This window comes from Priestia sp. 53B2, assembly GCF_056099005.1.
On record NZ_JBLZXA010000007.1, the window covers coordinates 1 to 57,671 of the forward strand.

General features: G+C 32.9%; 57 protein-coding genes, 1 rRNA gene and 1 pseudogene. 41 read left to right on the forward strand and 18 right to left on the reverse strand.

The window, feature by feature from the left end:
- Together ACN6NE_RS02820 and ACN6NE_RS02825 are read right to left on the reverse strand one after the other, a co-directional pair.
- Nucleotides 1-103: ribosomal RNA gene (locus ACN6NE_RS02820) — 16S ribosomal RNA — on the reverse strand; the annotation flags it as partial.
- Between the two features lie 726 nt (nucleotides 104-829).
- Complete coding sequence (locus ACN6NE_RS02825) at nucleotides 830-2,173, reverse strand: FAD-binding oxidoreductase (protein WP_071277299.1); 1,344 nt, start codon at nucleotides 2,171-2,173, stop codon at nucleotides 830-832.
- Nucleotides 2,174-2,569: 396 nt separating this feature from the next.
- Between ACN6NE_RS02825 and ACN6NE_RS02830 the strand changes: the two genes are divergently transcribed.
- From ACN6NE_RS02830 to ACN6NE_RS02840, 3 genes are all read left to right on the forward strand, one after another.
- Complete coding sequence (locus ACN6NE_RS02830; RefSeq protein ID WP_474324409.1) at nucleotides 2,570-2,878, forward strand: hypothetical protein; 309 nt, start codon at nucleotides 2,570-2,572, stop codon at nucleotides 2,876-2,878.
- A gap of 44 nt (nucleotides 2,879-2,922) precedes the next feature.
- The gene (locus ACN6NE_RS02835) at nucleotides 2,923-3,165 is read left to right on the forward strand and encodes a hypothetical protein (RefSeq protein ID WP_474324410.1); all 243 of its coding nucleotides are present in this window, start codon (nucleotides 2,923-2,925) and stop codon (nucleotides 3,163-3,165) included.
- A gap of 238 nt (nucleotides 3,166-3,403) precedes the next feature.
- Nucleotides 3,404-3,592 carry a hypothetical protein gene (locus ACN6NE_RS02840; RefSeq protein ID WP_071277302.1) on the forward strand — a complete coding sequence of 63 codons (189 nt, stop codon included), beginning with the start codon at nucleotides 3,404-3,406 and terminating at the stop codon, nucleotides 3,590-3,592.
- Between the two features lie 289 nt (nucleotides 3,593-3,881).
- Here the strand turns inward: ACN6NE_RS02840 and hepT are convergent, their stop codons facing one another.
- The gene (hepT, locus tag ACN6NE_RS02845; protein WP_474324411.1) at nucleotides 3,882-4,286 is read right to left on the reverse strand and encodes a type VII toxin-antitoxin system HepT family RNase toxin; all 405 of its coding nucleotides are present in this window, start codon (nucleotides 4,284-4,286) and stop codon (nucleotides 3,882-3,884) included.
- Entirely contained in the window at nucleotides 4,276-4,683 is a 408-nt protein-coding gene (mntA, locus tag ACN6NE_RS02850; RefSeq protein WP_474324413.1) for a type VII toxin-antitoxin system MntA family adenylyltransferase antitoxin, read from the reverse strand. The genes hepT and mntA overlap by 11 nt, the downstream gene beginning before the upstream one ends.
- A 353-nt stretch (nucleotides 4,684-5,036) precedes the next feature.
- Here mntA and ACN6NE_RS02855 point away from each other — a divergent pair, with 353 nt between their 5' ends.
- Together ACN6NE_RS02855 and ACN6NE_RS02860 are read left to right on the forward strand one after the other, a co-directional pair.
- On the forward strand, nucleotides 5,037-6,218 hold the full coding sequence (locus ACN6NE_RS02855) for an Alp7A family actin-like protein (protein ID WP_474324415.1): 1,182 nt from the start codon (nucleotides 5,037-5,039) through the stop codon (nucleotides 6,216-6,218).
- Between the two features lie 17 nt (nucleotides 6,219-6,235).
- Nucleotides 6,236-6,613 carry a hypothetical protein gene (locus tag ACN6NE_RS02860; protein ID WP_474324417.1) on the forward strand — a complete coding sequence of 126 codons (378 nt, stop codon included), beginning with the start codon at nucleotides 6,236-6,238 and terminating at the stop codon, nucleotides 6,611-6,613.
- A gap of 528 nt (nucleotides 6,614-7,141) precedes the next feature.
- On the opposite strand, the gene ACN6NE_RS02865 is transcribed toward ACN6NE_RS02860, so the two are convergent.
- The 3 genes from ACN6NE_RS02865 to ACN6NE_RS02875 all read right to left on the reverse strand — a co-directional run bounded on the left by ACN6NE_RS02865 (nucleotide 7,142) and on the right by ACN6NE_RS02875 (nucleotide 9,851).
- Nucleotides 7,142-7,705 (reverse strand): DUF3967 domain-containing protein, encoded by a 564-nt coding sequence (locus tag ACN6NE_RS02865; protein WP_474324418.1) that lies wholly within the window; start codon nucleotides 7,703-7,705, stop codon nucleotides 7,142-7,144.
- Between the two features lie 1,035 nt (nucleotides 7,706-8,740).
- Nucleotides 8,741-9,391 carry a DUF1796 family putative cysteine peptidase gene (locus tag ACN6NE_RS02870; RefSeq protein WP_474324420.1) on the reverse strand — a complete coding sequence of 217 codons (651 nt, stop codon included), beginning with the start codon at nucleotides 9,389-9,391 and terminating at the stop codon, nucleotides 8,741-8,743.
- Between the two features lie 301 nt (nucleotides 9,392-9,692).
- Complete coding sequence (locus ACN6NE_RS02875; RefSeq protein WP_474324523.1) at nucleotides 9,693-9,851, reverse strand: YvrJ family protein; 159 nt, start codon at nucleotides 9,849-9,851, stop codon at nucleotides 9,693-9,695.
- 175 nt (nucleotides 9,852-10,026) lie between these two features.
- Between ACN6NE_RS02875 and ACN6NE_RS02880 the strand changes: the two genes are divergently transcribed.
- Nucleotides 10,027-10,287 carry a hypothetical protein gene (locus ACN6NE_RS02880; RefSeq protein ID WP_474324422.1) on the forward strand — a complete coding sequence of 87 codons (261 nt, stop codon included), beginning with the start codon at nucleotides 10,027-10,029 and terminating at the stop codon, nucleotides 10,285-10,287.
- Between the two features lie 1,709 nt (nucleotides 10,288-11,996).
- Complete coding sequence (locus ACN6NE_RS02885) at nucleotides 11,997-12,485, forward strand: DUF2690 domain-containing protein (RefSeq protein ID WP_071277308.1); 489 nt, start codon at nucleotides 11,997-11,999, stop codon at nucleotides 12,483-12,485.
- A gap of 255 nt (nucleotides 12,486-12,740) precedes the next feature.
- Here ACN6NE_RS02885 and ACN6NE_RS02890 read toward each other — a convergent pair.
- A protein-coding gene (locus ACN6NE_RS02890; RefSeq protein ID WP_474324525.1) for an IS3 family transposase occupies nucleotides 12,741-14,089 on the reverse strand; the annotation gives its coding sequence in 2 pieces (ribosomal slippage) (nucleotides 12,741-13,630 and nucleotides 13,630-14,089; 1,350 coding nt in all).
- 255 nt (nucleotides 14,090-14,344) lie between these two features.
- Between ACN6NE_RS02890 and ACN6NE_RS02895 the strand changes: the two genes are divergently transcribed.
- The gene (locus ACN6NE_RS02895) at nucleotides 14,345-14,683 is read left to right on the forward strand and encodes an antibiotic biosynthesis monooxygenase family protein (protein ID WP_074897684.1); all 339 of its coding nucleotides are present in this window, start codon (nucleotides 14,345-14,347) and stop codon (nucleotides 14,681-14,683) included.
- Nucleotides 14,684-14,946: 263 nt separating this feature from the next.
- On the opposite strand, the gene ACN6NE_RS02900 is transcribed toward ACN6NE_RS02895, so the two are convergent.
- Nucleotides 14,947-15,486 (reverse strand): hypothetical protein, encoded by a 540-nt coding sequence (locus ACN6NE_RS02900; RefSeq protein ID WP_474324424.1) that lies wholly within the window; start codon nucleotides 15,484-15,486, stop codon nucleotides 14,947-14,949.
- A gap of 168 nt (nucleotides 15,487-15,654) precedes the next feature.
- Between ACN6NE_RS02900 and ACN6NE_RS02905 the strand changes: the two genes are divergently transcribed.
- The 6 genes from ACN6NE_RS02905 (at nucleotide 15,655) to ACN6NE_RS02930 (ending at nucleotide 19,042) form a co-directional block, all read left to right on the forward strand.
- The gene (locus ACN6NE_RS02905) at nucleotides 15,655-15,813 is read left to right on the forward strand and encodes a YlcI/YnfO family protein (RefSeq protein WP_170836830.1); all 159 of its coding nucleotides are present in this window, start codon (nucleotides 15,655-15,657) and stop codon (nucleotides 15,811-15,813) included.
- A gap of 115 nt (nucleotides 15,814-15,928) precedes the next feature.
- Nucleotides 15,929-16,312, forward strand: a complete 384-nt coding sequence (locus tag ACN6NE_RS02910; protein WP_474324426.1) for a LuxR C-terminal-related transcriptional regulator — start codon at nucleotides 15,929-15,931, stop codon at nucleotides 16,310-16,312.
- A gap of 276 nt (nucleotides 16,313-16,588) precedes the next feature.
- On the forward strand, nucleotides 16,589-16,846 hold the full coding sequence (locus tag ACN6NE_RS02915; RefSeq protein WP_474324428.1) for a hypothetical protein: 258 nt from the start codon (nucleotides 16,589-16,591) through the stop codon (nucleotides 16,844-16,846).
- A complete protein-coding gene (locus ACN6NE_RS02920) occupies nucleotides 16,846-17,268 on the forward strand; it encodes a hypothetical protein (protein WP_474324429.1) in 423 nt (140 codons plus the stop codon). Before ACN6NE_RS02915 ends, ACN6NE_RS02920 begins: the two co-directional genes overlap by 1 nt.
- 69 nt (nucleotides 17,269-17,337) lie before the next feature.
- Nucleotides 17,338-17,736, forward strand: coding sequence for a hypothetical protein (locus ACN6NE_RS02925; RefSeq protein WP_474324431.1), 399 nt, complete (start codon nucleotides 17,338-17,340; stop codon nucleotides 17,734-17,736).
- Nucleotides 17,737-18,169: 433 nt separating this feature from the next.
- Nucleotides 18,170-19,042: an AraC family transcriptional regulator gene (locus ACN6NE_RS02930; RefSeq protein WP_474324433.1), complete on the forward strand. Its 873-nt coding sequence runs from the start codon at nucleotides 18,170-18,172 to the stop codon at nucleotides 19,040-19,042.
- A 320-nt stretch (nucleotides 19,043-19,362) separates the two neighbouring features.
- On the opposite strand, the gene ACN6NE_RS02935 is transcribed toward ACN6NE_RS02930, so the two are convergent.
- Nucleotides 19,363-19,563: a hypothetical protein gene (locus tag ACN6NE_RS02935; RefSeq protein WP_205751011.1), complete on the reverse strand. Its 201-nt coding sequence runs from the start codon at nucleotides 19,561-19,563 to the stop codon at nucleotides 19,363-19,365.
- A gap of 590 nt (nucleotides 19,564-20,153) precedes the next feature.
- Here ACN6NE_RS02935 and ACN6NE_RS02940 point away from each other — a divergent pair.
- The 4 genes from ACN6NE_RS02940 (at nucleotide 20,154) to ACN6NE_RS02955 (ending at nucleotide 23,450) form a co-directional block, all read left to right on the forward strand.
- A complete protein-coding gene (locus tag ACN6NE_RS02940; protein WP_474324435.1) occupies nucleotides 20,154-20,483 on the forward strand; it encodes a PadR family transcriptional regulator in 330 nt (109 codons plus the stop codon).
- Nucleotides 20,476-20,790 (forward strand): DUF1048 domain-containing protein, encoded by a 315-nt coding sequence (locus ACN6NE_RS02945; RefSeq protein ID WP_071277320.1) that lies wholly within the window; start codon nucleotides 20,476-20,478, stop codon nucleotides 20,788-20,790. The genes ACN6NE_RS02940 and ACN6NE_RS02945 overlap by 8 nt, the downstream gene beginning before the upstream one ends.
- 908 nt (nucleotides 20,791-21,698) lie before the next feature.
- Nucleotides 21,699-22,493 (forward strand): DUF2935 domain-containing protein, encoded by a 795-nt coding sequence (locus ACN6NE_RS02950; protein WP_098791376.1) that lies wholly within the window; start codon nucleotides 21,699-21,701, stop codon nucleotides 22,491-22,493.
- 249 nt (nucleotides 22,494-22,742) lie between these two features.
- Nucleotides 22,743-23,450, forward strand: coding sequence for a DUF421 domain-containing protein (locus ACN6NE_RS02955; protein WP_071277322.1), 708 nt, complete (start codon nucleotides 22,743-22,745; stop codon nucleotides 23,448-23,450).
- Nucleotides 23,451-23,515: 65 nt separating this feature from the next.
- On the opposite strand, the gene ACN6NE_RS02960 is transcribed toward ACN6NE_RS02955, so the two are convergent.
- Nucleotides 23,516-23,908 (reverse strand): hypothetical protein, encoded by a 393-nt coding sequence (locus ACN6NE_RS02960; protein WP_474324438.1) that lies wholly within the window; start codon nucleotides 23,906-23,908, stop codon nucleotides 23,516-23,518.
- 1,675 nt (nucleotides 23,909-25,583) lie between these two features.
- On the opposite strand from ACN6NE_RS02960, the gene ACN6NE_RS02965 reads away from it, so the two are divergent.
- Nucleotides 25,584-26,099, forward strand: a complete 516-nt coding sequence (locus tag ACN6NE_RS02965; RefSeq protein ID WP_474324441.1) for a spore coat protein — start codon at nucleotides 25,584-25,586, stop codon at nucleotides 26,097-26,099.
- Between the two features lie 404 nt (nucleotides 26,100-26,503).
- Entirely contained in the window at nucleotides 26,504-26,704 is a 201-nt protein-coding gene (locus ACN6NE_RS02970) for a CotD family spore coat protein (RefSeq protein ID WP_474324527.1), read from the forward strand.
- Nucleotides 26,705-26,750: 46 nt separating this feature from the next.
- Here the strand turns inward: ACN6NE_RS02970 and ACN6NE_RS02975 are convergent, their stop codons facing one another.
- Complete coding sequence (locus ACN6NE_RS02975) at nucleotides 26,751-27,644, reverse strand: transcriptional regulator (RefSeq protein WP_474324442.1); 894 nt, start codon at nucleotides 27,642-27,644, stop codon at nucleotides 26,751-26,753.
- Nucleotides 27,645-28,641: 997 nt separating this feature from the next.
- On the opposite strand from ACN6NE_RS02975, the gene ACN6NE_RS02980 reads away from it, so the two are divergent.
- The 12 genes from ACN6NE_RS02980 (at nucleotide 28,642) to ACN6NE_RS03035 (ending at nucleotide 40,675) form a co-directional block, all read left to right on the forward strand.
- Nucleotides 28,642-30,030: a replication initiation protein gene (locus ACN6NE_RS02980; protein ID WP_474324444.1), complete on the forward strand. Its 1,389-nt coding sequence runs from the start codon at nucleotides 28,642-28,644 to the stop codon at nucleotides 30,028-30,030.
- 221 nt (nucleotides 30,031-30,251) lie between these two features.
- Nucleotides 30,252-31,145 (forward strand): tyrosine-type recombinase/integrase, encoded by an 894-nt coding sequence (locus ACN6NE_RS02985; RefSeq protein WP_474324446.1) that lies wholly within the window; start codon nucleotides 30,252-30,254, stop codon nucleotides 31,143-31,145.
- A 1,065-nt stretch (nucleotides 31,146-32,210) separates the two neighbouring features.
- Nucleotides 32,211-32,786, forward strand: a complete 576-nt coding sequence (locus ACN6NE_RS02990; RefSeq protein WP_474324448.1) for a MerR family transcriptional regulator — start codon at nucleotides 32,211-32,213, stop codon at nucleotides 32,784-32,786.
- Between the two features lie 216 nt (nucleotides 32,787-33,002).
- Nucleotides 33,003-33,446 carry an NAD-dependent epimerase/dehydratase family protein gene (locus tag ACN6NE_RS02995; protein WP_474324450.1) on the forward strand — a complete coding sequence of 148 codons (444 nt, stop codon included), beginning with the start codon at nucleotides 33,003-33,005 and terminating at the stop codon, nucleotides 33,444-33,446.
- A 367-nt stretch (nucleotides 33,447-33,813) separates the two neighbouring features.
- Nucleotides 33,814-34,326: a hypothetical protein gene (locus ACN6NE_RS03000; RefSeq protein WP_474324452.1), complete on the forward strand. Its 513-nt coding sequence runs from the start codon at nucleotides 33,814-33,816 to the stop codon at nucleotides 34,324-34,326.
- A gap of 125 nt (nucleotides 34,327-34,451) precedes the next feature.
- Entirely contained in the window at nucleotides 34,452-34,928 is a 477-nt protein-coding gene (locus tag ACN6NE_RS03005; protein ID WP_474324455.1) for a hypothetical protein, read from the forward strand.
- A gap of 12 nt (nucleotides 34,929-34,940) precedes the next feature.
- Entirely contained in the window at nucleotides 34,941-35,237 is a 297-nt protein-coding gene (locus tag ACN6NE_RS03010; protein ID WP_474324529.1) for a carboxypeptidase-like regulatory domain-containing protein, read from the forward strand.
- Nucleotides 35,238-35,414: 177 nt separating this feature from the next.
- A complete protein-coding gene (gene wecB / locus ACN6NE_RS03015; RefSeq protein ID WP_474324456.1) occupies nucleotides 35,415-36,506 on the forward strand; it encodes a non-hydrolyzing UDP-N-acetylglucosamine 2-epimerase in 1,092 nt (363 codons plus the stop codon).
- Nucleotides 36,499-37,485 (forward strand): polysaccharide biosynthesis protein, encoded by a 987-nt coding sequence (locus ACN6NE_RS03020; protein ID WP_474324457.1) that lies wholly within the window; start codon nucleotides 36,499-36,501, stop codon nucleotides 37,483-37,485. Before wecB ends, ACN6NE_RS03020 begins: the two co-directional genes overlap by 8 nt.
- Nucleotides 37,486-38,304, forward strand: a complete 819-nt coding sequence (locus ACN6NE_RS03025) for a dTDP-4-dehydrorhamnose reductase family protein (protein ID WP_474324459.1) — start codon at nucleotides 37,486-37,488, stop codon at nucleotides 38,302-38,304.
- A 610-nt stretch (nucleotides 38,305-38,914) separates the two neighbouring features.
- Nucleotides 38,915-39,565: a DUF1796 family putative cysteine peptidase gene (locus ACN6NE_RS03030; RefSeq protein WP_474324461.1), complete on the forward strand. Its 651-nt coding sequence runs from the start codon at nucleotides 38,915-38,917 to the stop codon at nucleotides 39,563-39,565.
- Nucleotides 39,566-40,231: 666 nt separating this feature from the next.
- Nucleotides 40,232-40,675, forward strand: a complete 444-nt coding sequence (locus ACN6NE_RS03035; protein ID WP_474324462.1) for a hypothetical protein — start codon at nucleotides 40,232-40,234, stop codon at nucleotides 40,673-40,675.
- Between the two features lie 470 nt (nucleotides 40,676-41,145).
- Here ACN6NE_RS03035 and ACN6NE_RS03040 read toward each other — a convergent pair whose 3' ends face one another.
- The 3 genes from ACN6NE_RS03040 to ACN6NE_RS03050 form a co-directional block, all read right to left on the reverse strand.
- On the reverse strand, nucleotides 41,146-41,769 hold the full coding sequence (locus tag ACN6NE_RS03040) for a DUF1796 family putative cysteine peptidase (protein WP_474324464.1): 624 nt from the start codon (nucleotides 41,767-41,769) through the stop codon (nucleotides 41,146-41,148).
- 841 nt (nucleotides 41,770-42,610) lie between these two features.
- Nucleotides 42,611-43,537: an NAD-dependent epimerase/dehydratase family protein gene (locus tag ACN6NE_RS03045; protein ID WP_474324466.1), complete on the reverse strand. Its 927-nt coding sequence runs from the start codon at nucleotides 43,535-43,537 to the stop codon at nucleotides 42,611-42,613.
- A 153-nt stretch (nucleotides 43,538-43,690) separates the two neighbouring features.
- Nucleotides 43,691-44,920, reverse strand: coding sequence for a glycosyltransferase family 4 protein (locus ACN6NE_RS03050; RefSeq protein ID WP_474324468.1), 1,230 nt, complete (start codon nucleotides 44,918-44,920; stop codon nucleotides 43,691-43,693).
- A gap of 392 nt (nucleotides 44,921-45,312) precedes the next feature.
- Here ACN6NE_RS03050 and ACN6NE_RS03055 point away from each other — a divergent pair, with 392 nt between their 5' ends.
- The 3 genes from ACN6NE_RS03055 to ACN6NE_RS03065 all read left to right on the forward strand — a co-directional run bounded on the left by ACN6NE_RS03055 (nucleotide 45,313) and on the right by ACN6NE_RS03065 (nucleotide 47,967).
- Nucleotides 45,313-46,218 (forward strand): NAD-dependent epimerase/dehydratase family protein, encoded by a 906-nt coding sequence (locus ACN6NE_RS03055; RefSeq protein WP_474324470.1) that lies wholly within the window; start codon nucleotides 45,313-45,315, stop codon nucleotides 46,216-46,218.
- Nucleotides 46,219-46,469: 251 nt separating this feature from the next.
- Nucleotides 46,470-47,180: a glycosyltransferase gene (locus tag ACN6NE_RS03060; RefSeq protein WP_474324472.1), complete on the forward strand. Its 711-nt coding sequence runs from the start codon at nucleotides 46,470-46,472 to the stop codon at nucleotides 47,178-47,180.
- A gap of 61 nt (nucleotides 47,181-47,241) precedes the next feature.
- Nucleotides 47,242-47,967, forward strand: coding sequence for a sulfotransferase family 2 domain-containing protein (locus tag ACN6NE_RS03065; protein ID WP_474324473.1), 726 nt, complete (start codon nucleotides 47,242-47,244; stop codon nucleotides 47,965-47,967).
- 147 nt (nucleotides 47,968-48,114) lie between these two features.
- Here the strand turns inward: ACN6NE_RS03065 and ACN6NE_RS03070 are convergent, their stop codons facing one another.
- On the reverse strand, nucleotides 48,115-49,899 hold the full coding sequence (locus ACN6NE_RS03070) for a glycosyltransferase (protein WP_474324475.1): 1,785 nt from the start codon (nucleotides 49,897-49,899) through the stop codon (nucleotides 48,115-48,117).
- A 252-nt stretch (nucleotides 49,900-50,151) separates the two neighbouring features.
- Here ACN6NE_RS03070 and ACN6NE_RS03075 point away from each other — a divergent pair, with 252 nt between their 5' ends.
- The 3 genes from ACN6NE_RS03075 to ACN6NE_RS03085 all read left to right on the forward strand — a co-directional run bounded on the left by ACN6NE_RS03075 (nucleotide 50,152) and on the right by ACN6NE_RS03085 (nucleotide 52,670).
- Complete coding sequence (locus tag ACN6NE_RS03075) at nucleotides 50,152-50,865, forward strand: glycosyltransferase family 2 protein (RefSeq protein ID WP_474324477.1); 714 nt, start codon at nucleotides 50,152-50,154, stop codon at nucleotides 50,863-50,865.
- Nucleotides 50,866-51,266: 401 nt separating this feature from the next.
- Entirely contained in the window at nucleotides 51,267-52,448 is a 1,182-nt protein-coding gene (locus ACN6NE_RS03080) for a hypothetical protein (RefSeq protein WP_474324479.1), read from the forward strand.
- A gap of 18 nt (nucleotides 52,449-52,466) precedes the next feature.
- The gene (locus ACN6NE_RS03085; protein WP_328265522.1) at nucleotides 52,467-52,670 is read left to right on the forward strand and encodes a hypothetical protein; all 204 of its coding nucleotides are present in this window, start codon (nucleotides 52,467-52,469) and stop codon (nucleotides 52,668-52,670) included.
- A gap of 5 nt (nucleotides 52,671-52,675) precedes the next feature.
- Here the strand turns inward: ACN6NE_RS03085 and ACN6NE_RS03090 are convergent, their stop codons facing one another.
- Nucleotides 52,676-53,956 (reverse strand): glycosyltransferase family 2 protein, encoded by a 1,281-nt coding sequence (locus ACN6NE_RS03090; protein WP_474324481.1) that lies wholly within the window; start codon nucleotides 53,954-53,956, stop codon nucleotides 52,676-52,678.
- A gap of 456 nt (nucleotides 53,957-54,412) precedes the next feature.
- On the opposite strand from ACN6NE_RS03090, the pseudogene sat reads away from it, so the two are divergent.
- The 3 genes and pseudogenes from sat to ACN6NE_RS03105 all read left to right on the forward strand — a co-directional run.
- Nucleotides 54,413-54,573: pseudogene (gene sat, locus ACN6NE_RS03095) on the forward strand (sulfate adenylyltransferase); the annotation flags it as partial.
- Between the two features lie 23 nt (nucleotides 54,574-54,596).
- Nucleotides 54,597-55,196, forward strand: a complete 600-nt coding sequence (cysC, locus tag ACN6NE_RS03100; protein WP_474324483.1) for an adenylyl-sulfate kinase — start codon at nucleotides 54,597-54,599, stop codon at nucleotides 55,194-55,196.
- 304 nt (nucleotides 55,197-55,500) lie between these two features.
- Nucleotides 55,501-56,367, forward strand: coding sequence for a sulfite exporter TauE/SafE family protein (locus ACN6NE_RS03105; protein WP_474324486.1), 867 nt, complete (start codon nucleotides 55,501-55,503; stop codon nucleotides 56,365-56,367).
- A gap of 665 nt (nucleotides 56,368-57,032) precedes the next feature.
- On the opposite strand, the gene ACN6NE_RS03110 is transcribed toward ACN6NE_RS03105, so the two are convergent.
- Nucleotides 57,033-57,443, reverse strand: a complete 411-nt coding sequence (locus tag ACN6NE_RS03110; protein WP_474324488.1) for a GNAT family N-acetyltransferase — start codon at nucleotides 57,441-57,443, stop codon at nucleotides 57,033-57,035.
- Between the last annotated feature and the right edge of the window lie 228 nt (nucleotides 57,444-57,671).

A 57,671-nucleotide genomic window follows, 5' to 3' on the forward strand; every position in this document is an offset into this window, starting at 1 on the left:
CCGCTAACGTCATAGAAGCAAGCTTCTAATCAGTTCGCTCGACTTGCATGTATTAGGCACGCCGCCAGCGTTCATCCTGAGCCAGGATCAAACTCTCCGAAGAAATGTTTGACTTGCTCATATAAAACAAAAAATTTAACGTTGACGTTTGTCGCTTTGTTCAGTTTTCAAAGTTCAACCGCCGCTATTAAGCGACTTTACTATCTTATCAAGTTACTGACATAATGTCAACAACTTTTTTCAACTTCGTTGTTACTAGTATGTATCAACGACGCTTTATTATAATAATATATTTAAATTAAAAAATCAACACATTTTTATATTTTTTTATGTATTCTCTAATTGAAAAAGTATAAAAAAATAATACATTCAATATATAGTTAATCGCATTACACCTTGACTATAATAAAGCTTACCTATCTTTTGGAGAAAAAACATGGTGTAATGAAAATTACCAATACTTTAATTTCGAAAAAAGAGGGCTTCTGACTAATGGAGAAGCCCTCTTTTTTTATTATAATTCAGTTAAGATTCCCCAGCAGTCATTTGGTCTGTCACCCACCTTTCTGCGAATAAACAGAAGATGTTATAATAAGAATATCTTTCGATATCACTGCACATGTTATCTTAAGAGGCCAAACTAGTTTTGACTGGCTTTTTCTTTTATGCACTTAAGTTTTTCTTCAAATTTCTCTTTACATATGTGCAATTGGTCTCATGTTCCACATATTAAATTCTTTTCTTATATTACATAAAATAAAAAAATAAAGTAGAACCAAATAAAAAAACATTATCCGTAAATTTAATTTGTTAAATAAAAAAGATAGATTTAAAATTTAGGACGTATGCTTTGTGGAAAACGAAACACATTTTCAGGATCATATTTCGCCTTTATTTTCCGTAGCCTTTCATAGTTTGATCCATAGTATGCTTTCCCGTATTTTTCGATATTTTGATCTGGAACATTCACATATGATCCTGTTACATATGGTTTCAACTGTTGGCGTACTTTTTCAACGGATGCAAGATTCGCATCTTTTTGTGATTTATTGTCCCAACTAGAAGTCCATTCCGTATAAAACAGTGGATTACGCCAAAAGAAGGCTGTTTCGTTGCTCGGTACTCTGCTTAAAGCACCACCCCAATTTATAAAAAAGAAATTGGCTTCTGTTCCTGTAGCCTTTTCTAAAAATCGTTTCATAATTGAAATCGGTTCGTTCGTCCAAAGATCAAATCCCCATCCCGAAGAGAATTTAACACTCTGATCAGATCTGCCAGGGATAGGTTCGTCAGGATCTAAGAAATCTATAGCATCTGGATAAGCTAACGTCTCTATGATTGTTTCTTTTGGGGTTCCAGCATTTAGTAAAGGTTTTAATAATCTTCTTAGCTCCCTTTCTGAACCTAAGAAGATTCCCTCTGCATGGCATAGTCCATTTACTTTGCTGTAAATCTCAAGTAAACACCCTAAACGTTCGTCTACAAACGGCGCCCATTGTTGCCAAGCTCTAAATACAGTTTCCAATTGTTCCCATGGCCAGATAATATTGAAGACAGTTGCTGTCTTAGGGGCTCGGTGAACTTTAAATGTATATTCTGTGTTGTATCCAAAATTACCGCCCCCACCACCTTTAGAAGCCCACAGCAAATCTTCATTACTACATTCATCTGCTTGAATAATTTTTCCTTTTGCGTCTACCATTTCCAATCCGATAAGGTTGTCACTAACAAGTCCAATGGATCGTGAGAGTACTCCAAATCCACCACCCATTGTAATTCCTCCAATTCCAACTGTTGGGCTATCCCCAAACGGAGCCATAAAACCTTCGCGAGCTAATCCTTTTACTAGTGGACCAACATGAATTCCTGTTTGAACTGTTGCAATCGCCTTTTTCTTATCTAAAGAAACTTTTTGCATATCACTCACATCAATAACAACGCCACCCTTTACTACTGAAAGATTCTTATCTAGAGCATGACGACCACTTCTGACACGCATGGGCACTTCATTCTCACGAGCCCATTTAATAGCATTACTTACGTCTTGCGAATTCTGTGCAAAAACAAAGACAAGAGGATTGACATCAACATAAGGGTTCCAATTCTTAGTTGCTTCTTTATAACCGGGATCCCCTTTAAAAATTACTCTTCCTGTTAACTGTGTTGATCCCATCAACTCAACTCCTAATTTTAAAATTAAAAATGCAATTATAAATTTTATGTAATATAAATAATAAAATATGCAATCTAACTTGATAATGATAAGAGATACATTAATCAAATCCATATATTGAGCAAGCTACTTAAGATAGATAAATCATTAATCTATAGTTAAATCTTAAAGAACGAAAAAACTCGCTTAATATATTGAGTGATTTTTCTATTTTTTAGATATATATCGTATACATGTTTATTTAACAAAATAGAAATTATGAGAAACAATATAAAGAAGCCCTTTTTATTAAATTAAGGGCTTTTTCATATTGCAGCTTGTCTACCTATGAATACACTATAAATGAGTGAGAATTAATTCACTCACACCTTCTAGCTAATTCATCATAGAAAAGAGGTGATTAAAATAGAAACATATAATTCTCGCTATAATAAAAAATCAAATTGCAATCAAAAGAAAAAAAGAGAAAAAAACTGCACTCACATTAACATTTATATTTATAACCACGCAGAAACTGGAGGACAAATTAGTGGCAATCATAGTCAAAATGCGAACCAGGGTGGCCAGATTGCTAAACAAGGTGGACAAAATGCGAACCAAGATGGTGTAATTGTTAAAGAATGTGGAAGAAAAAATAAAAATGCTAAAGTAAATAAAGTAAAAAAACTCAGTTTTGAAGATAAAATGAAGAAAAAACAATTCTAATAATGTGTGAAAAAAACCTCTAAACTCAAGGTTGTATAGAAAAGGTGATTGAAATAGAAACCTATCATATGAAGTATAATTTAAAAAATGGTATGTATTATGTAGATAAGTCCTTCCCACAAAAAAAGAAGAAACGAAATATAAGTGTTAATTCCCCAGCAGAAACAGCCAGTAAGAACCCTCATTCTAAAATAACCACTCACGCTTATAACGGAGGCTTTGAATTTAAAAGCACTGAGATAATTTCTTCAAGGATAATTGTAATAGATGGTGGTATGAGGTTTTAATCATTATGAACCCCCCCACTATATCTAAGGGCTTAAAAGAGATTTTTATATAATAATCCTCTCATAAAGTCCTTATTTTAAACTAATTTTCAATCAACAAAAATATTAAATTAAAATGATTAAATAGTACAAGCCCTTGCTTAAAACTTACATATAATAAATTAAATATAGATTCATATAGTCTATATTTAATTTGGTATATTTAATTTGGTATATATAGCAAGGGGGGATACTGAGAATGATTCAAGAGGTTTTAAGAATCCTTGATCCTGGCACACCAATTGCAAGTGTACTTTTAAATGGTACTCAAATTAATAATGTTAGATTTTCCAGCTTTGACGAGGCAAGATCTTTAGCTTATTTCGCTACTTCAGCAGGAGTTATTGTTGTAGATGCTGAAGAAATCCAAGGTCTACAAACAGCTTAATTATTTAAATTAGGACAAGCATAGGGAAGCCTGAAAGTATGCTTCCCTATTTTTTGACTATATACTAGATACAACTTTATTGGACATAACCATTCACTCGGAACAAAAAGAAACGTTGTAAGCGTAAGAGCTCTAACACAGAGCAAAATATAGAGCATGTAGGTTTCTATACACCCTTGATTTATCAATGTTTTTCAAAAGCCCATAATGAAAAATAGAACTTCTAATTATAAGAAAGTTCTATTTTTATGTGTGTAATCAATTATTTAAAATTTATTTTTGAATCAACTCAATAATTAAGAATTTGCTTTGTATAAGTAGTAAAATCACTTAGATGTTTGTCCAAAATTTGTTGAAGAATATCTTGATTAATGGCTTGATAATCATGAACAGCAATGTTTCGAAAACCTACCATCGCTTTCATTCTGTACGCAATCTCGCTTGTAATAATAGCTTGTGACTCTAACATATCAAAAGCTTCTCTGCTCGTTTGTGGAAGACCTAACCGTTCTTCAGCTACAATGTGCATAGCTAAATCAATACAAGCTTCGCAAGCACGTTGTATGTTTAAGATAATAGAGTCCTGTTTCGTATAATCCAGTAAGTTTTGTGGATTTTGTTGATATACGTCCAAGATACGCTTATTGCACCTTTCAACCACACTTATTTTATTTAAAATGACATCATTTCTCATAAATACTCCCACTCTCATCTACTTTCTGTAGTACACCTTTTCGTTCTTCATTTAATTTTGCATACATTTTTAATGCTTTCATTTGCTCATTCATACGTAGTGTGTCATCATCTGAGTAAATAACAGTTCCAGTCGTATAAATTTGAGCCTGAAAAACGGTCGAAGCTTCCGCAATATTAACTAAATCCACTTCTCTCTTTAACAAGGCAGCTAATTCTTGTGCAAGCATGAAAATCTTATATTTATCTATTTTTTTATTCTTCGCATAAAACCCAATATCAATATCACTTTCTTGATGGGTAGTTCCTTTTGCGAACGATCCAAATATAAGGATAAAAGAAGGTTGTATGTGAGTATGTAAAAACTTTGTAATGGTTTGAACAATTGTACGGTCCATAAAATCCCTCCTTTTGTTACCTCTATTGTAGCAAATTTTATTTCTGTAGATAAGAATAGGTTCCGTAAGTTCTTGCTTTTTCCTTTTAGATGTATGAAAGTACTTAATGTAATGGTTATGTAGTTCGCACGTATTATTTCTCATTATAAGCGACTTATTGCCTTCTTATTCTCAAAATCCATTTTTCTCCCACTTGCATTTTCATCTCACGATAAGTTCAACTAAATAAACATAATTGTTGATATATTTAAGTTTTTAATGATAAATAAGTTCAACTAAAATATTGAACAGCCTCTTTTTTTTGTGTATAATTAGTTCAGCAGAAATTCAACTTAAAAATGAGGTGTATAGAGATGAAAATTTCACGTTTTAATAAAGACTGTGGGAACTCAGTCGATATGAATATTATCGATGGGTACCTGTTTGATTTTCCAACCAACGTAGTAGAACTCCAAAAGGATGCTGCTGATTCATTCTTTACAGATGCGGTGACAGCACCAGAAGAATTTAAAAAGCGTATCTTACTTTCTACAATCATTGGAGACGAAGAAAAAGAACGTTATTTCTTAGTCGGCGACATTGCGGCAAGCCAACAATTAGCTAACAATCACATCAATCGTTTACATAATAAAATAACAAGCCATATTCCCTACGTGACATTTTTAGCTGCAATTGCCTACTATCACGCGTTGCATACAAAAGATCAAAAGGATAATAGTATTGAAATTGACTATTTCTCTACAATGTTACCAATCTGGTTACTAAAAAAAGAAAATACTTTCGGAGAAGCGCAAAAAGCCATGGCCAATCGCTTTGTAGGTGATCATACTTTCCACATCCATACACCAGGATTTGAAAAAGAATTAAAGGTATCTGTGGACGAAAGTGCTTGCTTAAAAGAAGGTGAAATTGCGCGCTTTGCGTTGAAGAAAGATTTAACTCTTCAAGACCGTGAAGATGCCAATGAATATGTAGAATGTGAAACGGTTATGGTTGATATTGGTGGAGGATCGATTGATGTCGTGATTTTACCAGAAGGGTTAAAAGCTGCGAACAGCCGTGAATCCTTCCAAAGTATAGAAGGCATTCCATATTTAGCACATATTGATAAGTTAAGAAAAGAGAAATTTCCTGAGTTGTTTACAGATTTGCGTGCCTTTGATCAATTTATTTTAGATAATTACAGCAAACAAAAGTTTGAATTAAAAAATGAAAACACAGGTGATTCCATTGATTTAACGGCTCAAATTAAATCTTCTCTAAGAGACTATGTGGAGATTTTACTAGCGAAGTTAAATGATGTGGCTCCACCACCTGCAAATAAAATCCGAAAATATGTATATAGTGGTGGTGTTGCTCCTACACTAGAAGTAGCCATTACGAATAGCATGAGTGAAAAAATCGGCGAAGAGCGTACAGAAAAATACCATAAAGTACCAGAGGATAGTCGCCACTTAAATTTATTCGGCTTAGAAATCCGAAGCATTGGTTATCTTCAAAAGAAACAAGCCCAGAAGAAAGCCGTTAAATCCTAACAACGTAGGTGATAACCATGTCAGAGCGTCAGAACGCCTTCACGATTAAAACTAATCAGTTAAGTAATGAAGTCTATGACATACTTGCAAAATATGCAAAGTCTCGAAAGTTAGGGGACTATATTTCGTCTTTAATTGTTCGAGACCTCCATAGTGCATCTACGGACCAAGTAGAAACGGGGCGCAGGACAGAAGAACTACTCGAACATATCAATTCTGAACTACGGGAGTTAAAACAGTTAGCGCAGGCTAATGGTTTTGCGGGTACACAGGATGATATAGAGAAACCTTCAGAAAACCAAGTCATTAAAGTTAAAGAAGGAAAGATTGCAGATTTAGAACACGTGTCTGGATCTTTAGATGATGATGATCTCGAAGAATATAGCGATTTTTAAAAAGAAAAGCCATTAGATATATTAGTATGTGATTCCTTTTATGTGTTACATTGAATCTTGCCTATTAAGGTTTAATTATATTAGTTTCAGTTATAAAAGCTATCCAATTAATGGATAGCTTTATTTTTGACTTACCATAATAAACGTTATAGCTATACCCACATTAAAAATAGTTATTTTTTTCATTTTCTACAAAAATACGCCTACTCATTAACTGAAATTAGGCACCTATCTTTAAACCTTGAGTAGGCTATCTATAGACTATTTGAAATATAAAAAAGACCTTATCCAAAACGGGAATGTCTTTTTTATTTTTAGTTTTCATAGTTGGTAATTTTACTAACTATGAAAACCTCTAAAAAGTAATGATATTAAAGGTTTTTCAGGATTTTTCAACTTATATCCGTCTCACTCTATCATTAAATAGCAATTCTGACAGCGAATTGCAAGGCTCTTTTATATTTTTTTCGTAAAAAAAACAAAAAGCCTTACGGCACACATGGCCGCCTAAAACAGATCAACTTGTTCTTAGATTCTACTGAAAAACCTTTGCCAAAAAGTCTTCTTTTCCTGTTCTTGAGAAACTGCAATTAATTGTTTAACTTCTTCTTTTTCTTCTTGTATTGATCTAATTACGGACATAAGATTATCATCTCGTTCTTTAGATCTTTGTTCTATTTTATTTATAGTGTCTTTAATTTCTTTTTGGCCTTGCCGGCGGCCTTCTTCAAATGCTTGTTGTATTGCTTTATTTATTTTTCCATCTAAAAGTTCCTCTAAAAGTTGCTTTGTTAGACGCGTTTCTTCTCGATAAACGCCAGGCGTTTGTGAGGCGTTTAAACCTTCTACATCCATTGATACTATAGCTTTTATAGCGTCTACCAGTACAACGTTATTATTTATTAATTTCCTTAGTTCCCTGAACGCTTTAAAATCGCGTTCATAGTAAATTCTTTGATCCTTTTCATTTCTTTCGAATTTATATCCGGCTTTTTCTAACTCAATAGACCAACGTCTTAGAGTTGACGTAGTAACTTCAAGGTCGGCTGCCACGTCTTTCGCAAAATATCCATATTCTGATGCGTTTGACAAAGCGTTCACCCCCATTTAGGTGTTATCCTATCATTTTGATTAGAATACCTTTAATATGATAATTAAATTATTAATTTTGAGATAGTTTGAAGAGCATGTATTGAAATTAATAGTGGTTCTAAAAAAATGAGTAAACGCGTTTAGACGCTACTATATTAATCAGCTATAGCATGGACGGCCACATACTTTTTTCAAGGACATAAAAAAGCTCTCAATATTGAGAGCTTTTCTTATATGTGTGTAGTTTCTATTGATTTTTGATAAAAGACGAAACATGTGCAAATATAAAACACCTTATGCTTTGATATATTGTCTAGGTTAAAAAGTATCAAAATAAAAAGCAACCTCGGCATTGGCAGGCGAGGTTGCTTTTTAGTGGGCTTCCTATGAGAAAATAACTGCAAATAAACAATAGCATATTTTTGCCATAAAGACTATATTTTTCTGTACGGGCATATATATAAAACGTGCACTTTTTATACATTCTTTCTTCAAGCACACCTTGAGAGATCACCGTCATATCAAGGATGTATAAAAAGCTGCATATCCGATAAAAGGCACCCTACCGAGAATCCTTCTCCCAAAAGGGTTCTTTTTGATGCTGTGCACCGGAAAGAGTGATTATGTTAACTAAAAGTGTATAGAGTATACACTCAACACACTTTTTAAAATTGTGATAAAAAGTGTTTGTATTAGGAACTGAATTTAATTATGAAATAGACCATATAGTATTATTTTTTGAGACATTTCAAGACTTATTTTTACTGTTTCAAGTTCATTTACCCTTTCAAAATCTTTTTGTTTTTCAAAATCAATTATTGCTTTGTTAATGTTCATAAGAGCTTTGTTGATATAATCTAATGATTTATTTAAATTTTCATTATTAGGATATATGATAATTATTTGCCCCTTCCTTTTATTTTAAATATAACAAGATAAATTGAAATCACTTAAAAAATTCTCACTTATTTAAATAAGTGAGAATTTTTTATTCGGAATTAATGCGGTACGAATAAAAAAGCTATTCTACTTTTTTTAATTAGTTAGCGTTACTCCATTTAAAACATAATCCCAAGTTTCATTGTTATTAGGGTCATTAGGGACTTTAACTGAGCAAACTCTATTTATTCCCCAATTCATTGTGCTAATACCTTGTGAACCTTCTACTGGGTGAAGAATAAGAATATTAAACTGACCTTTTACAATCTGTGACAAAACGGATTGTAATTCGACTGCTTGATCGTAGCTTGCTGTCCATCTAACAAACAAAACAGATTGACTAGTGCTAATCTTTTCAAGAAATCTATCTATTCTATGATTAAGTTTTTCTTTATAAGAGGGATATGTTGTAGTCCAATCTTGATTTGGAATTATTGGGAAATCATGAACTGAGAGAATATTGTAATGAGTATCCTTTACAAAATAAGATTTTGTTGATTGAATATTAATTCCTTCTTCGAGAACATAAGCACATCCATCAATTAAACACATATTTTTGAGTTCCATAAACCCATCAAATTTGTTTTTTAATAATCTACTTACATCAGAAAGTGATGGAGATACACTCCAATCAAGCGGACCAGAAAATGTTCTTAGGTTATGTCTTCTTAATTGGAGTGCAGGATTACAAGCATTTCCTAAACTAACTATTACGTCATAGGAACCTTTAATCTCTTGTAAATTCAATATAATACCTCCTTTTAGTGTCTTTACTATATAAAATGATTGGTTAATTAAAGATGATTGGACAACCCGGACAATAGTTAGTTTTCATGCGATAAATCTACTGGTGATTATGTTAACTAAAGATGTATAGATAATACATCTTAAAAAGAGAAAAACTCCTGTGATCTGTTCAGGAGTTTTTCTGCTACATTTATTTAACCAAAGGACTGAAGCCTCACGGCGTCTTGAGTAGTTTGCTCAAATTATTAGGCAGTATTTATACTAAGAAATTAGTTAAAAAATAAGCCCATACAGTGATTATTTATTGCTTGTCCTGTTCTTTTTCAATACTGGTGGCTATTTTATTAATGGCTTCTGTTAAATGGTCTATTTTCTTTTCAAAGCGTAATAGAAGATAAAAAGTAACAACAATAGGAAAGCCAAAACTTCCAATAAGGTTAAGCCATTGTTCTATCTTAATTACCTCCTTTTAGATACCGTTATTTTATATAATATGCAGTCGAATTGAAAGCGATTGGACATGTTCAAATACTAAATTTATTTGGACAAGCATGGACAAGCATCCAAGCAAAAATGGCTTGTCTATCATTAAATATAAGTGCAAGGATAGTTTTTTAAGGAAGGAGGTGAAGAATATGCCTCCAAGACACAACCAAAGGAATGAGGACCGATTTTGTAAATATTTAAAAGAGAGTCTTAATACAGTAGAAGATCTTAATAACGAAGGAAATAATGTAAATTTACAAGTTGAGTACCAAGCTATAGCTGGTAATTTTCTTTTTGTAAGAGAAGTTGATAGAAATAGAGTTATAGGTAGAGTGAATAATACGGGTCCTGATGTAATTGTAACGTGTAAAGAAATATTTGATACTTTTATTCATTTACAAATAGTTTAAAAATTTTATTTATCTGTTAGAAATAAAAAGCAGGTAAAACATCCTATTTCACCTGCTTTTTATTTTTTAGTTCATACGTTTCTTAGGGCTCTCCTTATGCAATACATATGTCTGTAAGATTTTACTATTGTGACACATAATATAAAATAAGTACCAATAATATTCATTATGGTGCGACAAGAAGTCGCTTTTATATAGTGTGGCTTACGCCACTGGTTTAGACGCAAAAACTATCCCCGTCCAAAACTGCGGGTCTGGTAACGGGCTCGTGGGTTGCATGCGGAAATGCGGAAACAGAGAGTCAGTGCACGACTCGGAACACTGCTAGGGGAAGATGAGTATGGTGAACATTAGTGAAGGTTTGTAAGCTTCGTAAGTGTTAGCTCAGGATAGTGCACAGCTTTGCCTGGGTATTGGCAAGAGGAAAAGCAGATTCATAATGCTGCTGTGACGCGTCCCGTATCTTGCCCGGAGTAAAGAACCCACCTAACCTCGTCGTATCTATAAGATGCGGAACTTGGTAAGCCCTTTGTCATCTGTGTAAACAGTAGGATGACTGCAAAGTCAAACAATGTGGCAGAGGGTAAAGGATATGAGAGAAAGCAAATGCCATTATCTCGAAAGAGAACAGGAAAGCAGGAAACTGTATAACTGGATGGATACTATCGTCCTTACGAACAAGCCCATGATAGGCCCGAAAGAGAGCTGACTTCTCATTGGTCTCTCGTAGGAACATAAGGTTGTGGCTATCTTCTGACGAAAGAAACGTACTGTTATGTATACCTCCAGTTGGAGCGTCGGCGTACGTTTTACTTACCGATGTGGTGTGTGATGAGGATACGACAGCAAATGGACCTGCAATGGGAGGCTTGAGCCGTATGAGTTGAAAGGCTCACGTACGGTTCTTAGGGGAGTCAGGGGCAGTGATGCCCCTCGCTTACCCGACGTAACTAAATATGTATACGATATACAGCAATAAAACAGAAAAAACTACGCCGACGGAGAGAAGTAGTAGTTTTTTCTGCTTTATTGCTAAAGGATTTTCGTAGATGCCTCACGGCGTCTTGTGTAGTTTGCTCAAAAAGTAAAATTTTATTCCCAATAGGCAAGTTACCTAAAGGGAAATAAAGGCATATGATGTAGTTCGAATAATTTTCGTCTCACACTTAGAATCCTTTTAACTTTATTTTTCATCTTCATCATTTACAAAGTCAAAAAAAGAAAAAACAATCTGTATTGGAAGACAGATTGTTTTTTCTTTTAAAAGAGAAATGGCTTTATCGAAGTGGCATTCCTAGAGCCTTCTCTAATAATATTCAAAATCTTTCTAGATAATGAATTTCAATAAAATCCATTATGTTAACTAAACTTGTATACGATATACAGCATAAAAACAGAAAAAGCTACCAACTCATGAACTGCACCCCAATTGTTAGACAAAGAAACTCTAATGATTGGGGTGCAGTTCATCTGCTAGGGTAGTTTTTTCTGTTACACATCTTTTATCAAAGGAAGGATGCCTTACGGCATCATGAATAGTTTGCTCAAACTATTGGATATTATTCATTTCTATTTAATCCGTAAAAATAACCATGTAAATCCAAAATAATCCATAAAATTAATAGGAATAAAGTTCGATTGAAAATTCAGAAAATTATAATACGATGTTAAATGTGTTTGTTAATAAAATAGAGGAGGGCAATAACCTTATGAAAAAAGTATTTAACATAGGAATTCTATTTTTTCTTGTTTTCGGTTTATTCCTTGGTGTTGGACCTACCGGCGCATCTGCATTATCGTATGATGGCTCAAACCCTTATACAACAGGATGTGCAAGTAAAAGCCCCATTACCTATGAAACTAAGTATATTTATAAAAATGGAGTAAAGATTGGTTATGTACAATTAAAAGGAAGTGCTTATTGTCATACGGCATGGGGATATGTAAAACTTTATAATTCTGCTCCATATAATGGTTATGCAAATGTTGGAACATACAGATATTATGGTACTTCCAGTTCTTCTAATGCAAGAACATTTTGTAATAGCTCTGGAGGCAATGGCGTGGTAAATAAAGGGGAAACCTCTTGTTATACAAGTCAATTATGGGATAAGGATCCATACAATTCCTTAGCAGTTGTATTTATTTATGGTTCAGACGGAAGTGTTATTGCTCAAGCTCAAACTGGTCGTCACTAATAAAGTATATAGAAAACATTATTTCTCATCAACAAGATCAATTAATTAGATATATTTGTATTATATAAATTAACACCTCTTCAAAATAAGATTTGAAGAGGTGTTTTCAGTTTTAAATTTATGTCTAACACTTATGGTTTTCGTATGTTATTTCCGTAAACCACATTATGGTAACTACCTTTGTATATCATATACAGGCTGAAAACAGAAAAAACTACCTTATGTGAACTGAACCCAAAAAGTTAGACCCTTTATCTAAGCAGCGAATGAGGATTGAATTCTGTATTCTACAGGGGTCAATCCTTTTAATTTTACTTTTATTCGTTTGTGGTTGTAATAAACAATATACCTCTCTAATTCCTGTTGAAAGTGCTCCATACTCTCAAACTCTTGGAGATAGAGTAACTCTGATTTTAATAGACCAAAGAAGTTTTCAATGACTGCGTTGTCAAAACAATTTCCCTTACGGGACATACTTTGAGTAATATTGTTTTCTTTGAGTAAATGCTGATATTTTGTCATTTGATAATGCCACCCTTGATCAGAATGGAGTATTGGACGTTCTCCAACTTGTAAGTGATTAAATGCCTCATTCAACATTGTTGTCACAAGGGAAAAAACAGGCCGTTTGTCTATATGATAAGAGACAATTTCACCATTAAAAAGATCTAGAATAGGGGATAAATAAAGCTTCTCTCCAAACAGATGAAACTCTGTAATATCTGTGACCCATTTTTCATTTGGTTTAGACGCTTCAAAGTCGCGTTTAAGAATGTTAGGAGCGATCCTTCCTTTTTTCCCACGGTACGAGCGATATTTTTTGAGTCGCACGAGGCTCTTTAATCCTAATTCTTTCATCAGTCTATATACGGTCTTGTGATTAATAGAATACCCTAGTCTACCCAGCTCTAAAGTAATACGACGGTAACCGTATCTACCTTGGTGCTCATGAAAAATATGCTTAATTAATTGTTTCATCTCTTTGTATTTATCAGGACCCTTAAAAGCTTTCGTCCAGTAATAATAAGTACTACGAGCGATTTTAGCTACCTTTATAAGGTCGACGACCTTATACTCATGCCTTAATTCAAACACTATTTGGGCTTTTTCTCGCTCTTTGATTCCCTTGATGCTTGAACTAAGGCGTTTAACTTTTTTAAATACGCAATTTCCATTCGTAGGTATTCATTTTCCTTTAGTAACTCTTCATTTGTCTTGTCTGTATCAAGATTTTCAGTAGGCTTTTTCTTCATTTTTGGACGACTCCTCTTTTTAGGAAACAGGCCATCCTTACCTTGTTTTTCAAAGGTTCTTTTCCATTTCGCCACCGTTGAGTAAGAAGGAATATTGAATACATATGATGCTTCACGAATAGACGCTCCTGTTTTTTCCATATAAGTTAATACGTCCATTTTAAACTTCACAGAGTAGTTTGTATAGGTCGGCTGTAAACCCTTTTCTCCATGTTTTTGATACAATGCCACCCATTTTATAATATCTGATTTAGTTGCGCTTATTAACTTGGCTGTTTCCCTATATGAGTTGCGCTTATTTAGGTACAAATCAATAGCCTTCAACTTATCTTCAAATGTATGTCTAGACATACAAGCACCCCAATCATTAGAGTTTCTTTGTCTAACAATTGGGGTGCAGTTCAAGTAAGGTAGTTTTTTCGCTGTTGAGTAATTGGGTTTTGTAAGCTGATGTCCCGTTTTTTCTTGAGTAGTTTGCTCAAGATATAAAAATCTATACATTTTCAACCATGCTAAAGTTATAGGAGGATTCATACTATTGCTGTATGTTAGAACAACTTTATTGTAATAAACTATAGGTATCAGGATTAATAAAGGAGAGGTCACATGCCAAAAATTGAAGAAAATCAGTTGTTTACAGTGATTATTGAATGGGAAGTTAATCCGAAATATCAACAAGAATTAATTAATGGTCTTTCAAATCAAATCGACACATACTTTAAGGATTACGATGGCTTTATTTCAGCAAGTTTCCATGCTAGTGAAGACGGTAAGCGAGTCATTAACTATGCTCAGTGGGTATCGAGAGAAGCTTGGTCTAACTCGTTTCAAGCCTCAGGTCGTAATGAGGTCCAGACTACTAATGATGAAATAATTAAAAATTGTGAGGCTACAACACTAAAGCTTAACAGTTATCATGTTGCTAGAGTAATAGAAAATATATAAATTAATAATTGATTATCTGCAGGGACTGGCGGAAAATCACATTATGTTAACTAAACATGTATATCATATAAAGCTTAAAAAGCAGAAAAAACTACTGAACCCGTCAGTAGTTTTTTCTCTCACTTATAGAAAGAGACAGAATGGTTAGTTGCATAATTTATGATATGTAAAGTAATTACAAGTGTTTGGACAAGTGCTGATATTATAAAAATTTTATTAACTTTGATTGATATATAAAGAGAGGTGTAAAACTCTCTCGACATTTATTCCTCTAAAGTAAGTTCGAAAATAAGCTGGTAATTACAGTCCGTTAAGTCGATTTCAATGATTTGAAAATCTTCTCCGTACCAATCCGTTTCAGTAATAATTAATTTGGCCGTATTGAAATAAAATTCCTCCGAAAAATGAGGACGGAACGTATTTCCTCCCCCTTTCCCTACGGCCTCATACTTTTTAAATTCTCGCAAGTACAGTTCCGCATAAAATGGATGGTTTTTCCAAAAACCTCTAGCATTCTTTTCAATATGTGATTGGATATAAGTATCACGCTCTTTAGTGCTCATTTTTCTTATATGGCGAGGATAGTCTAAAATGTGACCCTTAATAAATGCCCCCTTTTCATCACGAAAGAAATCACCATACAGCCCTTCAATCGAAAAATCATCAATATGCGCTCTGATACCAAAATCCTCTTGTTCTTCTAGTTCTCGGTTAACAAGAATAGTAAGAACTTCTTTTTCGTTCTCAGCTTTAGCAACAGCAAAAAAGGACATCCCTGCATTGATAGCAAATAGTTTGGTCACATCGTGAACCCCCCGAATTTTAATTTGGTAATCTCTCCTATGATATTCAAAATTCCTGCTATAGGTAATTAATGACTAAAAAGCTAACCTTTTTAATTTTGGTTATTGACTATGGTAATTATATCCTTAATTATTTTGATTAGCACTCATTTCAGGAGGAAGCTTAATATGCCTAAAACACCGCCTGGATTCAAGCGTTTAAATGCTGATATACCAGAAGAATTATTTAAGGAATTTGCAAAGAGATGTATTGAAGAAGGTGTGAGCAAAAAAGATTTTCTTGTTCAACTTTTGGAGAAAGAACTCTTTAAAGATTCACCGAAGTAAAAAAGAAAGCAAAATAAAAGGGCACTTCCTGTGCAAAGGAAGCACCCCATGTAAAAAACTTGTAAGGACTTTTATTATAACATGGGTTGCCCTCAAAAAATAGGAGGGTCTTATCATGGATCAAACCGAAAAATTGTTAATGGGTATCGAAAATATTTTAAGTGTGGCCTCTGATTTAGTACAAGAAGTAGATCGCCTTAAACGTGTTGAAGAAGAATGTCAGATGCTCAAAGAAAAACTTTTTTTGAAGCCACTTATCGTGTCAGAACAAGACGTTTTTTCTCTTGCAATTGATGGTCATTCTATTACAGAAATGCAAGACATTTTGTTCAAAGAAGAAAGCACAATTAAGAATCAGAGAGGCAGCATTCTACAAAAATTAAACGTTTCTTCGATGAAAGAAGCAATCGATTTTTATAAAAAAACTACCCAGACTTCTTCTCAAAACTTCACGAATTATCATCAAGAAATTTTTCGAAAATTCGTTAAAACTTCATAAAAGTTGAGGGGACTTAAAGGGGACAGTAGGTCAATATCTACAAAAAAGTGTTAAAATTGATGTCAACACTAGATCAACATTAGGCGTTTTTTTACTTTTTAGGTCGACAGCAGTTCGACAGACTGGAAGTTTTCGTGGTACCACTTTTTTGGAGGTGAAAACGTTGTTTTGCTAGGCTTTGCCCAGCATATCACAGCCATGTGATATCAAAAACCCCTTATGCTCTTCTCTACTCGTACTGGGAATTTTGCAATTTGATAGAAAAGGAATGATTTCATGGATATCTTTTTACGAAATATTGATCCGGTTGCTATGCAAAAAGTTGATTCACTAGCGAAAGAAAATGGGATGTCTCGTCAACAATTCTTGAAAGAACAATTTGAAACATTAGCTTTTTTTAATGAACAAGTAGAAAGAGAAAAAAGATTAGAAGCAATTATTCATCAGAACATCGAAATGATGAAACAATGTGCGATATCAATTGAAAAGATGAACGACATGATATATGAACTGATGGGAGATGTAGAGGAGTAATGGAAACACAACGACGTATGATTACACTTGATAAAGAAACAGATCAATACATTCAAGATTATATGGCTAAACATAAACTTCGTTTCCCAGGAGAAGCGATTATGGATATCTGTAAAAAGTATCGAGAAGAAAAAAAGAAAGAATGGTCGTTAGATTATATAACGGAAACGGTTAGTGAAAATCTCAATGATGCATTAAAAAGCGAACTAAAAAAGATTCGATTAGGAACAAATAGCGCAGATAAGAATACACAAATTCTTATCGAATTTATGAATGGATTGTATTTTCACCATGGCTATCAGGGAATTATGACAACGGATCTTCTAGAGCTAGAAGAAACTAAACTTGCTAAAAAAGTTGTAAGTGAACGTATTGTGAATCAAAGACAAAAACGGCTGGATAAGGAATACCCTAAAAGCTAAAATAGCCTTTAAGGCTAGCTAAGTAGGCTTAAGCCTACTTGTCCTTTTAGTAAACGAGGTGAATATAGTTTGATTTGTAGTTATTGCGGGACAGAAGGATTAGACGATAGCTGCTCTTTTTGTGGGGCTAGTTTAAATATAAAAAGACCGAAATTAAAAGAATTTGTTGTCTTAGAGGACGTTGAGAAGCCTTTTGATGAACTTGCATGCTTTCATACGTATGATTTGTTAGTTTTGCTGCGTTTGGTACGTAAAGAAAGGACAAAGGCTTATGATTTAATGCTAACGCTTAAAAAGGCTGGTAAGAGCCCTCAAATCGACCAAGCAATGGTAAACTATTCAGAAGAGCAATATGGGCTTTATACGAAGCGTATGAAGGTTATAGAAGGTATTTTAATAGACAGAATGGGTGATAAGCCTCAACGAGTAGATGATAAATTGTTAGCGAAATTAGCTGAAAGACTATGAAAAGAGTAGAAAAAGAGGGAAATTATTGATAGTGTTGAATGTAGTATAAAATGAGAAAAACCGCCCATGCTTTGGCTGGCTTGGCGGTTTCTCGAATACAGAAAGGGAATAGGTCCCTTCTCAAACATATTTATTGACATATTCTATCATAAGGGGAGGAATTAGCTTGGAAAGAGTGATTATGTTAACTAAATATATATACCATATACAGTCAAAAATCAGAAAAAACCTATCTCTTTCCAGTCAAAAGAGGTAGGTTTTTTCTGTTGCAGAATTTAGTTATATGAGTCGATATTTGGTAACATCTTGGGTAGTTTGCTCAAGTTCGTAAGAACTTATGAAGAGAAAAGAGAAAAGCCTACATAATTGTGCATGAAATGTCGGATAGATGTATTTAAATCCTGCTATTCTGATGATAAGGGAGGTCATATGAATGGATTTGCTTAGAAATATGAATAGAGCTTTACACTATATCGAAGAGAACCTAACAAAAGATATAGATTTTAGAGAAGTAGCAAAGTTAGCTCTTTGCTCTGAGTATCACTTTAAAAGGATGTTTTCTTTTCTTGCAGGCATTACTTTGTCAGAATACATTCGCCGAAGACGCCTTACTCTTGCAGCATTCGAACTTAAAGATAATAAGATGAAGGTTATTGATATTGCGATCAAATACGGATATAACTCACCAGATTCTTTTACAAGAGCTTTTCAAAACTTACATGGTCTAACTCCTTCAGAAGCCAAAAAAAATGGTTATTCACTTAAAGCCTATCCACAAATGACCTTTCAGCTATCAATTAAAGGAGGAAATGAAATGAACTATCGAATTGAAGAAAAAGAGGCATTTCATATAGTCGGTATTAAAAAAAGAGTGCCTATAATTTTTTACGGAGTTAACCCAAAGATTGCTGCTATGTGGGAAAGCTTAAGTGATGAAACGATAAATAAATTAAAAAAACTTTCTAATGTTAACCCACTGGGACTGCTTAGTGCATCCGTGAATTTTTCTGAAGGACGAATGGAGGAAAAAGGGGAGCTTGACCACTATATCGGTGTAGCAACAACTAAGGAATGTCGTGATAATTTGATACAACTTGAAGTACCTGCTTTAACATGGGCTGTATTTGAAGCAGTTGGGCCATTTCCTGACACATTGCAGGATGTATGGGGACGGATTTATTCCGAATGGTTTCCATCCTCAAATTATGAACAAGTAGAGGGACCAGAAATTTTATGGAATGAACATAAAGATGTAACATCACCGACTTTTAAAAGTGAAATATGGATATCGGTGTTAAAAAAATAATGATGATTCAACAATAAAATATTTTTAATTTAGGGAAAGAGGAGGTTATAAATATGATCTCCTCTTCTAATTTATAGCTTCCTGTAAAATCCATTATGTTAACTAAAGATGTATACGATATGCAGCTTAAAAACAGAAAAAACTCCCTGTTGTGGTAGGTTGTTTCTTCTGTTTTTTTGAATGGACAATAAATCCAGTAACTGGTATTTATATTTATATTTTTAATCACCTTTCATGTACTTACTCCAAAACTTAAACAGTTGAATAAAGTAGAAGGTAGAAAATATGTCTAGGAGGTTATGTTTTGGAATATCAAGACTTTAATTCTGAAGAACAACTTTTGTTGCAAAATGATTGTGGTGATGTTGAGTGTGTAAATCTTGAGGATGAAAGACAACCATATAGCCACTACCCATATCCAAGGCCAAGACCAAGACCATATTATCCATACTATTACCCACCATATTACTATCCACGTCCACGGCCATATTACCCGTATTATCCACCATATTATTATCCATATCCACATTACCCTTGGTACGGATATGGGGGAGGCTATTGAAAAGAATCTCATTCATAGGAATTAAAAGGGGTCGCATATGCGACTCCTAAAATCAGTAAAAATACAGTATGAATGTTTTTCTTGTTTATGCTTCAAGTTGGATATAGGTGATCTTATAAATGAAAAATACATAGTATTAATCTGTATAAAAAGTAAAAATATAACTTTTTATTTTTATATCCTTATATTTTAAATAAATAACAAGAACCCTCGAAATCAATGATTCTAAGTTTTTTTGATTCTTATAGTTCACATTATGTTAACTAACTTTATATATCTTATACAACGTAAAAACAGAAAAAACTCCCTTATGGAAGGAGGGAGTTTTTTCTGTTTTTACGTGCAGTTGTTGGTTGATGCCTCACAGCATCTTGAGTAGTTTGCTCAAAATATCAAAATTTATCTATCCTAGGTTTCGAATTTCCTGTTTAAAGATTTGGCTTATTCATGTTGACTGTAAAAAAATTTTAAAAATGTATAACATATTATCTACTTTGTAATACTATATAGTAGTAATAAGTATTACTGAGTAGATTGCAAGGAGGATATATGAAAGATTTAACTGAAATGCTTAAGGGAGTCCTTGAAGGAGTAGTACTTCAAAAGATTCAAACAGGAGAAACCTATGGGTATGAAATAACTAGGTATCTAAATGAATTAGGTTTCGATGATATTGTGGAAGGAACGGTATATACCATTCTTGTTCGAATAGAGAAAAAAGGTCTCGTGGAGATTGAAAAGAAAAAATCTAAGCTTGGACCAGCGAGAAAATTCTACACACTAAATGCTAAGGGAGAACAAGAATTAAATGACTTTTGGCAGCGTTGGTCATTTTTAGAAGGAAAAATGAATGAAATAAAGGAGCAAAAAAATGTTTAAAAAGATGATTGGAGAAAAACGAGAATATCGTGTATATAAAGAAAGAGTAAATCAATTACCTGAAGAATACAAAAAGGCTATGAAAGCAATTGAAAGTTATATGTGGAACTTTGCTAAGGGTGCAGGCATGTTGGAGCTTTTAAAGAATATTTTAGAGATGTTCGAGAATAGTGCCAGTGATGGATTAAATGTACGAGATGTAGTAGGAAATGATATAGCAGAATTTGCCGACTCATTCCTAGCTGAGTTTCCAGAAGAAACATGGATTGACAAATTAAGAAATAAATTAAGAGATTCTATTGAATAAACGAGCTAGCAATAAATTCAACTGTCCTAGAAATCAAAATTTAAGGAATTACTATATCTTCTCAAATGCTGTTATAAGATAAAAAGCCATAAGCATTTCCTTAATATGTATGGCTTTTTTATTCCTATAAAATTCATTACATTAACTAAAGATGTATATCGTATACAGCCTAAAACAGAAAAAGCTACTGGCCAATAAGTGCCAGTAGCTTTTTTATTCTCACAGATAGGATGAATTATAATTTATGATATTCAAATTAATTACCGGTGCTTGGACAAACGTTGTGGCAGAGGGTAAAGGATACGAGAGAAAGCAAATGCCATTATCTCGAAAGGGAACAGGAAAACAGGAAACTGTATAACTGGATGGATACGATACTATCGTCCTTACAGACAAACCCATGATAGGCCCGAAAGGGAGCCGATTTCTCGTTGGTCTCTCGTAGGAACATAAGGTTGTGGCTATCTTCTGATGAAAGAAACGTACTATTATGTATACCTCCATTTGGAGCGTCGGCGTACGTTTTACTTACCGATATGGTGTGTGATGTGATGAGGATACGACAGCAAATGGACCTGCAATGGGAGGCTTGAGCCGTATGAGTTGAAAGGCTCACGTACGGTTCTTAGGGGAGTCAGGGGCAGTGATGCCCCTCGCTTACCCGACTTAACTAAAGCTGTATACGTTATACAATTTAAAAAGAGAAAAAACTACTACGGCTCATCAGGGATCAGTAGTTTTTTCTGCTCTATTGCAGTAAGGATTTTCGCAGATGCCTCACGGCGTCTTGTGTAGTTTGCTCAAAATACTTCTGATTATTCATATTCAGGGGTTTACGCATGTCTAATCGTAAATCTGAATAATATATATGACAATGGATTTAATTTTCAATAGTAGGGGGAGTAATAATGATTGATGGATTTGTAGAGAGATCCTTAGATGAAATTCGTTTTTGGTCAAGGATTATGAAAGAACATTCTTTATTTCTTAGACTGGGTTTTAGATGTGAAGATACTCAATTAATTCAGGAAGCAAATCAATTTTATCATTTGTTTGAACAAATAGAACATAGGGCTCACTCATTTACTAATCAAACAGACCCTGAGCAAATGAAAATGTTTAATTCAGAGGTCCAACAAGCTGCTACTGGTATATTCGCTTTTAAAAGAAAAATTCTAGGCTTAATTTTGAACGGTAAAATGCATGGAGCAAATAACTTTCCTCTCTTGGTTGATCACATTAGTAGAGAAGCTAATTATTTTAGAAAACGCCTAATTGAATTAAACGAAGGGAAATTGAAACCACTTGCTGACGCTATTATTAAAGAAAATGTATTCTTTTTAAGAATTATGGCCGATCATGCCAAGTTTATAGGTCATCTTCTCGATCCATCAGAAAGAAAACTTGTAGATATGGCTAGAAACTTCAGCAATGATTTTGATCAATTAGTTTTTCAAGCAAGAGATTTGGAATCTATGAAACCCCAGTCTCAAACTGTCCCTCTCCTAGATCAATTTCTTGATGAAAACCGTGTTTCAGTTGCATCACTTCGGGATTTCAAGAAAACTGCCAGAGAATTAATTGAGGAATGCAGAATTAAAAGTATTATCCATCCACTTCTAGCAGATCACACTTTTCGAGAGGCTGAGAGGTTTCTTCATATTATTGATATGTTTGAGGCTAGCCTAAGAAACCAAGATTAACACTTTATATTTAAATTAAAGGCTTATTAAAAAGAAAAAACCTACTGGACAGAGATCAGTAGGTTTTTCTGTTTAGAGAAACGTATAAAGATTTGAAAGTAGTCAATGCCTCACGGCGTCTTGTGTAGTTTGCCCAAATTATTAGAAATTACTCATTTGTATAAGATAGATATTTTTATGTCAATAATTAATAGCTAATAGTTGATACTAATTTTGAGGTTTTCGACTTACATTTAGGATGTGGATATATTGGATTTTTTTTATAATCAAGAATCACTTACTGCAATTCAATGGATTCTAAGAGCAGTTGTTTCTTTTTTCTTTTTACTCCTTGTTACTAAAATAATGGGACAGCGATCACTATCTCAGTTAAGGTTACTTGATTTTATAATGGCTTTATCAATAGGAAATATTATTGCTCATCCTTTGTCAGATCAACATTTAGGAATGAAAGGTTCTATGATAACGATAGGTGTATTAGTTATTTTATATCTTATCATGGTATTTTTGAGTCTTAAGTGGTTAAAATTCACAAAATTTGTTGATCCTTCGCCTTTTCCTCTTATAAAAAATGGAGAAATATTTTATAAAGGTCTAACTAAAGCTAGGATACCTATTGATGTTTTACTAACAGAATTAAGGAAAAAACAAATACATGATATTAAACAAGTTGCTCTAGCATTATGGGAATCAGATGGTACTATCTCGTTTTTTTTAGAATCTCAGTATCAAACACTAACTCCTAAAGATATGAAGCTAATGACCAAGTCATTCTCTTTTCCTATAACAATTATTAAAGATGGGAAGATTGATCTTGAGGAATTAAAACAGACTGGTAAAGATGAAGATTGGGTAAAAAATCAGATTAGAACGGTACATAGTTTAGATGTAAAGAATATTTTATTAGCAACTCTGGATGATAATAATGACAAGATAAACGTATTTTTATATAAGTAATTATGCAGCCTCATGTGTATGTGTTAACTACCTTTCAAGAAAATTAACAAACAGATACAAATGTTTTAAGGTATAAAGTCCATTATATCTGTTTGTTTCTCCTCTTGTAGTATTTCAATTCCACCTATAGCTTCTAAAGCATGAGCAAAAGATTTAAGAGAAACCCCTATTATTTCAAGTTCTTGAGCTTTGAATGTTACCTGTTCATTTATTGCTGAAATTTGGTGTGAGACTCCTATAGTCTGTAAAAATTGGCCAATCGTTTCAATCCAAACGGCAGATACCACCTTTTCATCACCAGATGATGGATCTTCATTTATTAAAAATAAATTTGATACCCCAATGGTTTCAATAATTTGGCCAATCGTTTTAATCCAAACTCCTGTTGCAATTACATTTTCAAATTTTAATTTCAGTTCTTCGTTTTCTGTATATTTGTCATCTTTTTTTGTTACCATTTATTTTCACCTCCGTTAGTGGAGTTCTATTATATTTATCTATATATTATGTTTAATTTTGATTTCTGATAAAATCCATTATGGTGCGACAAGAAGTCGCTTTTATATAGTGTGGCTTACGCCACTGGTTTAGACGCAAAAACTATCCCCGTCCAAAACTGCGGGTCTGATAACGGGCTCGTGGGTTGCATGCGGAAATGCGGAAACAGAGAGTCAGTGCACGACTCGGAACACTGCTAGGGGAAGATGAGTATGGTGAACATTAGTGAAGGTTTGTAAGCTTCGTAAATTTTAGCTCGGGATAGTGCACAGATTTGCCTGGGTATTGGTAAGAGGAAAAGCAGATTCATAATGCTGCTGTGACGCGTCCCGTATCTTGCCCGGAGTAAAGAACCCACCTAACCTCGTCGTATCTATAAGATGCGGAACTTGGTAAGCCCTTTGTCATCTGTATATACAGTAGGGAGATCGTAAGATCAGACGATGTGACAGAGGGTAAAGGATACGAGAGAAAGCGAATGCCGTTGTCTCGAAAGGGAACAGGAAAGCAGGAAACTGTATAACTGGACGGATACTATCGTCCTTACGGACAATCCTATGATAGGCCCGAAAGGGAGCCTACTTCTCGTTGATCTCTCGTAGGAACATAAGGTTGTGGCTATCTTCTGACGAAAGAAACGTACTGTTATGTATATCTCCACTCGGAGCGTCGGCGTATGTTTTACTTACCATTATGGTGTGTGATGAGGATACGACAGCAAATGGACCTGCAATGGGAGGCTTGAGCCGTATGAGTTGAAAGGCTCACGTACGGTTCTTAGGGGAGTCAGGGGCAGTGATGCCCCTCGCTTACCCGACTTAACTAAAATTGTATATGATATACAGCCCAAAACAGAAAAAGCTACTGGCACTTATTGGCTAGTAGCTTTTTTGTTCTTACAGATAGGATGGATTATAATTCATGATATTAAAATTAATTACAGTTGCTTGGACAAACGTTGATATTATAAAAAAATTAGTTAACTTTAATTAATATAGTGGAAGTATACAAATAGAAGCGCAAGATTTCCTTTATGATTATCTATAATTTTCATTATGGTAACTAAACATGTATAAGATATACAGCTTAATAAAGAGAAAGGCCACTGGGGTATATCAGTGGCTTTTCTCTTTTGATATTCTATTATGTATTAGTTTTTGTGAGGTTTCTTGATGTAGATTTTGAAACTATTAAACAGCTTCTGTCATAGATAGTGTATTCAACTTTTTTAAGATACTTCTTCTTTTATTTTTTGACGTGCGTTGAAAATATACAGAAACAAGCTCGAAAAGAAGTATTTAAATATATAGAGCTCTATACAATACCAAAAGAATGCATTCTTCTCTGCATTATCTTTCCCCTATTGAATACAAAAAAGCTTATTTATCATAATGGCTTAACTTAGTGTCCAGTAACTCTTGATAAGTCCATACCTCCAATTATTAGTTTTTTTCTAACAATTGGGGTGCAGTTCACTGTACAGTAGGTTTTCCCTGTTTAGAATAGAAAATTTGGTGTGATGTCTCACAGTGTCTTGAGTAGTTTGTTCAAGATATAATTTCTTATTCTTATGGACAATTATCCAATATCACCATCCATGAGTATAGTAATTCATAACATGAAAGGAGTGTGCATATGAATTATTACTCTTATAGTGATGGACGAAACCATCAGCAATTAGCTTGGCACGAAACACTCGAATTACACGAGCTGGTTGCCTTCCAAACTAATAGCCTAATTCAATTTAAAAAAGCAATAAGAAAAGTTAAAGATGGAGAACTAAAGAACTTGTATTTAGAAGCTGTCGAGGGAATACAGGGGAACCTTAATGAATTACTATCATTTTATGAGTATGGTCCGTATCCTACTGAAGAACATTATGAAATGAGAAATGACGAATCAGCTTTTTTCTCCGGGAGTTTATTAGGTTTTACAAAAACTTCTGTTCGTTCTTATGCTACGGCTATTACAGAAACAGCTACTCCATCTCTACATGAGATATTTAATCGTCATTTACAAAAAGCTATTAACTTACACTATAAAGTCTTTACTTATATGTATCGAAGAGATTACTATCCAGCTTATGACCTCACTAAGCTTCGTATGAACGATGTTAAAAATGCAAAAAATGCATTAAATATGCCTTATTAAACTTTTCATAAATGCATTATGTTAACCAAAAATGTATATTATATACAGATTAAAAACAGAAAAACCATTGGAGTATATCAATATTTTTTCTGTAAGTTCATCCTAAGTAATGGAACCCTAATGACTTTTTCAGGAGTTTGCTTCACCTTACAGCTTTTATTCTTCTAACAAATATAGTATGAATATCATAGCATGTTACTAAGGATACTTGTTTCTTTTCCCCTTAGTCAGGAAGACCCTGAGAAATTAGGGTCTTTTTTAGGTATTTGTCATACATTAGCAAGATTCTATTTAACAGAAAGAAGATCTTTATCATGAGAAATAACTATCCTTATCGTCCTTTACATCACGGTCATTGTGGTTAGCTGCAGCCTATGCCTTGCAACTAACTGCCTCCTCAAACAATATCTGCTCAGTGTGAATCCGTTAAACAAAATACATCTTTTACTGGTCAAGATGTATTTGTGCCATTTGTACGTCCTAGTCATACTACAAACGTTTATCAAAAAAATTATAAATATATGTACTCATTCCCACATGCAGCATTTGTTGTATGTCAAGAAACACATAAAAACGGCTCTATTAAAATCATTCTAATAAGTTAACCTTCGACTAGCAGCTATTCTATACAGATATATCAGAAGAAAAGAATTATGTTTCTAAAAAATTGTAAAAGAGCGCACTATTAGAATTTCGCTGAACTTCTCTTCTACGTTCAACTGCAAATAATCCTCGAAGCGTTCCAAAAAAATAAGCTACAAAAGTGTTCTTTATTCTCTTTCTCTTGTAAGCAAAAACCGTCTCTTTAAATGCTTGGACAGCAATGAGTTCTAGATCTTCTAAAGGCTTGTCAAGACCACTCATTTTATAAGCTAAACGGACTTTCCCCCATAATTCATATGTATCATCTGCATAAGAAAAAAAAGGGCTTACAGTGTCTTGAAAAGCTGTTGGAATAAAAGATGGTACGTAATCCGACGAGAGTTTTAAATTAATCTCATTACGTATGTATTTATTTAAAGCTTTTAAAGATAAATTATAGGTAGAATGTTTTTTTGTCTCTTTACTCTTACTCTCCCAAGCGATTTGAGCATTTTCTGTTTTAACATCTGCTTCAACATCAGCCTCTAAATCAAGCTGTAAATACTTAACCCAATGGTTAAAATAAGGGTGATTCACAAATAAGTGCACAGGATTTCCCTTTCCGTTGTTACGAGGGCAGCGACGATATACAGTAACAATTTGTCCTTGTTTTCGCAGTTCTTTTAAATGACGATCAATTGTTCCTTTTGACTTTTCATATGTTTTACCTAAGTATGTACTACCCGGGAAGCAAAATCCTTTTTCTGCAGCAAACCAACAAAGCCGGTCTAAAGCTTTTCTAGTTCCTTCATGAAGACGATAAAATTTCTCTCCGTAAAGATTGATAATTTCTTTAAGTAATTTCCGTTTCATTGATTGATGTTGAGAACGGTTTTCTATGTAACTATGATAATTTTTCATATAATCAAATTCTTCTGTCGTAAGCATACGCGTAGTAGACATTAGTCTATCCTCTCCTTTTCAGGAACAAAAAAAGACATCGCATCCCAGAAAAAAAAAGGAAAACGATGTCGGATTTTTTGACAGACTACGCCCTTGAAATAAATCTAATTATCCGATAAAATAAAGGCGTAACTAAATTTATGTATTAGGACTTCGACAGGTGTTTTCCCTAGCACTTTAGGGTTAACGGTGTAAGGGTGTTGGCGCACCACTTGCACACGTTGGAGTCTTTTTATATTCCGCACTGTTTTGGTGACTCTATTATACCGTCTATTAATCTTATAATTCAATAAGAATTCATAATCTCCTCATAAAATCTCTGTATTTTACCTATGGTTAAAAATTACTTCGTTTGGATATACTGCTAATATTCTAAAACCTCACTACAAATGTATCTGTTTACTTAATTATTAACCTTAAAAGTTATAAAGCTGTAAAGTGAAAAAACAACTACTCTCTTATAGTTGTTTTACTGTTTTATATATTGTTTTATATATTTGTTTTATTGTTTTATTGTTTTAGAACGTCTATAGATACTGATATTACAGCGTTTATCAGCTTAAACTATCACTAATTTTGCGCGAACTATCACTAATTTTGCGCGAACTATCACTAATTTTGCGTAAAACTATCACTAATTTTGCGTAAAACTATCACTAATTTTGCGCGAACTATCACTAATTTTGCGTTTGAAATGCAATTATGGCTTAAGTATCACCAATTTTGCGTGGACAATATAGAAATGCTTAAACTATCACTAATTTTGCGTTTGAAATGTAGACATGCTTCAAGTATCACCAATTTTGCGCATTGAAATGCAGACTGAGCGTAATAAATTAAGAATATATAAGATTTTCAGAGTTTAAAACCTTCATGAAGTATCACTAATTTTGCGTGATATTTAAATTATAAGGACAAGTTGCTCTTCAACATGTAATTTACACAGTATCACTTTTATGATATTTTAGTGATAGTTTAGAAAAATATGGGGGATTTTATGAAGAAAACGAGTGTCGTTCAACCATATGATCTGGAAAGTATAAATATAAAAAATTGGGTAACCAAATCAAACATCCTCATTGAGAGTACATATAAATTGTCTTTACAAGAACAAAGAATTCTTCTAATCATGGCATCTAAAGTGCAACCTAATGATGAAACATTAAAGACCTATAGGTTTCGAGCTAAAGACTTTATCGAAATCGTAGGAAATAAGAAAGGCACAGGCTTTTACTCTTACTTAAAAGAAATCGTGAATGGCCTTCAAACAAAAATTCTTACGATAAAAGAAAAAGGCAGGCAAAGAAATTACAACTGGGTTATTACGTCTATCTATGAAGAAAACGAAGGGTACATAACATTACAGTTTCATCCTAGCTTAAAGTATCTGTTTTTAGAGCTTAAGGAAAAGTTCACATCGTACCAATTAGAAAATGTAGTGAGACTCAATTCGGTCTATTCTATTCGTATTTATGAGCTGCTTAAACAATATGAGCGTCTGCGAAAAAGGGAACTCACTCTTGAAGAATTACGTCACTTTTTAGCAATTGAACCTACTAAGTATAAACAGTATGGCCATTTTAAAAGTAAAGTATTAGCAGTAGCTCAAAAAGAAATCAATAATAAAACGGATATCCACTTTGAATTCGTTGAAATAAAAACCGGTAGAAAAGTAACATCCATAGAATTCATAATTACTGGTTCACCAGCGTTGAATGATGCTAGCGCTGCTAAAGAGAAAAAACTAGAATTAAATCAACAATCATTAGAGTTAGAAGATAATAAAAACAGTGTTCAGAACGATTTAGTGGACTTAGGAGTTAAGCCGGAAAAAATAGAGTGGCTTTTATCAGAATTTAAAAAAGAACACCTAGAAAGAAATATAAGATACACACAAGATCGTTTGATTACTGGAGATGTTACTCACCCTCATTCCTACGTAGTAAAAGCGATTCAAAAAGATTATGCCAAGCTTTCACACGAATCAAAGTTTCTTCAGTCTAAAAAGACTGCAAAAAAAGAGTTAGTTCCAGATTTTATGGTAGCAGCTAAAGAAAAACAACGAACTTTTAACGAGTCTACATTAAAAGACAAACAAGAATTGTTCTTTAAAGAAATTGGAACTCAAATAGAATTTGAAGAAAAGCTTCTTCAGTTTCAAGAATTAAAGAGAATGCTAGTCTTAAGCTCAGATGAACCTAATCAAGAAGAGGTTGAAAAAGCTCAAAAAGCAGGTTTACAAGAAGTCATTCGGAATATGGAAGAGGACTTAAAAAAGCGTCAAGCCTTAGATCTAGAGCCAAGGCTTGTTAAGGATTTTAAAAATAAAGAATTAAAGAAGATCTATAAAGAATTTTTACAAAGTAAGATTTTTAAAAAAACTTAGATCAAATATAGAAGAAATCAAAAAGCACACCTTTAAGGGTGTGCTTTTTGGGTGGTTTTTAAATACGCAGGTAAATTTAATATACCGAATGTAGTGAAAGGTATCTCGATTTAGTGAGCGTTTCAACTATTTTTGCTATAATAATAGTATATTAAATTTACCAAAGAACGGATGTGTTTTATTTGGATCGGTTTATTCTGCTACAGGAATTCCTTTGTCATTTGAACGAATCTAAAAAGAAAGCTTCCACAATTTCAATGTATAAGCATGATTTAAAGAGTTTTTTTGAATGGGTAAATCATTATCATCCTAATATACCTCCAGAAAGTTTGCCGGATGATAAAAAATATTACAATGAATACTTTAGGTATCTAAAAGAAAAAAACTTATCAGAAGCCAATCTGAGGCGTGTGGCATCACATTTGAATGGATTGTTAAAATACTACAACCTCACAGGTTATATCGGTCTTTTACAAGGAACAACCAAAAAACAACGTGAATTAACTGATACTGACTTTATAACTGAAGCTGATACGTTGCTTCTTTTAGATTCTGTTATAAGCCATAAACATCTGAGTGATATTCAATCCCAAATACACAAATATATAGGGCCTCGTAATCATTCTATATTCGTCCTTATGCTTCGTTACGGCCTAACTGTTAATGAAGTTGTATCTCTCAATATAAAAGACATTAATTTTGGACAAAATACATTAATGGTTAACAATAATAAAACAAATCGTTTATTAGAACTTTCTAAACATGACAAGAAAATCATATATAATTACCTATCAACAATACCTTTACTATTTAGACCTAAAGACTATACAGATGATCCATTATTTATTTCTTTTCATCCTCAAAAAATGGTTTATTGGTATGATTACAGTTTAGATAAACCTAAAAGGATTAGTGTAATTGGCACAAAACGTATGATTGAAAGAGAAGTTAAACGTTCAGGCATAAAAACAAATGTAAGATCTACTCACTTCCGAAACAGCTGTATTCTTAACAAGATTCATGAGGGATATCCCAACGAACATATTATTTATTACTTTGGATTGTCTAGCCGCCATGCTTTATATCGATTTAAACGATATCTAAGAACAAAATAAAAAACTTCCCTGTTATTAAGTTTAACTTATTTTTTATTAAAATCCTTTTATATCAATAATTTTATTTTCATAAGTTAAACTTAAATTCACTTCCTGTTAAGTAAATTCTAGAAAATAATATAAGTTTAACTTTAGTTTAACTTCATGATTCACACTTTTGAAATTTACTTATTTAAAAAGTGAATTGTTATGACATTGGTTTACTCACGTATTATAAATCCTTAGCTTAACAGCCATACATCAACAGTATAATAACCAAATTTATTTACTATTATCCTAGAATGTAATTAGATTTATTATTCTTGATTAAATACTAGAGAAAGTACATTCTAGATTCAGTGCAAACCCTTGATAATCAAGGATTTTCTGTATTTCTAGCTATCGTTATAAGATTTAAAAATCTTGAAAATAAATTACGAAAAAGTTAATTTTAATTTTAAGGTAAGGGGATGTTATATAAGGATTGCACAAACCAAAGAGAATTTTCATTAAATCCCTGCATCAGAATAAGGATGATAAGGATCCGTGGCAGATATTATTTTAGAAAGAATACTTACAAAAATCTCGATTTTTAACTAGAGAAAGTACATTCTAGATTCATCTAAACCCTTTTTGTATCAAGGTTTTAGATGGTCTAGTTTTTTTGAATTTCAAGAAAAGAATATGTATATTCTTTAATGGTAAAAGGGACATATTAAGTTATCAAACGCATTTCTTTGGAGAAGTTTGTAAAATAAAGAATTAATTAATGTAAGTAAAGTTTTGATTCTTAAATTAAATTTTTGAACTACATATATAATTTGTCTATTATTAAAATAAATCGTTTTACTCTTGCAAAGTTCATCATTTCATCTAGAATTGAAAAAGAAGAATAAGAGTTTAAGTGAAAGAAAAGAAAAAACCTACAAAAAAGAACAGGAATTTAAAGTAATTAATAGAATTTTACTAGAAATATAAAACTTGAATAATATCTGGTACAACTAAGTTCTAGAATCGCAATTAACATTGATATATCAACTTTAAAGTCTATCTAGATTTTTATATAGAAAGGAGAATCCTAGAAAAATGTCTAAAAAAAGTGAAGATGAAATTGTTTACACGCTGAAAGACACAGTAAAGCTAACTGGTTTAAGTATAGATCTTATTCGCTTATACGAGAAAGAATTCAACCTCCAGATTCAACGAACAGAAGGGGGGCATAGAAGGTATAACAAACAAAACATCGATTTGTTAACTGAAATCAAAAAAAGAATTCAAGAACAAAACTGGAGCTATAAGATGATAAACCAATGGCTTCAAGGTGAAATTGTGCCAGAAGCAGTTGAAGTTCAATCAAATCTTGAGAAGAAAGTAGAATCCCTTCAAGAGAAAGTTCAAGAATTGCTTAATCGCTCTGAAAAAGATGAGCAATTTCAACTAGCACTTATTCAACGATTAGATGAACAAGGCAGTCTTATAAAGAAACTTACAGAAAAGCTGGACCATCAAGACAAATATATTGAAAACAACCTAGAAAAACGAGATGAGAAATTGACTAATGCAATACGTGAAATTAGCGATACAAAAAAACTTATCGCGGCCGCCCAGGAGAACCTAGATTCAAAACCAAAAGGATTCTGGAGCAAGATTTTTGGCGGTTAATGCATACCTTCAACTATAAAAGCAGCCAGCCCTTCTGTAATATACAAAAGAGCTGGCTGCTTTTATAGTTGATTTTTATGATAAAGAAATATGTGCTTGCCAAAAGTCCCTAGTAGTATTTTCACTTAGCTTTTTCGGCGTTAATATTATAGACTGAAAATTTATAATTAAAGTCAGCCATGTTAACGATTAAGTTGTCCTAAAAGTGTAGTTAGTTTGTCCAAGCAAAAAGATATAATTAAGCATTTAATATACTTCAATCCAACCGGAACGCATGAAAGCAGGAAGATAGGAGAAGATCCTAATGACACTCCAAATAATCTAATGCCTTATATTAACCAATTTGCGATAGGAAAAGGAGAAAAAGTTAATGTATTTGGCAAAGACTATAGTGCACATGATGGAACAGGAGTAAGGGATTATATTGATGTTGTAAATTTGGCTAAAGGGCATTTAAAAGCCTTAGAGAGGCTTCTTCGAACTACAGGCATTGATGTATTCAACCTCGGAACAGGAGTTGGAGATAATGTAATCGACCTGATTAAGAGTTACGAAAATATCACCTCTCGAAAAAGCCCATATAGTTTCACATGCAGAAGAGCTGGAGATATTGATAAATGTTATGCTGATGCGACTAAAGCTAAAGAAATACTAGACTAGCAAACAACCAAAAATCTCAATGATATGTGTCATGACTCCTGGAACTGGCAGAAGAACAACCCTAATGGCTATATAGAATAACACCTTTAGCAAATAAAAATATAATCTCAATTATTTCCTGACTGCATTTTACAAAAATTTGTATTTTGAAGTCAGTTTTTTTATTTATACATATTTAAATAATTTTTATTTCCTTTAAAAACTAATTATTTTTTAAAACTAGAACATTCTCCTATTAAAGAATTAGTTCATATAAAACAAAAGCCTGCTCATGCAAGGAACTAATACTTTAGGTCGAGTTAAATTGTAACATCTTAGTTGTTAGCCTAATAAAACGTAAGGTTAATTTATGTAAGGAGGTAATACAATGGCCTTTCCCACAAACAGTCAATTTCAGCCCATATTGATAGGGGACCAATCTCCTGCCTCCACTGATCTCGTAGGTAATACGCAATTTCCTTCAGCATTTTTCACATATGATGCAACAAATGTTTATTTTAGAATTCGTGTTAATGAGGATCCAAGAAACTCTAAATTAACCGGATTTGCTAATTATGGTTGGGGAGTACTTATTAATACGTCAGGAGATCCTGAAGTTTATGACTGGCTAGCTAATGTTAACGGACTAGATAATACTATAAATTTAATTAAAAATACGACACGGGTTTATAATTCATGGAATGATCCTGCAGAAGGAACAGATGGAAGTGGAACTCCAAATTTTTCGCGTCCAATTGTAAATTTTGATGTAGCTCGAGCTACACTAACCAATGATGGATCAAATTTTGGTGGAAACCCTGATTATTTTATAGATTTTCAATTCCCCGTTGCAAACTTTTTTCACTTCTTGGAATTACCGCTTCAACTCCCATTGGGTTAGTCATTTTTTCTTCCGCAAATGCAAATAATTATAATAAAGATTCTTTACAAGCTGGTGAAAACTTTCAATTTGTTCAATCAATAACCAATCCATCTCCCCCAACAGATGTAGATGTTCGAGCAGCTTTGACTGCAACTAAAACTATTACCTCCGGTCCAACCTCTCTCTTAACAGGCTCTTTAACAACATGGACACAAAGGATAACAATAACAAATACAGGTCGAGATATAGCAAGAAGCGTAGTTGCAAGCGATGTCTTTGGTATTGATCAGCTATCAAGTGTAAGTAATATTACAGTTTCAAGTGGTTCTGCTACTCTTAATTCGGCTAATAAGACATTGACATGGAATATTGGCAACCTCATCATGGGACAGAGTCTTACGCTAACTTATACAGTGGTAGGAACATTTTCTACAGCAGGTACAAGAAGGCTAAACACAGTTACTGTTTCTGGCACTGACAACTTTACCGGCTTTCAACTAACTTCGATTACAACTGCTAATGACGTAACAGTAGCTGCAGCTGCATCAATTACGGGAAAGGTAACCTCTGGGCAGACTGGTTTATCTCTTAGTGGAGTTACTGTAGAACTTCGCAGCTAAAGCAATGTATTAATTTCTACAACTACAACTAACACGGAAGGAAATTATAGCTTTCCCCAACTTGCTGCAGGTACCTATAATCTAAATTTTGTAGCTTCAAGCTTTATTACAGCAACCCGTACAACAACGATTACTGCTGGACAAACTCAAGTTTTGAACGTCATTTTACAGCCTCAACCCGGAAATGTAACAGGCACCGTATTATCTCAAGATGGAACACTAGTGAATGGAGCAACAATTAGATTAATTGATCAATTTAACACTGTTATTACGACAGTTATAACTTTAGTCCTTTACATGATTAGATGATTAGCCTAAATAAGAAATTAGTCAGATGAATTTACGAAAATTATTTGTCAAAGGGCTTTTTCACAAAGGGATTTTGATAGAGTAGCCTATAGCAATATTGAGATAAAAGCATAATTTAATAAAAGAGGAGTGACTGTAAAAAAATCAAAAATTGAATCTAGGCGGGAGATGTAGACTATGAAAGTTATGACAATTTTGGGCACAAGGCCTGAAATTATACGTTTAAGTCTTATCATAGAAAAATTGGACAATTACGCTCAGCAGCACATTTTAGTTCATACAGGACAAAATTTCACTTCTACCTTAAGTGAAGTATTTTTTCAAGAATTAAAAGTGCGGAAGCCTGATTATATTTTATTTGATCAACAATATACACTAGGGAAACAGTTATCAAAAATGTACCAAGAGCTAGAAAAAATCTTTTTAAAAGAAAAGCCGGACAAAATTCTAGTACTAGGAGATACAAACAGTGGTTTAAGTGCAATTTTAGCAGAACGAATGGGTATTCCAGTCATCCATATGGAAGCTGGAAATCGTTGTTTTGACTTAGAAGTACCAGAGGAGAAAAACCGCCGAGTCATTGATGCTATTTCAAGCATTAATCTACCCTATACTCCCCAAAGTAAAGAAAATCTCCTTAAAGAAGGAATTCCCTCAAATCGCATTATTGTATCAGGTAACCCCATTTACGAAGTTTTAGAACATTATAAATCTGAAATTGAACAAAGTGACGTCCTTAATAAACTACTAGTTGAAAAAGAGGGTTATTTTTTAGTTACGGCACATCGGGCTGAAAATGTAGATCATGAAGATCGACTACTAGAAATTATACAAGGAATCAACTTGGTAGCTGAAACATATGGAAAGAGAGTAATTTGTAGTATCCATCCTCGTACTAAATCACGTATTAAAGGCATCGGTGAACTAAAAATTCACCCTTTAGTGGAGTTTCACGAACCGTTTGGTTTTTTCGATTTTGTTAAGCTTGAAAAAAATGCTCTCTGTGTTTTAACCGATAGTGGCACCGTTCAGGAAGAATGTTGTTTATTCCATGTTCCCACTGTTACAATCCGCAAAACAACTGAAAGACCAGAGACAATTGAGTGCGGAAGTAATATGTTATCCGGAATAGACTCAGATCAAATAGTTAATTGTGTGCACGTAATGGTTAACCATCAAAAAAAATGGTCCTATCCAGAGGGATATGACGACAAAGATGTTTCCGACAAAGTAATTAAAGTACTGTTAGGGGGATATAAAGTTGTTTAGTAATCAAATTATTTTAGTGACAGGCGGCACAGGTTCATGGGGCTATGAATTAGTAAGGCAATTATTAACATACAATCCAAAGGAAATTCGTATTTTTTCGCGTAATGAGTCAAATCAATTTACAATGAAACAAGAATTTGATAATAACCCAAAATTAAATTTCGTTATTGGAGATATCAAAGAGAGGGATTCATTAATTGAAGCATGCCAAGACGTTGATTATGTTTATCATCTGGCAGCTTTAAAACATGTTCCTGTATGTGAAGATCAACCACTTGAAGCATTAAAAACAAATGTCAACGGAACACAGAATGTTATAGATGCCGCTATAATTTGTAATGTGCATAGAGTCATCTATATTTCTACAGACAAAGCGTCCAACCCTGCCAATTTTTACGGATTGTCAAAAGCTATGGGAGAAAGATTGATCATTCATGCCAATACATTAAATACAAAAACAAGGTTCGTATGTATACGTGGAGGAAATGTTTTAGGAACAAATGGAAGTGTCATTCATGTGTTTAAAAAGCAGATTCAGGAAAAAGGTAAAATTGGTATTACAGATATGAACATGACTCGATTTTTCTTAACACTTGAAGATGCTATTAAACTCGTATTTAAGGCCACTTTTGAAAGCATAGGTGGAGAAATTTTTGTTATGAAAATGCCTACATGCAAAATCATTGACCTTGCTGATGTACTAATAGAAGCTTCTAATAAAGAAAACATTAATATTGAAATACTAGGCATTCGTCCCGGAGAAAAAATCCACGAATTGCTTCTTTCAGAATATGAAAGTACTATGACAATTGCTTATGATGATGAATATTTTGTTATTCTGCCACCAATCCATATTGAGGGACTAAAGGAACATTATTCGGAATACAAACCTGTAGACTTAATTGACTACAATTCTAGCAAGGAGTTAATAAGTAAAGACGAAATAAAAAAAATGTTAATGGATGGAGGATTTATTTAAATGAAATTATTAATCCTTGGTGGAAAAGGAATGGCGGGACATATGATAACAGCATATTTCATGCAAAAGCCAGAGTATGAAGTCTTCTATACATCAAGGGAACCAAAGGACAAAAATAGTCTTTATCTTGATGTAACGGATTGTGATAAAGTAGAAAAAATCATCGAATCTATAAAACCAGACATTGTCATCAATTGTGTTGGAATATTAAATGAACACGCCAACGACAATCGTTTACTAGCCTTTCAAGTAAATAGTTTATTGCCTCACCAATTGAGTAGATTAGTCGAACGTTATCAAGGAAAATTAATTCAAATCAGTACCGATTGTGTTTTTTCAGGAGTGAAGGGTGATTACACCGAAGATGATATCCCCGACGGCACCTCTGTATATGCGGAAACTAAGCGATTGGGAGAAATTATTAGTGATAAACATTTGACCATTCGTACTTCAATAATAGGACCAGAGTTGAAGGAAGATGGAATTGGATTGTTTTTATGGTTTATGAAGCAAAAAGGAGAAATAAAAGGATATCAACAAGTATTATGGAATGGTGTAACCACACTTGAATTAGCAAAAGCTATTGATTCACTGATTCAACATGAGATTACTGGATTATACCATTTAGGCTCAGACAAGAAAGTATCAAAATATGTGCTATTAAAGTTAATTCAAGAAATTTTCGAGAAAACAGACGTAGAAATTATTTCGGATTCAGAAGTCATATTAGATCGAACTATTAGAAATACTAGAACTGATTTCCAATACCCTATTCCAGATTACAAAGAAATGTTAATCGAACTACGTAAATGGACATGAAATTATTTGTTAAAGCTAAATAGTTAATAGATTGATAACAAACATCTGATACTAGTCGATCAGAACAGTTAATAATGAAAAAATCTATCCTTCTTTACCAAGTACTCTTCATAATGAATGGACTTTCTTCTAGATGAAAAAGCAGAAAAGACTTATTCTAGGAGCTAAATTCAACCCAGATTCTTCAGATAAAAGAGTTTTATAATATAAAATCTAATTGATTTTTTAAGAAATCACGGATTTAAAAATTGTTATTAAAAAAAGATTTCATAAATGAATAATAATATTCAAGCAAATTATGCTAGTGGTAGGTCAAAATTCCATGTAGTTCGTAAAAAAGTTAATATAAAATACACCTAGTTAAATTTAGAGTGGTATTAATTCTACTTATGTTACTTGCCATTAGCAGCTTTGCTTTAGGTTACTCTCCTGATACCGTTTTATGAGTTTATTAGTATCGCTACATATATATTCCAGATTTGTTATGACAAGTATACCTAGTAAATCTAAAATAGCGATTCTAAAAAACACCTTAAAAAGTTGTCCAAGCGAATTTAATAAATTCAACATATTGTATAGTGAAATCAGTAAATGTAAAGGAGAGATTAGATTGAAATTACAGGATATTAAAGGCGCTTATGATGTAATAGTTAGTTTAGGCAGTGCTTGCAATCCAGCAATACAATTAAGAAAGCATAACTTAAGAACATTTTCAGGTCCCCTTGATTGGAGTGTATCCCTATCACTTTCAAATGTAAATCGATTATTAAGGAATAAATTTGAAGGATTTATGGAGCTTGAAAATATGTGTTTAATAGAGGGGGCTTTTGATGCTCTTGACGATGGAATTTTTATTGAAGGAGTAAAATCGCATTTAGTAAAGGATACTTATTACGATATCTTGTCAGTTCACGATTTCCCAATAATACCAAATCAAGATTGGACTGTAACATATCCTTCTTTTAAAGAAAAATTGAATTATCGAATAGAAAGATTTCTTGAAAAAATAACATTTAGCCAATCTGTTCTGTTTATTAGATGGGCAGCCAGTTACGATGAGGCAGTTGAGTTGGAATCTGTATTATCACAGATTGTAAAAGGTCAATTTAATATTCTTATTCTTTATCCAGTAGAAGGTTTAAAAGAAATTATTGAAATGAATTGGGAAATAGACAGAGTCTGTTCACTAAAGGTTCCTAATATACCTTTTGATGATTTTACATGGGATTATGTTTTACAGGGAATTACAATTAACAATTGAAAAATCCCCTAATTAACCCTTAAGAAATTACGGCTCTAGTATATACTAGTTTAAAACCATCAAAGATGTTAATTAATTTTTAAGTTTACATGTTTTGTTGAATAGTAATCAAGTAATAAAGCAACCTTTAATTTAACAGTTTTAACATAATTAAAATCATTAATTCCAAGAATTGTTTCTGTTAAAGCATTATTTTATTAAATGAGATATTTTATATAGAGTATAACCCAGCTCTTTATGATTTGATACAAATGTTGTATAAATTAAATTTATCATTTCGCCTCTAAACGATACTTCTCCCTCCTCAAGCTTTGAAACAAGCTTTATAACTTAAAAATCATTACAAGTTACAGCAGTAGATTTCGTAACAAATTTTGGACATTTATATTGATTCACATGTATTTAGTAAAAGAATGATAGACTCTATAGATTTCACCAAATTTTTATAAATCGTCGTTCGATAACTGGCTATGAATGTTTATTCTGCGTCTATGTAGGTGTTGGATCGAAACAAATCCATCAGTATCAATACTTTTAAAAAAGTATTGATATTATTATTTTTTCATGTAATTGTAACCTATTTTCTAAGAATAGATAAATTGTCCAAGCGTAAATATATTAGATTCATATGATAGAGTAAATGCTTAGAAAAGAGGTGTTAAATTTATGGTTAAATTATTAGACGCCCATATTTCGCAGAACATCAGTTATAGTGATGCAATATCAATTCCTCTTACCTCTACACCACAACTCTTTGGAAGTCTAGGGCTTTTTGTAGAAGGCGCAGGACCGAATATTCGTACTCAATTTACTGCAACAGTTGCCATTAGCTCTTTAGCCAGTGTTGCAGTTCCTATTACCGTTTCAATTTACAGAGGTGTAGGAGCAAACCGTGTTCTTATATATTCAGCCACAGAAACAGCACAAGCCGCAGGTGCCTTAGGGGTCGCTACTAGAAGAATAATAACTGTAACTGGTTCTGACTACAGACCACCTAATCCCGGAACCCTTTTAGTTTATCAAGCGTTCATTAGTGTACCTAGTGGTATAGTACTTGCACCAACACGTACGGGTCCTGAAAGTTTTAATGCAGCTGTATACTCTGACTGATAGAATCTGAAATAGCAAAATAATCAAACATAAATAAAAAGGGAAAAGCGCCCATTAATTATAATTATATACGGTGGTTTCATCCCTATTCCCATCTATAATTATTCTCAAAAGCCAACATTTTTTCTAAAACCGCGCAACTTTTTGATTCTTATTAAGTACACCAATTTGTTTTTTTGATTTTATATTAAACATATCATATCTAACAAATTATATCTCTTTGCTTTACATCAGTTATATTTAGAACATTACTGAATATGTATAAACTTCTGGTCCCTTACTTTTCTGTACATTATTATCTATCAGTAAACAAATATAAATTACTATAGCCTGTAAAAAATCCAAACACACCTAACCAATTAGCTTGAGTAGATGTGTTTGGATTTTTTCTTGATGATTAGTTCATTTCTGATAAAAACCTTCGGAAAAAGAAAGACACAAAAGGTTTAAAAGGAAAAATTTTCCTTTATCTATACAAGAGAAACTCCTTCAAAAATTTTCTTCCAATGATTATTATTAGAATTCCATATATCATGATTTGGAAGTTCAACAACGCAGACATTTTCTAAATGCCAATTCTTTTCGATCATGCTATTGACATTGGAATGATTAACTACAAGGATTCGAAAATCATTTTTAACCATTCCAGATAAAATGGATTCAAGTTCTTGAACTTCGTTTAAAGTGGCTTCTGTTCTTACAAACAATATTCTTTCGCTAGTGGACATTTTCTCTAAGAATCGTTGAATTCTTCTATCATATTTCTCTTTAACCTCCGGGTAGCCTCCTAAATGGGTAAGTGTATTTTTATCTGTTTTAAAGTCATGGTTAAAGCCTATATTATTGAGCTCGTCCAATACGAAGAGGTCCCACTGGGAAACATATTTAATAGGCTTCAAATTATTTAGATTCAAAAAATTAGAGAAGCGATTCCGCAAGAGACAGTTTACATTTTCCAAAGATGGAGATGAAACCCAATCTAATACCCCTGAAAAAGGTCTTAAGTTATTTTCTCTAAGCTGAATAGCGGTTAAACAAAGGTCTCCTAAACTGAAGATAGCATCATAATTACCCTTTATATTTTCCAAACCCATACTACTACCTCCTTAAAATAAGTAGTTATAACTTGGGTTGATACTCGAAAATAATATAAATAAACTAACTGATAAGGGAGTATTTAGTTTATATCCTTCTATGTCAACTTATAATACTCAAATTGGAAAGGTAAAATAAAAACTCTCCTCTTAATATTAAATGTATTACAATCGGAAAATGGCAGGGCAAAAAACTAGTTGATTTAAAATGTACATTTATATGCCAAGATTTCTCCTCAAATAGGAAGTAGAAAAATGGATAGTGATTTCTTAAACTTAATCATTTGATAAGAAACTAGGCTAAAAGCTTGCTAACTAAAAATAGGGGTCCTTCCCTTTATCTGCATTGGAATTATTATGGGACTATTTCAAAATAACTAATTTATAAATGACTTCAGATTCTCAGTATAATTACTCCCTGAAGATCCCTATCCCTCTTTGACATATGAATAACCTCTAAATGCTTTATAATATGCAAAATTGTTTTAAATAACTTAAATTAAACTCATCTTTTTAGTGTATTATTGTATTTTTTCATGATTCCTTGGTGTGTTTCACATAACAATAAAGTTATTTATCTAGTATTTGGGTACTCTCTACATACTCGTTGGATAGGCTCTTTTTTTGTAATTCTAATAAGCTATAAAAGTTTAAATTATACGCTAGCTGCATCAAATAGCAAAAAGTATGACCTTAGATTGGTCATACTTTCAATTAAAGAAACTTAATTTAAAGATTTCTTACGCAATCCTCTTTTAGAGTAATATTATTAACAGCATTTTCACTTAGTTCTGAAGAGAATATTAGATTTTAGGTGAAAATTTTCACATAAAAATATTAATCATCCTAAGGATTGGTTCTTATGTGAAAACTTATAAGTTTCTGATAATCCAGAAAAAATATCAATTGACGGGTGCCATTTTAACAATTGATGTGCTTTCCTGTTATCAAGGCAACTGTGTTTTATATCACCTGTTCTTGCAGGTTTACTGACAGTGTCGATTTTAGCTCCATGAATTTGAGTTAGAGTTTTCAACAAGTGATTTATCGATGTTTTCCGTGCAGTACTAATTTGAATAGTTTCCTGATGACCTTGTTCTATTGCATTTATATTTGCTTGAACAACATCTTTTACATACACAAAATCTCTTGTTTGTTCACCGTCACCGTGAATACTTAAAGGTATCCCTTTGTTTACTCTATCTAAAAAAACAGCTATAACTCCGCCTTCTCCTTTTGCTGTTTGTCTCGGTCCGTATACATTCCCGTAACGGAGAATGGTATAGGAAAGCCCATACAGTTGATAAAACAACCGGATATACGACTCAGCTGTAAGTTTCGATAAACCATAGTAAGAAGCTGGTATTGCAAAGTCCTCTTCAGAGATCAACTCTTTCTGTAAATTCCCGTAGACTCCTGACGTAGAAGAAAAAATTATTTTTTTTACGGAAGCTTCGTGACAAGCCTCAAGTACATTTATTGTCCCGTTAATATTCACATTAGCATCATATTTCGGATTATGAATAGAACGTGCTACATCTGCCTGAGCAGCCAAATGGAATACAACATCAGGTTTCTCTTTCAAAATAATATGTTTGGCTTCTGTACTACATATATCCTCAGTATGCATCACAGCAAGCGGGTGTACATTATATAAATTCCCTGCTGTCATATTATCTAAAACATGTACTTCGATTCCTTTTTTGATAAGTTCTTCAACTAGATGAGATCCAATAAAGCCAGCTCCTCCAGTAACAACAGCTTTCATAAATCATTCTCCCTTTAAAATTTCTAATATTGTATGTTGTATAAATAGTATTGGTATGAGGCGTTTGCCTAATAATTTACGAAAAGAAGGGAGGTTAAATTGCAAATCTTATTTATTAAAAATTATATTGGACTTAAAGGTAACTCATTATTGTTAATTAGAGATATGTTTTCTTTTTAATACAGCTTTTTCATACGTGTTTATTACTTTTTGGATAGCTTTATCTGGAGACCAATGACTCAAAGCCCATTTTTGGGCATTTGAACCAAGGTTATTTCTGTATGGCTCATGCGTAAGTAGATAATCGATATTTATACATAACATTTTTGGATCTGCTGCAGGTGATATTACTCCTGTTATTCCATGTTCAACCATCTCAGGCAATCCACCTGCGTCACTGACAATGACAGGCTTGGCTGCAAGCTGAGCTTCAATTACTGCTAAAGGTTGGTTATCAATAATACTTGGCATAATACAAATATCAGAGATGGATAATAAGTAAGGAACATCATTTCTGTTTCCGAGAAACAAAATCCATTTCTCTAATCCTAAAGTTTTGGTTTGCACTTGTAACTCTGCTTGCATTTCTCCATCGCCAACAATCCAACAAATCCAATCTTTTCTAATTTCTTTCAATTCACTAAGAGCAGAAATCAAATATTGAATGCCTTTAATTTCTGTAAGCCTACCTGTGTAAATAAGGAGTTTTTGTTTTGTTGGGGGCTTAATAGGGGATTGTTCATTTATTCGGCTCAAGAAATTTTCTATATCATAGCCATAGTGAAATACTTCGATTTGTTCATCCTCAACATGGAATTCATTGATTAAAATATTCTTTAACCAGTTATTTGCTACGATCGTGACTTCAGCAGAAGTTGCCCCCTTATATTCCAATTCGTCAAAATATTCACAGGCTAAATGAGCAGTAGGAGTTTTTAAAATATTTGTTACAGAATGTTTTAATTCCTGAGCTACAGAGCCATGAATAGTCGTAACTAAAGAAGTTTTTTTAGCTCTCAATTGGTTAATGCAGATCGTTGAAAGGACGTCTTGTGCATGAATCAAATCGTATTCTTCTATTCCTAAGTAATCCACTCCTAACTCATACCCAGCCATTTGTGTTTCATAATAATTAATGACCCAATCTTTATCAGAAAATCGATGGCTTTCTTTTTTTAATTTTGAACGAATGAGGGATTGAATTTGTGCTTTTTCTATCCCACGATTTTGACTTATAAGTTGAACAGATTGATTATTTGCTCCATGCCCTAATAGATCTACTTCATGCCCTAAAGCTTCAAGCTTTGGCTTTAATTGTTGCATATAATTCCATACACCACCTACATGAGGAACACTCCAAAATGTAGCCAGTAATATTTTCATAAATTTCATCTCCTTGAATGGAAATTTGCTAAATCTGATTTGTATGAAATTTATATAAATAACGATGTATAATTCATAGCCATATATATTTTATGCAACCTATTTTTCTCTAGACCTTAAAAGGAATGCTAGTTAGGAATGTACTAATTTATAACGCTATAACAGGAGGCAAAAACCTTATTTCAAGTTCACTAAGTACACAATGAAGAAAATATATCCTAATGATTGAAACTTTTCTTTATTAACCTCTAGTTTGTTTTCAAGAAAATTTAATAATTATTAGAGAATGATAATATTCTATTTAAAACCATTCACTCAATAAAAAACTCTATTATACAAATATTTATCCCAATGAGTATAAAAAATAAAAGGTATGATTGGAGGCCAAGGTAATGGATCACCAAAATAAGGTATTAATTACTGGAGCAAGTGGATTTACTGGTTATCATGCTTGTAAGCATTTTTCTGATTCTGGTTTTGATGTTATAGCTATTTCAAATAAAAATCCTTATCCATATAAGGGAGTTAAATGGATAAGTTGTGACCTTTCTGATAAAGAAGGTGTAAAAATCTTAGTCAAAAAAACAAAACCTCAATATGTTCTTCATTTAGCGGGACAAAATCATGTAGGACAGTCTTGGATCGATCCCGTCCATTCCTTAGAGGTAAATTCATTCTCTACTGCATATTTGATTGACGCTCTCCGTCAAGAAACTCCGTATTGTAAAATTGTTGTTACTAGTTCGGCTCTTGAATTTGATCCGACATCTATCTCTACATTTAACCATCCCTACGGGTTAAGTAAAACAATTCAATCCCTTATTGCACAATCCTTTGCAGTTTTATATAACATGAATATCGTAATAGCTAAACCATCTAACTTAATAGGTCCAGGGTTGTCTAGAGGCGTCTGTTCTGTTTTTGCACAAAAAATAGTAAGCATGGAGAAAAATAAAACAGATAATATTCTAAAAGTGAATAACCTCAATGATCAGCGGGATTTTTTAGACGTACGAGATGCTGTAAGTGCTTATGATATTCTTTTAATGAAAGGAAAACCTGGAGAAATATATGATGTAAATTCAGGTAAGAGCCGTTCATTAAAGGAAATAGTGAAGGTTTTGAAAGACATAGCACCTATTGAATTCAACGTCCATTCATTATTAAATGACGAGATAGAAACGCCAATCGAAATTGAACCATCAAAGTTGATTAACTTAGGTTGGAAGCCAGCTATTTCTCTTGAATCCTCACTCAAAGATGTTCTTAATTTTTATCGTAAAAAAGAATATGAATAGTCGAATAATTATACTTGTATTAAACCAGTGTTAAATTAAGTTCATTATGAAAAGGGATTTCCTATATCATTTAACATACTTTTTGCATAACCTAATTAGCGTGAGGTGCAAAAATTCTGTGTAATAAAATTGTCTATAAAACTAAGTATATTTAAAATTTTTTGTCCATAATCGCTATAGCGAAATTATAAAAAAAGATTGATTCATCTTTTAATGAATAAAGTAGAAAGTAATTTTTAGGGGGATACAAGATGGGCCCAAAAGTTTCAATAATTATTCCATTTTATAATTGTACTTACGTAGATCAAGCTATTCAGAGTGCATTAAATCAAACCTATAAAAATATAGAAGTTATTGTGGTAGACGATGGTTCGACCATTTTCACGGAAAAAGTAATACCTTTTCAAGAGAAAATTCACTATATAAGAAAGGAAAATGGAGGTACTGCCACTGCCTTAAATACTGGTATTCATGCTGCTACAGGAGAATATATAGCATGGTTAAGTTCAGATGATTATTTTCTATCAGAGAAGGTTGCTAAACAGGTTTCATTTATGCTTAATAATCATGCGGAAGCAAGCTTTACAAACTATGACTATATTAATGAGAGAAATGAAGTTTTGATACCTTTTTGTGGTCAAAGATTTTCCAATTTAAATGAAGTGTATAAGGCTTTTTTAAATTATAACGTAATTAACGGTTGTACAGTTATTGTAAAGAAAAACATATTTGAAAAAATGGGGTACTTTAATCCTTATTATCGATATACACATGACTATGAAATGTGGTTTCGCTTATTAGTAAGCGGCTATAAATTTCATTATTTAGATGAGGTGCTTACTAAATTTAGAACCCATGAAGAAGCTGGAACAAGGAAATACCAACCAGAAATGAAAAAAGAAATGTATATAATCGAAAATCATTATCGTCCGCTTCTTATTGAGCATATTAAAGATGTATAAGAATACGCAGGAACTCTGAACTTAAATTGTTAATAATTTAGTAAAATTGGAGGAAATTTTAGTGTCTAAAAATAACCTAACTATTTTTATTCATATCCCAAAAACTGGGGGAACAACTTTAAACAAAATCTTGAAAAAGCAGTACAATTTTGATGAGATTTATGATCATGATTCATTTAAGGGTAAAATGATAGAACATGAAAAATTAACTAAAGAAGAAAAAGGAAAACTCAAAGCAGTAGCAGGGCATTACCTTTATGGAATAGATCAATTTTTCGCCAAAGAATTTAACTATTTTACTATGTTACGTGATCCAGTAGACCGTGTGATCTCTTTATATTATTTTTTGCAAGATTATCCAGGTTATGAAAGGGTAAAAAAAATGACTTTAGAAGAATACGTACTAAAAGAAGCTGAGGCTTATAATTTCCAGACAGTTATGATAAGTGGCATTCCAGTTAAACCTGATCTTGAAAAAGCAAAAGAAAATTTAAAAAATTTTACCGTAGTGGGCCTTACTGAATTCTTTAACGAATCACTTTTTTTGTTAAAAAAGGCATATGGATGGAATGATATTCATTACAAAAAACAAAATATTACTAAGAAACGTCTTAAAAAAGAAGAATTGCCCTCTACTGTGATAAATCTCATTAAAAAGTACAATGAATTAGACCTAGAACTATATGATTTTTCTAAACAACTCATGGCTAAACAACTTCAAACACTTACCCCTGATGAACAAAAACAACTGGAACATTTTAAAAAAGAACAGAACTTATTGTCATAAAATATATCTAAACGATTAAGTTTAATATTCTATTGTAATTGCTAAAGCCGAAAAAATGCTATTTTTTCCGGCTTACGTGTTTTATCATAGTTCAATTAAAAATCATTACTAGTGAAAGGAATCTCTGCTGTTTTTAGTTGAACTTTATTATTTATTATAGTTTATTCCTAAAGCTAAAAGCATTTGAATGAAATTATGACAATACAAGTCTGGACTGAAATGTAATTCTACATGTTTAAGACCATTTAAACGTATAGATTCTCTTAAATCATAATTTGTCATTAACTCCATTGCCTCTTTTATTGCTTCATCAATATTTCCTAACGTGTAATACTTTCCTGTTTGATTATGAATGATTGAACTTCTTACTCCATCTGAATCTGTCGTTAATACAGGGCATTTACAGCTCAGGGCTTCAAGTAAAGACAATGGTGCGCCTTCTACTTTTGAAGTAGAACATAAAAACCCCCCCGACTCACCAATTATAGAAAAATGATCAACCATTTGAGAATTAGGAACATTTGCGTGCAAAGTAAGGTGATTTTCCAAGTTCAATTCTTTGATTAAATCTTCAAATTTCTGTCTTTCTATAGGTTCACATAATGTTGGATCTTCAAACATATGTAACTGTATTTTTGAATTATGCTGTTTGATTAGTTGACTTCCTATTTGAAGAAACTCTTTCCAATTTTTATTATCTTCAATTCGTCCAATCCACGCAATGATAGGATTTTCACTTACAGGTAAGGGTTTATAAGAGAACTGAGTCGTATCAAAACAGTTATTAAAACTAAATTTAGGGAAAGATGGGTAAAGTTCGTCAAATAATTCCATAATGTGCGGGGTTTTTGGGTTTAAAAGTCCAGCGGCATGAGTGGTCACAAGTGGAATAGCAGATTTAAGTACGGTTTTAGCTACATCTTTTGGACCATATCCTTGAATCTCAATAATCATCTTCCCTTGATATCCTAAAGAACTGAATCTAGATAATGCTTGGAAATCTGAAATAATAACAATAGCACTGTAATTGCCTTCTTCTAATATCTTCTTTATTTCATTATCATTATTTGTTATGAACGTGGGGGTGCCATGATCATTTAATAACTCCCTTTTATTTTCATAATATAAACAATGAGCATTAATATTATATTTTTTAAGGGCTTTACATCTTTGCCGATTTAAAGTTTCTACTCCTCCGCTTGGGACGTAAAATACAAATAAAATATTTATACTTTTCTCAGAGGATTTCTTAATTGCAGGAGTATGCCATCTTACTCCGTTAATAATTATATTATTTTTATTTTTCGTCGAATCATAAGCTATTTCTCCTGAACCCTCATTTAATTTCCAATATCCAAAAAGTTCTGTTTCATTACCAGTTAGTTCATGATTCATGTTCATCTCAATTTCATTCTGTGTTCTGATTGTGTTCCAAATTCGAATTTCTTTCAAACTCCCAACGTAAAAACCGTATGGTTCCATCCCTCCAAAACTACCTGAACAAACAACTGTTCTTTTAATACTCTTTATTCCTTTTCCGGCAAACTTACCATTTATATACAATGTGGGTCTTTTGTTTACATAAACAACCGCAATATGCGTCCAATCATTTAAATCGCAGGGATACACCAAAGTAGGAACTAGGTGATTGGTTGTATGCTCATATATTGAAATGCCATTTATACCTATAGATATACCAATACCTGCTCGAGAAGGATTTCCATCTCCCATTGCTCCAAAAACAGGTGTTAGAGCAAAACGTTTGCTGGGCGTTGGGAAGATTCCTCTTTTAGATTGCATGTCAATTACATGAGGAGCCTCTGGTTTTGCCCAAAATTCTATTGTGAATGTATTTTGGATATCAGTAAATAATTGTTCTTGCGTTGTCACACTCTCTTTGCCATTAAATATAAGGAATTTGTCATGTATCATAATCGATATTCCCCCTAAAGATTTTAAAAAAACCTTTATTTATATTATTTTTCTAAAATATAATAATTGTTAATTAAAATTAATTGACTTGGATATGAGAGATGCTTCAAACATATTTATGTTAAGAACCTTTATTTTATGAAAAAGAACTATAGAAATTCTAAAAGATAAGGAATGTAATAAATTAAAAAATAGCTTTAATAAGACAAAAATAAACGGTAGTTAAATTAGATTTAGAGAGGGGAAATAGCTATGTCAAAAATTTCAATAATTGTTCCATTTTATAATTGTCCATATATCAATCAAGCTTTAGATAGCTTAATAAATCAAACTTATGAAGATATTGAAATCATTGTAGTGAATGATGGATCTACACAGTATGTTGAAAAAATCATTCCATACTTAGATAAAATTAAATATATCCAAAAGGAGAATGGTGGAACGGCAAGCGCTCTAAATATGGGGATTAAACATGCCACTGGGGATTATTTTTGCTGGCTTAGTTCAGATGATATTTATTATCCTGAAAAAACAGAAATTCAATTCGCCTTTATGAAAGAGCAAAACGCACTATTTAGTCATACAAATTATTGCGCCATCGATAAAAAGAGCCGTATTATTAGTCCTCCTTTAGGTATACAACCTCCAAGCCGACTTGAAATTATTAAAAGAATAAGCACAAAAAATTTTATTAACGGATGCTCCGTTATGATAGATAAATCTGTATTTAACCATGTAGGTGTTTTTGATGAAACATTGCCCTATACACATGATTACGATTTATGGATACGAATTATCCATAAATTTGACGTATTTTATTTATCCCAACCCTTGTTACTGTATAGAATTCATAAACAGATGGGGTCAAAAAAACATGCGGTCGCTATAAAGAAAGAAATTGATTTCGTTATTAACCATCACAAAAATACTATGGAAAGCTTGTTGTCAGAGGAATTAAGAAAATAATAGATTGTACTATTTATAGATGTTTTATTAAAAGGTCCTTTATTTTTTAATACTTTTTATCATCTTTACTCTTCTTTTTTATATTTAAAGCTTACTTAAAATTATTCTTCTTATGAAAAACAATTTTAGGTAAGCTTTAAGTTCAGGACTTCTTTCTATTAACCTATCCCAAATTTTTATGATTTTCACCTATATATTCGACTAAATTAAAGGTGATATTTCCCATCAAAATGATTAAAGTGCTGAGCGCATCAAGAGTCGGATAAGCATACTATACAATGTAGACCAGAATGCATAAATGATAGCAGAATTATATTTAAATAGGTAAAGACACGGTCATACGTATTTTTGCAAGAATACGTTATTAATGCAAGTAAAACATTAATTGAAAGGAAGATTGTATGGGATCAAATGGATTTTCATCAGAAAGAAAGCAAAAACGTGTAGATCTTCTGAAGCAGCTTCTCGATACTAACATCTCTACACAAGGGTCTTCGAATCCATTAGAAGCATTACTCTCTGGTTTAGACCTAGGGTCTTTAGAAGGTTTAACGCAAAAGAGCAAAAAATCTCATCATGATGACTGGGATTCCAAGAAAAAACGCCATCATGATGATGAGTGGGATCACAAGAAAAAACATGATCATGATGATTGCGGATGCAAAAAGAAAAAACATGATCATGATAATTGCGGATGCAAAAAGAAAAAACGCTGCAAATGTTGTCCTGATGTTACACGAGACTTTCGTGAAGCCATTAATGCAATATGTCAGCTACTAAATGCAGCAACTATTAACTTGCCTGCGTTAAAAATTGCTGTCACGGAATTAGAAGAACTTCTATTAGAGAACGAGGATTGTGTAGATGAAGAAATAGCTGAGGATTTACTTGAACTAATTGATATTATTCAAGCTGCCGCTACAGTAGCAGCCATTCCCCCAGGAACACTAGATGAACTTGGAAGACAACTTAACAGATTACGCCGTTGTTTAGGATTGAGAGTTCGCGTTTGCGGTCCTGGCGGTGGTGATGGCCAATTTGAATGTGACTGTAACCCAGGACAAACAATTCAAATATTGAATGATGTTTTCGATGTACTTTTAGCACTAGAATCAGGAACTGATGCACAAGTAGCAGCAGCCCTTGCAGCATTAGTAGCTCAACTTAATTTAGCACCAAATGTAGCATGTGTTGACCCAACCTTACGGGCTGCAATAATAAGTTTTATTGGCGGTTTAACACCTCCTCTAACTACCGCTCAAGAAGCAGCTCTAACAGAGCTTCTTATAGATCTTGTCTTATGTCTTGGTCTAGGCTTAAATATTGGACCTGGGCAATCAATAACAAGCCTACGAGTGGCTCTTGAAAGCTTCCTTGGAAGAACTAGTACTCCAGTTACTCCAATAGCAACAGTTAGACAACGCCTACTAGATTTATTAGCAGATCAAGTCGTAATTACAACCCCAACTGGTATATATGGAGGCACATTAGTTTCTGTTCAAGCTGACTATATTGCCGTTGTAGCCCCAACTGGAACTTATTTGATACCACTCGATCAGATTCAAACATTTACTACTGAGTGATAAGGAGGAGAAAGATTCATGTTTGCATCTACCTTGATAGAAGAGTTAGCAAAGCGACAAGGCCACCTTGTTACAGTTAACACATTTAATTACGGAGCAACGGGAGTTCTTGCAATGGTTCAAGCTGACTATATTACTATTGTAGAATCAGCTGGCTATGGTATATATGAGAATCAAAACATTCCCGTTGACTCGATCCAATCAGCTTTCTTCCCAGCTTAACTAGCTTATTTTAAAAATTTCCGAAAATCATTCCATTTGGAATGATTTTTTTTTGTGATACTGTCATTATGCTTTCTCACATTATAAATTGTAAAATCATCATAGAAAAATCCATAGTTCTTAAAAAGTTGCACTAGTATGGCTATATCTTCATACAAACGTCCTTGTTCAAAGTCTATAATGGGAAACCCTTTCTCCTCTTTTAAAACAGACGTCTGGTAAATTCTTGGCCCGAGGGGAAATGGATAAGAAAGCAATTCTTCATGGCTATTCACTGGTTTCCCATGCCTAACCTTTAAAAATTCAACTTCATCTGATGAATTTTGATTCCAGTACCTCCAATTCCCATATAATACTGCGGTGTTTTGGGGAAGAGTTCCTAATTTATTCTTTATAAGAAAAACCGCATCTGGATCAAGCCAGTCGTCTGAATCAAGTTCTAATACAAAATCAGACGTAATGAACGGCAATATGTAATTTAATGCTTTTGCTTTTCCTTCATTTACCTTAGAAAAGCATTCGATATTGGGATAAGTCTTATACCTCTCTAAAAACTTTAGCGAATTGTCCGTAGATCCGTCGTCAACAACTATTATTTGATCAAAAGGAACGGACTGCATCGTACATGATCGAATTGCTACTGAAAGAAATTTCTCCATATTGAAATTAGAAATCATAACAGACAGTGTGGGGGCAGATGAAATAGGGAGCGGAGAACTCTTTTTTAATTTATAAGCAAAACTTAACCTTTCCTTAGTTGTTATATTACTTATTTTTCTTATCTCCTCAATCACGTCTTCTTTTAAGATAATTACATTAGAATTCCCATTTTTCAGAAGCCACGAATGGAATATTACCTCTCTAAATGGCACTTCTCGTTCCAATAAAAATGACGAATTTCTTAAGAAAGAAGTCTTAACCATAAAAGGAAATTCGTATAGCTCTTTACCCTCTCGGTAGACTGTCATGATTGGTTTATCATCCTTAAGAGTAAGTGTGGTGCTATCTACGGCAGGTGTGAGTAATTCATATGTAAAAAGGAATAATACATATTCACTTTCTATGTCTTGAATATAAGTGTTTAGCGTAGTACCTAAATCGTGTCGAGCATCGATATACTCTATATCAAAAGGTAGTGATGAATCAGCACTGGATAAATAGGGGTAGTGACTGTCTAAAACAGTAACTTTATTCACACGAGGTAAAATATAGTTGAGCGAGGATAGTGCTTTTCTTAAATCGTTACGGATATTGTAATTAATAAAGAGTACATGAATGTCTTTCAAAGTCTGTCCCTCCTCCATAATGGAAAGGTTTTTGATATATTCAGTACTTTTAAATGTATTCCGAAGTCTGGGATGATATGACAATCAGCTTTAATATTATCCATATCATTACTTTTTCCATGTTTGTTATATTCAACTATACCAAACAAATGAAAGTGCATAAAATATTACAAGGACAATCACTAAAATAAGGAAAAACAAATAGACTGACTGTTAACAAGTCATGGAAACTTATGAAATACAGAATAATGTATGACGTATTGAAATTAAAACAATTGTGTACATCTCCCGATAGGAAAGAGGCAGAACAAATATATAAAGCAAGTGATTTTAAACATCTAGGCCTCAAGAAATTATTTGGATCACCTAATAGATACCACAGGAGAGATTAAAATCTTTCATAAAACAGAAAGAGGAAAATTCAATTCCTATTATTAGATGAAATACGAAGCTTAAAAAATCTTTAGTAACTTTCCAAGTGAAGAATTGGAAATTAAACCTCTTTTCTTTAAACATATCTTTTAATACGAAATGTGAAGAGATGGCTTCCGCCAAGTAGATTTAGTAGAAAAGAGATTATAGAGGTATTAATCAAAAGCTTAAAAACTAAACAATAAGCTTTTAAAAAGGAGGGAGAAGAATGACAAATAAAAAAAATATTACTTGGCATACTTCCATGATTACAAAAAAACAGAGAAAAGATCAAAATGGTCATCAAAGCTTTATTCTTTGGTTTACCGGCTTATCTGGTTCAGGGAAGTCTACACTTGCCAATGCAGTGGCTAAAGCATTGTTCAAACGTAAGATTAGAAACTATGTATTAGATGGTGACAACATTCGGTTTGGTCTTAATAAAAACCTTGGCTTCTCTGAAGAAGATAGAAAGGAAAACATTCGACGCATTGGTGAAGTTGCCAAATTGTTTGTTGATAGTGGCCAGGTCGTGCTCACTGCATTTATTTCTCCATTCCAGGAAGATAGACATCAAGTACGTCAACTAGTAGAACAGAAAGAGTTTATTGAAGTGTATGTAAAATGCCCTTTAGCTGAATGCGAAAAACGGGATCCGAAGAGACTTTACCAAAAGGCAAGAAAGGGAGAAATAAAAGAATTTACAGGTATTGACTCTCCATATGAAGAACCTATTAAGCCAGAATTAGTCATTGAAACAAACCGGTATTCAGTTGAAGAGTGTGTAGTTCAAGTAATGACCTATTTGGAAAAAGAACAATTGATTTAAAGAGGAATAGAATATGGCATAAAAAAAGACTAGCTGAAAGGTCTGGCTCTAATACGTAATTATTTTATTATTTCTAGATAGTTCCATTCCCCCTCTCCCTAAATTTATCAAAATTCAGGTTATCCACTAAATATCAACTATCGCTATTAAAATAATATAATCGTGTTGATAATTCGCTTTGATAGATGTTTATTATTTGTATCTAATAACTCCCTCTTTTAACTATATAAATCAGCATAAGGAGCTTAATATTTTTCTGTATTACCATCAGCTTAAAAGAACACATATTTAAGGAATGATAACAATGAGAAAACTGATTATTTTTGCATTTATTGGGTTTTTAGCGCAACTAATTGACGGCGCTTTAGGAATGGCTTATGGCGTCACCTCATCATCACTTTTGTTGATGTTCGGAATGGCTCCCGCAATAGTATCGGCATCTATACATCTCGCGGAAGTAGTAACAACAGCTGCATCAGGTGCTTCACATATAAAGTTTGGAAATGTTGATCGTCAAGCTGTATTAAAATTAATAATTCCGGGTTCTATTGGAGCATTTACAGGGGCTTGTTTTTTAAGTGCGTTACCAGGAGATGTGGTAAAGCCTTACATTTCTTTATTTTTATTACTTCTTGGTCTATATGTACTTTTTCGATTCCTATTTAAGTTCCATCCAAGTAGTGAGAAAAAATCTCTTAATTTATCTAGAAAACAATCGATTCCCTTGGGATTAATTGCTGGGTTTGCAGATGCAACTGGCGGAGGGGGATGGGGTCCACTTACAACTCCAATTTTATTATCTAAAAAAGGGGCTTCGGCCAGAAAGGTCGTTGGTACGGTCGATACAAGTGAATTTGCTATTGCAGTCTCTGCTACTTTAGGCTTCCTGCTTTCATTGGGTTGGGAAGGCGTTAATTGGTTGTGGGTCATAGCTCTGATGTTAGGGGGAATCCTTGCAGCACCTATCGCAGCATGGTTAGTACGAAAATTACCCTCTTATTTATTAGGAGTCCTTGTAGGAGGTTTTATTATATTAACTAATAGCCACACATTACTTACTTTCTTGTCCATTAGCAACCTCTGGCTTGCTATTATCTACTTAGTTATATTAATTGGTTGGGTAGTTTCTATTATTTTTGCACTACGAAATCATAAGAAGAGTGTTAACTGAGCATGAACTTTACTAAATGCAATTTATGATGAACTAAAAGCATGAGGGTTCTCCTTGTGCTTTTTAATTTGGCATTTATAAATTTTTCTCGCTATGTATAAGAAATAATAATAAGGACTTTTTATTTTTTATCCAAATAAGAACTGTAACATTACTTAAATCCTTCTTTTTAAGCTCAAATAAAAAAGCCCCCTCTTACGCCAAGAAGTATTTTACCCCATCTCTTGTTCTCCATAAGAAGGCAGCGAATAAATTTAGCTAAATGCATTCATAAGTTAAAATCCTACAAGCTTTTCTTAGAAATATCATTTATATAATCGAACTGAATTCACCGAGGAGTTAATTGAATTCGTGATTCGACTATTCTATATCTCGATTATAGAATCTCTAATGAAACTAAGATGGCCACTAATAATTGAAGTAATAAAGGAAACATTCGGGCCTGCGCCTAATGCGTTTATGTAACATTATAAATACTACTAATTCCATTCTTAAATACTAAACAGAATTAGTAGTATGGTGATTGTATGGATAGAAAGAATGTTTCTATCCTTTTCTAGTTCTTTAAAAGAAATATTCATTCAAAAAGCAATTATTAAAGGAAAAATAATAACTTTTAGTAAATACTTCGCTTCTTTCATTGATTTCTTACAGAATATAATTATTTAAATGATTATGCCTATTAATGTCCCGCCAGCAATGTTCACTAAAGGTCGAAAACCCCAATGTCTAAAAATCCTAAAAGCTTCAGAATTGTTATTATTTACAAAACCAGTTACTCCTCTTATACCTTTTTTTCGGGCGTACGATATTACAGTAGGCAGAAAAGATCGCCCTACTCCTTGTCCTTGATATTGACGATCAAGAACTACATAATTTATAAAAATAACATCTTTTACTATGAGTTTATAACAAAGATAACCGATTACTTTATCATCGTTATTACATATAACAAGCACTTCATGTGATTTCTTCAATATGTTTTGAACTACTTTGCTTTTGACTTTAAAATTATCCATTGTTAGGCTAATTAAATATGAATCATCCTTATAAGGAATCCTTTTTCGTAAATACATCCCTATTACCTCTATCCTCTCTAATTTTTTAAATCATTGTATATCATAAGGGGGAGATAAATTTTTAGGTATTTTATATGGATATATATTTCTAGAAGACACCTTATGTTTATAACGTTTGTGGCAGTTTTCTAATTAAATTTACCTTTGTTCGTGTCCTATAATATTTTATTCTTTAACAAATAAAGCGTTTGTGTGCCTGTCCAATGATTCCAGATTTATTTTTGT

Bases quoted from the DNA above. Each gene is read 5' to 3' on its own strand.
- ACN6NE_RS02825 (WP_071277299.1), bottom strand. From the start codon at position 2,173: ATGGGATCAACACAGTTAACAGGAAGAGTAATTTTTAAAGGGGATCCC.
- ACN6NE_RS02910 (WP_474324426.1), top strand. From the start codon at position 15,929: ATGGATCAAACCGAAAAATTGTTAATGGGTATCGAAAATATTTTAAGT.
- mntA (WP_474324413.1), bottom strand. From the start codon at position 4,683: ATGGACCGTACAATTGTTCAAACCATTACAAAGTTTTTACATACTCAC.
- ACN6NE_RS02980 (WP_474324444.1), top strand. From the start codon at position 28,642: ATGAAGAAAACGAGTGTCGTTCAACCATATGATCTGGAAAGTATAAAT.
- ACN6NE_RS03085 (WP_328265522.1), top strand. From the start codon at position 52,467: ATGTTTGCATCTACCTTGATAGAAGAGTTAGCAAAGCGACAAGGCCAC.
- ACN6NE_RS02915 (WP_474324428.1), top strand. From the start codon at position 16,589: ATGGATATCTTTTTACGAAATATTGATCCGGTTGCTATGCAAAAAGTT.
- ACN6NE_RS02930 (WP_474324433.1), top strand. From the start codon at position 18,170: ATGGATTTGCTTAGAAATATGAATAGAGCTTTACACTATATCGAAGAG.
- cysC (WP_474324483.1), top strand. From the start codon at position 54,597: ATGACAAATAAAAAAAATATTACTTGGCATACTTCCATGATTACAAAA.
- ACN6NE_RS02975 (WP_474324442.1), bottom strand. From the start codon at position 27,644: ATGTCTACTACGCGTATGCTTACGACAGAAGAATTTGATTATATGAAA.
- ACN6NE_RS02840 (WP_071277302.1), top strand. From the start codon at position 3,404: ATGATTCAAGAGGTTTTAAGAATCCTTGATCCTGGCACACCAATTGCA.
- ACN6NE_RS02965 (WP_474324441.1), top strand. From the start codon at position 25,584: ATGAATTATTACTCTTATAGTGATGGACGAAACCATCAGCAATTAGCT.
- ACN6NE_RS03080 (WP_474324479.1), top strand. From the start codon at position 51,267: ATGGGATCAAATGGATTTTCATCAGAAAGAAAGCAAAAACGTGTAGAT.
- ACN6NE_RS02905 (WP_170836830.1), top strand. From the start codon at position 15,655: ATGCCTAAAACACCGCCTGGATTCAAGCGTTTAAATGCTGATATACCA.
- ACN6NE_RS02885 (WP_071277308.1), top strand. From the start codon at position 11,997: ATGAAAAAAGTATTTAACATAGGAATTCTATTTTTTCTTGTTTTCGGT.
- ACN6NE_RS03070 (WP_474324475.1), bottom strand. From the start codon at position 49,899: ATGATACATGACAAATTCCTTATATTTAATGGCAAAGAGAGTGTGACA.
- ACN6NE_RS03075 (WP_474324477.1), top strand. From the start codon at position 50,152: ATGTCAAAAATTTCAATAATTGTTCCATTTTATAATTGTCCATATATC.
- ACN6NE_RS02940 (WP_474324435.1), top strand. From the start codon at position 20,154: ATGAAAGATTTAACTGAAATGCTTAAGGGAGTCCTTGAAGGAGTAGTA.
- ACN6NE_RS03045 (WP_474324466.1), bottom strand. From the start codon at position 43,537: ATGAAAGCTGTTGTTACTGGAGGAGCTGGCTTTATTGGATCTCATCTA.
- ACN6NE_RS03110 (WP_474324488.1), bottom strand. From the start codon at position 57,443: ATGTATTTACGAAAAAGGATTCCTTATAAGGATGATTCATATTTAATT.
- ACN6NE_RS02855 (WP_474324415.1), top strand. From the start codon at position 5,037: ATGAAAATTTCACGTTTTAATAAAGACTGTGGGAACTCAGTCGATATG.
- ACN6NE_RS02880 (WP_474324422.1), top strand. From the start codon at position 10,027: ATGCCTCCAAGACACAACCAAAGGAATGAGGACCGATTTTGTAAATAT.
- ACN6NE_RS03060 (WP_474324472.1), top strand. From the start codon at position 46,470: ATGGGCCCAAAAGTTTCAATAATTATTCCATTTTATAATTGTACTTAC.
- hepT (WP_474324411.1), bottom strand. From the start codon at position 4,286: ATGAGAAATGATGTCATTTTAAATAAAATAAGTGTGGTTGAAAGGTGC.
- ACN6NE_RS02895 (WP_074897684.1), top strand. From the start codon at position 14,345: ATGCCAAAAATTGAAGAAAATCAGTTGTTTACAGTGATTATTGAATGG.
- ACN6NE_RS02990 (WP_474324448.1), top strand. From the start codon at position 32,211: ATGTCTAAAAAAAGTGAAGATGAAATTGTTTACACGCTGAAAGACACA.
- ACN6NE_RS03050 (WP_474324468.1), bottom strand. From the start codon at position 44,920: ATGAAAATATTACTGGCTACATTTTGGAGTGTTCCTCATGTAGGTGGT.
- ACN6NE_RS03025 (WP_474324459.1), top strand. From the start codon at position 37,486: ATGAAATTATTAATCCTTGGTGGAAAAGGAATGGCGGGACATATGATA.
- ACN6NE_RS02860 (WP_474324417.1), top strand. From the start codon at position 6,236: ATGTCAGAGCGTCAGAACGCCTTCACGATTAAAACTAATCAGTTAAGT.
- ACN6NE_RS03055 (WP_474324470.1), top strand. From the start codon at position 45,313: ATGGATCACCAAAATAAGGTATTAATTACTGGAGCAAGTGGATTTACT.
- ACN6NE_RS03000 (WP_474324452.1), top strand. From the start codon at position 33,814: ATGGCCTTTCCCACAAACAGTCAATTTCAGCCCATATTGATAGGGGAC.
- ACN6NE_RS02920 (WP_474324429.1), top strand. From the start codon at position 16,846: ATGGAAACACAACGACGTATGATTACACTTGATAAAGAAACAGATCAA.
- ACN6NE_RS03040 (WP_474324464.1), bottom strand. From the start codon at position 41,769: ATGGGTTTGGAAAATATAAAGGGTAATTATGATGCTATCTTCAGTTTA.
- ACN6NE_RS02960 (WP_474324438.1), bottom strand. From the start codon at position 23,908: ATGGTAACAAAAAAAGATGACAAATATACAGAAAACGAAGAACTGAAA.
- ACN6NE_RS02945 (WP_071277320.1), top strand. From the start codon at position 20,476: ATGTTTAAAAAGATGATTGGAGAAAAACGAGAATATCGTGTATATAAA.
- ACN6NE_RS02950 (WP_098791376.1), top strand. From the start codon at position 21,699: ATGATTGATGGATTTGTAGAGAGATCCTTAGATGAAATTCGTTTTTGG.
- ACN6NE_RS03035 (WP_474324462.1), top strand. From the start codon at position 40,232: ATGGTTAAATTATTAGACGCCCATATTTCGCAGAACATCAGTTATAGT.
- ACN6NE_RS02935 (WP_205751011.1), bottom strand. From the start codon at position 19,563: ATGGATAATAATATGGTGGATAATACGGGTAATATGGCCGTGGACGTG.
- ACN6NE_RS03105 (WP_474324486.1), top strand. From the start codon at position 55,501: ATGAGAAAACTGATTATTTTTGCATTTATTGGGTTTTTAGCGCAACTA.
- wecB (WP_474324456.1), top strand. From the start codon at position 35,415: ATGAAAGTTATGACAATTTTGGGCACAAGGCCTGAAATTATACGTTTA.